47 protein-coding genes are annotated in these 55,086 nt (G+C 70.5%); 29 read left to right on the top strand and 18 right to left on the bottom strand.

The window, feature by feature from the left end; genetic code table 11:
* Positions 1-651: 651 nt before the first annotated feature.
* On the bottom strand, positions 652-1,074 hold the full coding sequence (locus KGQ19_RS17070) for a MerR family transcriptional regulator (RefSeq protein ID WP_212010161.1): 423 nt from the start codon (positions 1,072-1,074) through the stop codon (positions 652-654).
* Positions 1,075-1,169: 95 nt separating this feature from the next.
* Here KGQ19_RS17070 and KGQ19_RS17075 point away from each other — a divergent pair, with 95 nt between their 5' ends.
* The 3 genes from KGQ19_RS17075 to KGQ19_RS17085 all read left to right on the top strand — a co-directional run bounded on the left by KGQ19_RS17075 (position 1,170) and on the right by KGQ19_RS17085 (position 5,845).
* Positions 1,170-1,829, top strand: a complete 660-nt coding sequence (locus KGQ19_RS17075) for an SDR family NAD(P)-dependent oxidoreductase (RefSeq protein ID WP_212010162.1) — start codon at positions 1,170-1,172, stop codon at positions 1,827-1,829.
* Between the two features lie 106 nt (positions 1,830-1,935).
* The gene (locus tag KGQ19_RS17080) at positions 1,936-2,862 is read left to right on the top strand and encodes a DNA-3-methyladenine glycosylase family protein (RefSeq protein WP_212010163.1); all 927 of its coding nucleotides are present in this window, start codon (positions 1,936-1,938) and stop codon (positions 2,860-2,862) included.
* Between the two features lie 172 nt (positions 2,863-3,034).
* Positions 3,035-5,845, top strand: coding sequence for a glycosyl hydrolase family 95 catalytic domain-containing protein (locus tag KGQ19_RS17085; RefSeq protein WP_212010164.1), 2,811 nt, complete (start codon positions 3,035-3,037; stop codon positions 5,843-5,845).
* A gap of 131 nt (positions 5,846-5,976) precedes the next feature.
* Here the strand turns inward: KGQ19_RS17085 and KGQ19_RS17090 are convergent, their stop codons facing one another.
* Positions 5,977-6,855: a universal stress protein gene (locus tag KGQ19_RS17090; protein ID WP_212010165.1), complete on the bottom strand. Its 879-nt coding sequence runs from the start codon at positions 6,853-6,855 to the stop codon at positions 5,977-5,979.
* A 201-nt stretch (positions 6,856-7,056) separates the two neighbouring features.
* On the opposite strand from KGQ19_RS17090, the gene KGQ19_RS17095 reads away from it, so the two are divergent.
* Both KGQ19_RS17095 and KGQ19_RS17100 read left to right on the top strand, forming a co-directional pair.
* A complete protein-coding gene (locus KGQ19_RS17095) occupies positions 7,057-7,359 on the top strand; it encodes a hypothetical protein (protein ID WP_212010166.1) in 303 nt (100 codons plus the stop codon).
* 104 nt (positions 7,360-7,463) lie between these two features.
* Positions 7,464-8,141, top strand: coding sequence for a response regulator (locus tag KGQ19_RS17100; RefSeq protein ID WP_212010167.1), 678 nt, complete (start codon positions 7,464-7,466; stop codon positions 8,139-8,141).
* Between the two features lie 142 nt (positions 8,142-8,283).
* Here KGQ19_RS17100 and KGQ19_RS17105 read toward each other — a convergent pair whose 3' ends face one another.
* Positions 8,284-10,002, bottom strand: a complete 1,719-nt coding sequence (locus KGQ19_RS17105) for a sensor histidine kinase (RefSeq protein ID WP_212010168.1) — start codon at positions 10,000-10,002, stop codon at positions 8,284-8,286.
* 177 nt (positions 10,003-10,179) lie between these two features.
* Between KGQ19_RS17105 and KGQ19_RS17110 the strand changes: the two genes are divergently transcribed.
* The 3 genes from KGQ19_RS17110 (at position 10,180) to KGQ19_RS17120 (ending at position 15,907) form a co-directional block, all read left to right on the top strand.
* Positions 10,180-10,608 (top strand): pyridoxamine 5'-phosphate oxidase family protein, encoded by a 429-nt coding sequence (locus KGQ19_RS17110; protein WP_212010169.1) that lies wholly within the window; start codon positions 10,180-10,182, stop codon positions 10,606-10,608.
* 176 nt (positions 10,609-10,784) lie between these two features.
* Positions 10,785-13,208: a phosphoketolase family protein gene (locus KGQ19_RS17115; protein ID WP_212010170.1), complete on the top strand. Its 2,424-nt coding sequence runs from the start codon at positions 10,785-10,787 to the stop codon at positions 13,206-13,208.
* Positions 13,190-15,907 carry a bifunctional acetate--CoA ligase family protein/GNAT family N-acetyltransferase gene (locus tag KGQ19_RS17120; protein WP_212010171.1) on the top strand — a complete coding sequence of 906 codons (2,718 nt, stop codon included), beginning with the start codon at positions 13,190-13,192 and terminating at the stop codon, positions 15,905-15,907. Before KGQ19_RS17115 ends, KGQ19_RS17120 begins: the two co-directional genes overlap by 19 nt.
* Positions 15,908-16,119: 212 nt before the next feature.
* Here KGQ19_RS17120 and KGQ19_RS17125 read toward each other — a convergent pair whose 3' ends face one another.
* Positions 16,120-17,301, bottom strand: a complete 1,182-nt coding sequence (locus tag KGQ19_RS17125; protein WP_212010172.1) for a cation:proton antiporter — start codon at positions 17,299-17,301, stop codon at positions 16,120-16,122.
* Positions 17,302-17,627: 326 nt separating this feature from the next.
* Here KGQ19_RS17125 and KGQ19_RS17130 point away from each other — a divergent pair, with 326 nt between their 5' ends.
* Complete coding sequence (locus tag KGQ19_RS17130; RefSeq protein WP_212010173.1) at positions 17,628-17,906, top strand: hypothetical protein; 279 nt, start codon at positions 17,628-17,630, stop codon at positions 17,904-17,906.
* Positions 17,907-17,996: 90 nt separating this feature from the next.
* Here KGQ19_RS17130 and KGQ19_RS17135 read toward each other — a convergent pair whose 3' ends face one another.
* The 3 genes from KGQ19_RS17135 to KGQ19_RS17145 all read right to left on the bottom strand — a co-directional run bounded on the left by KGQ19_RS17135 (position 17,997) and on the right by KGQ19_RS17145 (position 20,768).
* A complete protein-coding gene (locus tag KGQ19_RS17135) occupies positions 17,997-18,563 on the bottom strand; it encodes a flavodoxin family protein (RefSeq protein WP_212010174.1) in 567 nt (188 codons plus the stop codon).
* Between the two features lie 41 nt (positions 18,564-18,604).
* Entirely contained in the window at positions 18,605-19,495 is an 891-nt protein-coding gene (htpX, locus tag KGQ19_RS17140) for a zinc metalloprotease HtpX (RefSeq protein ID WP_212010175.1), read from the bottom strand.
* Positions 19,496-19,601: 106 nt separating this feature from the next.
* The gene (locus KGQ19_RS17145) at positions 19,602-20,768 is read right to left on the bottom strand and encodes an acetoin utilization protein AcuC (RefSeq protein ID WP_438801868.1); all 1,167 of its coding nucleotides are present in this window, start codon (positions 20,766-20,768) and stop codon (positions 19,602-19,604) included.
* A 637-nt stretch (positions 20,769-21,405) separates the two neighbouring features.
* On the opposite strand from KGQ19_RS17145, the gene KGQ19_RS17150 reads away from it, so the two are divergent.
* Positions 21,406-21,651, top strand: coding sequence for a hypothetical protein (locus KGQ19_RS17150; protein ID WP_212010177.1), 246 nt, complete (start codon positions 21,406-21,408; stop codon positions 21,649-21,651).
* Positions 21,652-21,761: 110 nt separating this feature from the next.
* Here the strand turns inward: KGQ19_RS17150 and KGQ19_RS17155 are convergent, their stop codons facing one another.
* Positions 21,762-23,201 carry a carboxylesterase/lipase family protein gene (locus KGQ19_RS17155; RefSeq protein ID WP_212010178.1) on the bottom strand — a complete coding sequence of 480 codons (1,440 nt, stop codon included), beginning with the start codon at positions 23,199-23,201 and terminating at the stop codon, positions 21,762-21,764.
* A gap of 28 nt (positions 23,202-23,229) precedes the next feature.
* Positions 23,230-24,135 (bottom strand): MBL fold metallo-hydrolase, encoded by a 906-nt coding sequence (locus tag KGQ19_RS17160; RefSeq protein ID WP_212010179.1) that lies wholly within the window; start codon positions 24,133-24,135, stop codon positions 23,230-23,232.
* Positions 24,136-24,269: 134 nt separating this feature from the next.
* Between KGQ19_RS17160 and KGQ19_RS51085 the strand changes: the two genes are divergently transcribed.
* Positions 24,270-25,208 carry a helix-turn-helix transcriptional regulator gene (locus KGQ19_RS51085; RefSeq protein ID WP_212010180.1) on the top strand — a complete coding sequence of 313 codons (939 nt, stop codon included), beginning with the start codon at positions 24,270-24,272 and terminating at the stop codon, positions 25,206-25,208.
* A 1,690-nt stretch (positions 25,209-26,898) separates the two neighbouring features.
* Here the strand turns inward: KGQ19_RS51085 and KGQ19_RS17170 are convergent.
* Positions 26,899-29,880, bottom strand: a complete 2,982-nt coding sequence (locus KGQ19_RS17170; RefSeq protein ID WP_212010181.1) for an AfsR/SARP family transcriptional regulator — start codon at positions 29,878-29,880, stop codon at positions 26,899-26,901.
* Positions 29,881-30,094: 214 nt separating this feature from the next.
* Entirely contained in the window at positions 30,095-31,804 is a 1,710-nt protein-coding gene (locus tag KGQ19_RS17175; protein WP_212010182.1) for a hypothetical protein, read from the bottom strand.
* Positions 31,805-32,015: 211 nt separating this feature from the next.
* On the opposite strand from KGQ19_RS17175, the gene KGQ19_RS17180 reads away from it, so the two are divergent.
* Genes KGQ19_RS17180 through KGQ19_RS17205 form a run of 6 tightly spaced genes read left to right on the top strand, consistent with a single transcriptional unit; the run spans position 32,016 to position 40,142 of the window.
* Positions 32,016-32,315: a WXG100 family type VII secretion target gene (locus KGQ19_RS17180; protein ID WP_212010183.1), complete on the top strand. Its 300-nt coding sequence runs from the start codon at positions 32,016-32,018 to the stop codon at positions 32,313-32,315.
* Between the two features lie 56 nt (positions 32,316-32,371).
* Positions 32,372-36,811: an FtsK/SpoIIIE domain-containing protein gene (locus KGQ19_RS17185; protein WP_212010184.1), complete on the top strand. Its 4,440-nt coding sequence runs from the start codon at positions 32,372-32,374 to the stop codon at positions 36,809-36,811.
* Positions 36,811-37,095, top strand: coding sequence for a hypothetical protein (locus KGQ19_RS17190; protein ID WP_212010185.1), 285 nt, complete (start codon positions 36,811-36,813; stop codon positions 37,093-37,095). Before KGQ19_RS17185 ends, KGQ19_RS17190 begins: the two co-directional genes overlap by 1 nt.
* Positions 37,096-37,111: 16 nt before the next feature.
* Positions 37,112-38,548, top strand: a complete 1,437-nt coding sequence (locus KGQ19_RS17195) for a WXG100 family type VII secretion target (RefSeq protein ID WP_212010186.1) — start codon at positions 37,112-37,114, stop codon at positions 38,546-38,548.
* Positions 38,549-38,575: 27 nt separating this feature from the next.
* Complete coding sequence (locus tag KGQ19_RS17200; RefSeq protein WP_212010187.1) at positions 38,576-39,469, top strand: hypothetical protein; 894 nt, start codon at positions 38,576-38,578, stop codon at positions 39,467-39,469.
* 4 nt (positions 39,470-39,473) lie between these two features.
* Complete coding sequence (locus KGQ19_RS17205; RefSeq protein ID WP_212010188.1) at positions 39,474-40,142, top strand: hypothetical protein; 669 nt, start codon at positions 39,474-39,476, stop codon at positions 40,140-40,142.
* Position 40,143: 1 nt separating this feature from the next.
* Here the strand turns inward: KGQ19_RS17205 and KGQ19_RS53435 are convergent, their stop codons facing one another.
* Both KGQ19_RS53435 and KGQ19_RS17215 read right to left on the bottom strand, forming a co-directional pair.
* A complete protein-coding gene (locus KGQ19_RS53435; RefSeq protein ID WP_212010189.1) occupies positions 40,144-41,343 on the bottom strand; it encodes a hypothetical protein in 1,200 nt (399 codons plus the stop codon).
* Positions 41,340-41,879, bottom strand: a complete 540-nt coding sequence (locus tag KGQ19_RS17215; protein WP_212010190.1) for a SigE family RNA polymerase sigma factor — start codon at positions 41,877-41,879, stop codon at positions 41,340-41,342. The genes KGQ19_RS53435 and KGQ19_RS17215 overlap by 4 nt, the downstream gene beginning before the upstream one ends.
* A 130-nt stretch (positions 41,880-42,009) precedes the next feature.
* On the opposite strand from KGQ19_RS17215, the gene KGQ19_RS51915 reads away from it, so the two are divergent.
* Together KGQ19_RS51915 and KGQ19_RS17225 are read left to right on the top strand one after the other, a co-directional pair.
* Positions 42,010-42,309, top strand: a complete 300-nt coding sequence (locus KGQ19_RS51915; protein WP_212010191.1) for a DUF6412 domain-containing protein — start codon at positions 42,010-42,012, stop codon at positions 42,307-42,309.
* A 128-nt stretch (positions 42,310-42,437) separates the two neighbouring features.
* Positions 42,438-43,199: a YidC/Oxa1 family membrane protein insertase gene (locus KGQ19_RS17225; protein ID WP_212010192.1), complete on the top strand. Its 762-nt coding sequence runs from the start codon at positions 42,438-42,440 to the stop codon at positions 43,197-43,199.
* A gap of 8 nt (positions 43,200-43,207) precedes the next feature.
* On the opposite strand, the gene KGQ19_RS17230 is transcribed toward KGQ19_RS17225, so the two are convergent.
* Positions 43,208-43,705, bottom strand: a complete 498-nt coding sequence (locus KGQ19_RS17230; protein ID WP_212010193.1) for a DinB family protein — start codon at positions 43,703-43,705, stop codon at positions 43,208-43,210.
* 101 nt (positions 43,706-43,806) lie between these two features.
* On the opposite strand from KGQ19_RS17230, the gene KGQ19_RS17235 reads away from it, so the two are divergent.
* The 5 genes from KGQ19_RS17235 to KGQ19_RS17255 all read left to right on the top strand — a co-directional run bounded on the left by KGQ19_RS17235 (position 43,807) and on the right by KGQ19_RS17255 (position 48,144).
* Complete coding sequence (locus KGQ19_RS17235) at positions 43,807-44,799, top strand: metal ABC transporter solute-binding protein, Zn/Mn family (protein ID WP_230418785.1); 993 nt, start codon at positions 43,807-43,809, stop codon at positions 44,797-44,799.
* A gap of 69 nt (positions 44,800-44,868) precedes the next feature.
* Positions 44,869-45,924 (top strand): metal ABC transporter ATP-binding protein, encoded by a 1,056-nt coding sequence (locus KGQ19_RS17240; protein ID WP_212010194.1) that lies wholly within the window; start codon positions 44,869-44,871, stop codon positions 45,922-45,924.
* Positions 45,914-46,816: a metal ABC transporter permease gene (locus KGQ19_RS17245; protein ID WP_212010195.1), complete on the top strand. Its 903-nt coding sequence runs from the start codon at positions 45,914-45,916 to the stop codon at positions 46,814-46,816. The genes KGQ19_RS17240 and KGQ19_RS17245 overlap by 11 nt, the downstream gene beginning before the upstream one ends.
* Entirely contained in the window at positions 46,813-47,724 is a 912-nt protein-coding gene (locus KGQ19_RS17250) for a metal ABC transporter permease (RefSeq protein ID WP_212010196.1), read from the top strand. The genes KGQ19_RS17245 and KGQ19_RS17250 overlap by 4 nt, the downstream gene beginning before the upstream one ends.
* A 15-nt stretch (positions 47,725-47,739) precedes the next feature.
* Positions 47,740-48,144 carry a Fur family transcriptional regulator gene (locus tag KGQ19_RS17255; protein ID WP_212010197.1) on the top strand — a complete coding sequence of 135 codons (405 nt, stop codon included), beginning with the start codon at positions 47,740-47,742 and terminating at the stop codon, positions 48,142-48,144.
* A 21-nt stretch (positions 48,145-48,165) separates the two neighbouring features.
* On the opposite strand, the gene KGQ19_RS17260 is transcribed toward KGQ19_RS17255, so the two are convergent.
* Positions 48,166-49,188, bottom strand: a complete 1,023-nt coding sequence (locus KGQ19_RS17260; RefSeq protein ID WP_212010198.1) for an NAD(P)H-dependent flavin oxidoreductase — start codon at positions 49,186-49,188, stop codon at positions 48,166-48,168.
* Positions 49,189-49,197: 9 nt separating this feature from the next.
* Complete coding sequence (locus KGQ19_RS17265) at positions 49,198-50,478, bottom strand: MFS transporter (RefSeq protein ID WP_212010199.1); 1,281 nt, start codon at positions 50,476-50,478, stop codon at positions 49,198-49,200.
* An 85-nt stretch (positions 50,479-50,563) separates the two neighbouring features.
* Here KGQ19_RS17265 and KGQ19_RS17270 point away from each other — a divergent pair, with 85 nt between their 5' ends.
* Positions 50,564-50,908, top strand: coding sequence for an ArsR/SmtB family transcription factor (locus KGQ19_RS17270; protein WP_212010200.1), 345 nt, complete (start codon positions 50,564-50,566; stop codon positions 50,906-50,908).
* A 113-nt stretch (positions 50,909-51,021) separates the two neighbouring features.
* Here KGQ19_RS17270 and KGQ19_RS17275 read toward each other — a convergent pair whose 3' ends face one another.
* Positions 51,022-51,639, bottom strand: coding sequence for a TetR/AcrR family transcriptional regulator (locus KGQ19_RS17275; protein WP_212010201.1), 618 nt, complete (start codon positions 51,637-51,639; stop codon positions 51,022-51,024).
* 154 nt (positions 51,640-51,793) lie between these two features.
* Here KGQ19_RS17275 and KGQ19_RS17280 point away from each other — a divergent pair, with 154 nt between their 5' ends.
* On the top strand, positions 51,794-52,462 hold the full coding sequence (locus tag KGQ19_RS17280) for a peroxiredoxin-like family protein (protein ID WP_212010202.1): 669 nt from the start codon (positions 51,794-51,796) through the stop codon (positions 52,460-52,462).
* Positions 52,463-52,501: 39 nt separating this feature from the next.
* Here KGQ19_RS17280 and KGQ19_RS17285 read toward each other — a convergent pair whose 3' ends face one another.
* Positions 52,502-53,227 carry a Type 1 glutamine amidotransferase-like domain-containing protein gene (locus KGQ19_RS17285; protein WP_212010203.1) on the bottom strand — a complete coding sequence of 242 codons (726 nt, stop codon included), beginning with the start codon at positions 53,225-53,227 and terminating at the stop codon, positions 52,502-52,504.
* Between the two features lie 199 nt (positions 53,228-53,426).
* On the opposite strand from KGQ19_RS17285, the gene KGQ19_RS17290 reads away from it, so the two are divergent.
* The 3 genes from KGQ19_RS17290 to KGQ19_RS17300 all read left to right on the top strand — a co-directional run.
* Complete coding sequence (locus KGQ19_RS17290) at positions 53,427-54,278, top strand: SAM-dependent methyltransferase (RefSeq protein ID WP_212010204.1); 852 nt, start codon at positions 53,427-53,429, stop codon at positions 54,276-54,278.
* A 41-nt stretch (positions 54,279-54,319) separates the two neighbouring features.
* Positions 54,320-54,643, top strand: coding sequence for a hypothetical protein (locus tag KGQ19_RS17295; protein WP_212010205.1), 324 nt, complete (start codon positions 54,320-54,322; stop codon positions 54,641-54,643).
* 22 nt (positions 54,644-54,665) lie between these two features.
* Positions 54,666-55,086: hypothetical protein (locus tag KGQ19_RS17300; RefSeq protein WP_212010206.1), on the top strand; the 421-nt coding region annotated here is incomplete at its 3' end.

Raw genomic sequence — 55,086 nt, forward strand, 5'->3', positions numbered from 1 at the left:
TCCCTGCGATTGCTATTCTTCCGGCTGGTTTTCGGTTCGTTCCCCTCGGTCGCGTCGGCAGGGCTTCGCCTACAGTGCCGGTGGCCGGGGGTCAAGTTCGCGCCGTACGAAACCGCAGCTCAGGCACCCAACCGCAGCGCGCGGACTTTACCCCCGGACACCGGTGCTGTACCCATCGGGCTGACGACGCGACCGTGGGGAACGGACCGCACCACCTCACCGGCCGCAGCCGCTGAGACTCACCCAGCCACCCCAGGGAACCGCGCTAGTTTCCCTGAGGTTGCCGAGGCCCGCCGGAGGCCCGGCCCTTCATCACAGCCCTTGACCTTGACCTTGACCTTGCTTGTGGCTCTGGCTCTTGATCTGGCCTGTGCCCTTGCCCTGACTTGCTGGAGTTGAAGAGGCCTGAGTTGCGGCGGGGTTGTGAACGCGCGAACTGGCAGCCAACAAACATGACTCGCCGCCCCGAACCCCGAACCGGCACAACTATGACCGAAGGCCGTAAAAAGCTTTGAAATCCACAGACTAGCCGCAACCCGGCCCGCAAACTCCAGCCCCACAAGAAGATCCGAACCCCGAACCGCCCTCAGGCGCATGCCCACACACCCCCACACCCACACACCCACACACCCACACACCCACACACCCACATCAGACCCGATCAGCACCCGACCCCTCGCGCATGTTGTGCAGCGCAGCATGGCGGACGGGGTCAGTCAGTTCAGGCGGTGCGGCGGCCAAGAGGCCGTCGATCGCCTGCTTCGAGCGCTCCAGACGCGCGATGGACGCTGTCTGCCGATCCTGTTCCCCGGCCAGGTGGGTGAGCATCTCCGTGCAGGTCGGCACCAGGTGGCCGGCGCGGTAGTCGGTGCAGGGCAGCACGATGCGGATGGTCTCGGTGTTCAGGCCTGCCGCGAGCAGCGCGCGGATGGTTTCGACGCGGGGCACGTCGGAGTCCTGAAAGGTGCGGTGGCCGGCGTCGGTGCGACCGGGGGTGAGTAGTCCGCGTTCCTCGTAGTAGCGCAGGAGGCGCTGCGGGACCCCGGTGCGGTCCGCGAATTCCCCGATCTGCATATGCCTGTGCCCTCCGTCACATCGGCTTGCCCTTCACATGGATGTCAGGCCCTACCGTCGTGCCACTCAACACGAGGTGAGATGAGGAGATTCCCATGGCAGGAGCAGTCGTTGTCGGTGCCGGGCCAGGTCTCGGGATCGCGGTGGCGCGCCGGTTCGCGCGTGCGGAGGTGCCGGTCGCGCTGATCGCGCGCAGTGCCCGGGTCGTGGAGCTGGCCGGCTCGCTGGAGCGCGAGGGTCTCAAGGCCCTGCCGTTGCGGGCCGACAGCACCGACGTGTCGTCCTTGCGGGCGGCCCTTGACGCCGCGGTGGCCGCGCACGGCGTGCCCGAAGTGCTCGTCTACAACGCGGCGATCATCCAACAGGACCGGCCCGGCGAACTGGACGCGGAACGGCATCAGCAGGCCTGGTCGGTGAATGTGCTCGGCGCTCTGCAGAGCGCGGCTCACATCGCGCCGGCGATGGCACGGCGGGGCCACGGCACGATTCTGCTGACCGGCGGCATGCCACGGCCCGACGCCCGGTACGCCAGCCTGTCGCTGGGCAAGGCGGGGATACGCGCCCTGACTCACCTGCTCGACGAGGAATACGGCCCGGCGGGCGTCCATGTCGCGACCGTCACCGTCGACTGCCACATGGTCGCCGGCACGGATTCCGATCCCGATCTGGTCGCCGAGCACTACTGGACCCTGCATCGCCAGGCACGCGGGGCGTGGCAACGTGAGATCGTGCACGTCGGCTCGACGCCAGTGTGACGTCAGCGAGGCCGGATGAGACAGTGGGCCCGAAATGCGCATTGGGCAGCGAAGGGTTAGGTTCGGCGAGCAGGAGCGCCAACCCGCCAATCCTGGAGAGCGGTCGATGAGCACCTTTACCCTCACCGCCAAGGGCCCCTTCTCACTGGCCCCGAGCCTTGCCTTCCTCGAAGGCTTCACCCCGGCTTCCTACCAGCCCGGGTCCGACCCGGCGCTCAAGTTGGCGTTCCCGATCGAAGGGAGTTGGCAGACCGTCGGAGTCCGAGTGCGGGAACACGCCGGCGGAGTTCGGGGCGAGGTTCTCAGCCCACAGCCATCAGAGAAGAAGCTGACCGAAGCGGTCCGCGCGCAAGTGGCCCGAATTCTGTCGCTGGACGTCGACGGCTCCGGGTTCCCCGACGTGGGCCGGCGCGACAAGGTCGTCGCGGGACTTCAGCAGCGTTATCCCGGTCTGCGCCCGGTCTGCTTCTACTCGCCGTACGAGGCCGCGGCGTGGGCGATCATCGGGCACCGCATCCGGATCCGGCAGGCCGCTGCGATCAAGACACGCATGGCAGAGCAACTCGGCGAACCAGTCTCCTTCGGCGACGACACCGTGCACGCCTTCCCGGCCCCACAGCGCCTGGCCGAGCTCCAAGCGTTCCCCGGCCTGTCCGGCCGCAAGCCCGAATGGCTGCGCGCTCTTGCTCACGGTGCGCTCGAAGGTCGGCTCGACGCCGCCAGACTGCGCGCGCTCCCGGCCGAGCAGGCCCTGGCCACGCTGAAGGAACTGCCGGGGATCGGGGACTTCTCCGCCGAACTGGTCTTGCTGCGGGGCGCGGGCGACCCGGACCGCGTCCCGCACCACGAGCCCAGACTCGCCCGCGCCGTGGCCGTCGCCTACGGCCTGCCCGCTACGCCTTCAGACGACGAACTGGAGCAGCTCAGTGAGAACTGGCGGCCGTATCGCACCTGGGTCTGCCTGCTCCTGCGCGCGCATCTTGAGGACGTGACCGGCGAGATCAGCGGTACCGGGCCCCACGCCGGCCGATAGCCGAGCGACTGGCGCGCCCCAGCCTGGCCGGCAAGTGAGGGACCTGATGTCCTCGGATGTATTGACGGAGCTCGGACCACCTCCTACGCTCCCACCACGCGAGGCTGCATGGTGAAAGTTCGAGATCTCGTCGAAACATTCGATGTATCGCTGACGCGTCTGGAGACGGCGGATGCCCGAGTTCCACAACCCCTCACGTCGATCGCTTCTCCGCGGCGCCGCGGCCGTGGGGACCGTGCTGGCAGCGCCGGGGCTGTCCACGGGTGCGGCACGCGCGAGCGCGCGCGGCGCGTCGGCCGCGACCAGGCCGATACCTACCGGTCAGGCCACGACGATCTGGTACACGGCACCCGGCAGCGCCTCCTCGATGATGGCCACGGCCCTGCCGGTGGGCAACGGCCGTCTCGGTGCGCTGTTCACCGGCGATCCGGGCAGCGAGTTGTACAACGTCACCGACGCGACGTGCTGGGCCGGCGGGCCGAACGCCGATCCGGGGTCGAACGGATTCCCCTACGACACCTCGGGCTTCGGCACGCAGCAGATGCTGGCCCAGGCCACCTTGAACATCCCGGCCCACAGTATGTCGGCGGTCGGCGGCTACGTGCGGCAGCTGGACCTGAGCAACGGCTACGCCTCGACGACCTACACCTTCGACGGCGTGACCTACCGCCGCGACGTGTGGGCCAGCCACCCCGACGACGTCGTCGTCATCCACCTCAGCCAGTCCGGCGGCGGCTCCTACACCGGCAGCCTGACGCTGACCGGTACCCGCTCGGAATCGACGTCCTCGAACTCCTCGGCAGGCACGGTTTCCTTCACCGGGGCGCTGGCCAACGGGCTGCTGTACGCCGCGCAAGTCCAGGCATCCGCGTCCAGCGGCTCGGTCGGCGCCTCGGGCTCGGGCTCGGCGGTGACGTTCACCGGCTGCTCGGACGTGCTGCTGGTGATCAGCGGCGGAACGAACTACTCGCCGACCACCTCAGGGTTCATGGACCCCGGCATCGTCCCGGCGACCGTGGCAGCCGACCAGGCATCGCGCGCCACCGGACTCGGCACGGCCGCGCTGTTCTCCCACCACCTGGCCGACTACCAGGCGCTGTCGCAGGCGATGACGATCAACCTGGGCACCTCGACCGCCGCCCAGCGCGCGCTGCCCACCGACCAGCGCCTGGCCGCGGCCCACAGTTCCGGGGCCGACCCGGAGCTGCACGCGGCGTTCGTCCAGTTCGGCCGCTACCTGATGATCAGCGGCTCCCGGACCGGGCTGCCGATCAACCTGCAGGGGCCGTGGCAGGATACGAACTCCCCGGCCTGGATGAGCGACTACCACACCGATATCAATATCCAGATGAACTACTGGCTGCCCGACCGCACCGGACTGCCGTCCTGCTTCGCGCCGTTCGCGGACTACTGCATCAGCCAGCAGCCGTCCTGGGCCCAGCACACCCAGGCACACTTCAACGACGCCAGCAACGGGGCGTATCGCAACTCCTCCGGCCAGATCGCCGGCTGGACGGTGGCCATCTCCACGAATCCGTTCGGCGGTCTGGGCTGGGACTGGAGCCCACCAGGCGGTGCCTGGCTGTGCAACGAGCTGTTCGACCACTACCTGTACACCCAGGACACGAGCTACCTCGCCTCGATCTACCCGCTGCTGATGAGTGCCTGTCAGTTCTGGCAGGCCCGGCTGATCACCACCACCGACGCGGACGGCAACACGGTCCTGGTCGACGACAACGACTGGTCGCCCGAACACGGCCCTTCCAACCAGATCGGCATCACCTTCGCCCAGGAACTCATCTGGCAGCTGTTCGCCAACTACCGGCAGGCCGCATCCGTCCTGGGCCGGGACTCCGGCTTCGCCGCGACCGTCGCCGGGCTCCAGAGCAAGCTCTACCTCCCGCAGGTCAGCACCGTCACCGGCTGGCTGGAGGAGTGGATGACACCCGACAACCTCGACACCGGTGACATCCAGCACCGGCACCTGTCACCGCTGATCGGACTGTTCCCGGGCGATCGCATCACCGCCGACCAGTCCCCGGCCGCGCTGCTGACCGGCGTCACCAACCTGCTGACCGCCCGCGGCATGACCAGCTTCGGCTGGGGCGTCGCCTGGCGCGCGGCGTGCTGGGCCCGGCTGCGGAACGCCGCCAACGCCTACCAGTGCTTCGTCAACGGGCTGACGCCATCGACCAGCGGCTCCACCGGCACGGCCGGGAACCTCCTGGACATCTACAGCGGCGACACCTTCCAGATCGACGCCAACCTGGGCCTGCCCTCAGCGGCGATCGAAATGCTCGTCTACTCCCGACCCGGCCTGCTGCAACTGCTCCCGGCGCTACCGTCGGCCTGGTCGGCGTCCGGCGCCGTCACCGGCATCGGGGTGCGCGGCGGGTTCACCGTCGACTTCGTCTGGAGCGGCGGACAAGTCACCTCCGGCACACTGCACAACATCGGCCCGGCCCCGGCGACGATCACCGTCGCCTACGGCGCCTCCAGCCAACAGATCACCTTGGCCGCCGGCGCATCCGCCGCCCTCGCCCCCTCCTCCGGCCCATCCGGCACCTACGTGCTGGTCAACCGCAACAGCGGCAAGGCGATCGACGATCCCGGAGCCTCGGGCACCGCGGGCACGAAGCTGATCCAGTACGCACGCGACGGCGGATCCAACCAGTCCTGGCGGCTCCAGCCGGTCGGCGCGGGGATCTACAACCTGGTCAACGTCTCCTCGGGCCTGCTGATGGACGTCTACGGAGGCGGCACCGCGGACGGCGCACCGATCTGCCAGTACACCTCGACCGGAGCGACCAATCAGCAGTGGCGGATCACCGACGCCGGCGGCGGCTACGTCACGCTGGTCAGCGTCCGCAGCGGCAAAGCCGTCGGCGTCGCCGGATCCTCCACCGCCGACCTGGCGGGCCTGGAGCAGGAGACCATCAGCAGCGGCGCTGCCAACCAGCAGTGGGAGCTGATCAGTATCTGACCACGACTGACCACGACCTCCGTCTGACCACCCGCTCCGCGACGGCGCCGAGAGGCGCGGCCTTGGTGTCGGCCCGGCGGCGGGCTGCTGACCGCCCGGCGCGGGTCCCAGGACCGCGACCGGGTCGGCCCTCACGCCAGGGGCACCACCGCGACCGGGCAGTCGGAGTGCTGCAGCAGCGTCTGGGTCACCGGTCCGATCTGCATTCCGTGCTGCCCCTCACCGTGTCGGCGAGCGCCGGTGACCAGCAGGTCGGCGCGGTATGAGGCCTCGACCAGCAGGCGGCCGGCCGAGCCGGTGGCGACCTGGTGGGAGGACTGGACCTCGGGGTGGCGGCGCCGGAGGGAGTGGATGATCGCGGACAGATGGTCTTCGCGTTCGCTCTGGATGAGCGTGATCTCGTCGGCCAGGCCCGGGTCGTCCTGGCTGTAGGCCAGGATCCAGGGCTCGTCCCAGATGTGGATCACGGTGAGGCGGGCGCCGCGGCGGGAGGCCTCGGTGAAGGCGAAGTCGAGGACTTGTTCGCAGGGTTCGTCGATGTCGACCGCCGCCGTGACGCGGTCGTGGTCGGCGTCGGTCTCGCCGCGGACCACCAGGACCGGGCAGCAGGCGTCGGCCAGGGCGCGCATCGAGGTGGAGCCCACTTGCAGGCCGGTGAATCCGCCCTTGCCACGGCTGCCCATCACCAGCAGATCGGCGCTGTGGGCGGCCTGCGCCACCGTCTTGCCGGCCGAGCCCACGAGGGCGCACGGCCGCACCTGAAGTCCCGGGTAACGCTCGTGGACTCGGTCGACGCCGTGTTGGGCGACGGCCTCGGCGGCCTTGCGCGCGGCGTCCTGCGGGTCGGGCTCCGCCGGCGACGGGACGGTCGGTCCGGAGGGCGCGGGGCGGCCGAAGGCGGTGACGACGTTCAGGTCCGCGCCGCGTATCGCCGCCTCGCGGGCCGCCGCGGCCAGCGCGACGTCGCCGTGCGGGGTCTGGTCGTAGCCGACGACGACGGTGCTCTTCATCGTTCCTCCAGGGCGCTTGAGCGTGCGTGTCGTTCACATCGCCTCCACTGTCGGCGCCAGGACGGCCGCGCCCCAGAGGCCGAAGGCCCGGCTGCCGGGGACCTTCGACCCGGCGGCTACGGGATCAAGGCCTCTGAACTCCGCGTCCTCGCGGCATGACGCTGGAGAAGGACAGGGTTTCTTCTACAGAGCGGCAAGGCCATGAGCACCACCATCGACGTCCAAATCCCACACACCCCACACGCCACCGATCCCGGCCGGGACGCCTTCCGCGATGTCCTGCTCGGCGTCCAGCGCACCCTCGCCGCGAGCTGGGTCGACGACCAGCCGCGGATCGCCGTGGTCGAGCGCGACGGCCTGGCGACCGTCTACGTGAGCACTGCCCGCGCCCTGGATCCGCAGGTCAGGTCGGACATCCGGGGTGCGGTCCGGGCCGCGCTGGCGCAGTACATGTCCCTCGCGCCCTACACGAACGTGGTGTTCCTGCGGCGCAGGGCAGCCTGAATCCCCCGGCTCGCGCAAGAAGGGTCTTTCGGCCCGTCCCCCAGCGGCAACTCGGCATTACTGTCGTTTCAGGACCTCGATGCGGGCCACGGAGGCTGGGCGACATGGACGGCGGCAACGGCGCTGACAACGGCAAGATCAGCGTGTTCCTACTGGACGACCACCAGGTCGTGCGGCGGGGGCTGAAGGACATGCTGGAGGACGAGCCGGATTTCGAAGTCGTCGGCGAGGGCTCCACGGCCGCCGAGGCGCTGGCCCGGGTCCCGGCGCTGCGGCCGCGGGTGGCGGTACTGGACGTGCGGCTGCCGGACGGGGACGGCGTGACCGTGTGCCGCGAGCTGCGCTCGAAGCTGCCGGAGCTGTCCTGCCTGATGCTGACCTCGTTCGCCGACGAGGAGGCACTGTTCGACGCCATCATGGCCGGCGCCTCGGGCTACCTGCTCAAGCAGACCCTCGGCCCGGAACTGGTCACCGCGGTGCGGACGGTGGCCGGCGGCGAATCGCTGCTCGACCCCAGGCTCGCGGCCAAGGTGATGGCCAAACTCCGGGCCGCCGACGAGCGCAGAGACCCGCTGGCCCAGCTGACCGCGCAGGAACACAAGGTGCTGGACCTGATCGGCGAGGGCCTGACCAACCGGCAGATCGCCGAGCGGATGTTCCTGGCCGAGAAGACCGTGAAGAATTACGTCTCCGCGCTGCTGGCCAAACTCGGCCTGACCCGGCGGGTGCAGGCCGCGGTGATGGTCTCCGAGATCAAGTCCGAGCAGGCACGGCACCACTGAGGTAGGGCACCCACCGAGGTACGGCACCGCTGAGGCGCGGCGCCCACCGAGGCACAGCACCGCTGAAGCACGACAGCACTGAGGCGGCGACCGCAGCCCGGTACCTGACACGCCCGCGCCGGGCCCAGCGTGCACCACGACGTCAGTCGTCCAGCGGGACCCGCCACGTCAACACGGTGCCGCCGCCCTCGGCGGGCCCGACCGTGAACTCCCCACCCAACGCCACGGCCCGGTCGGCGAGATTGCCCAAACCGCTGCGGCGTCCGCCGCCCTCCGGCATCCCCACCCCGTTGTCGGCGACCCGCAGCACCAGGAAACCGTCAGCAGTCGCCACATCCACATCAGCCTTCGTGGCCTGCGCATGCCGCCCGACGTTGGACAACGCCTCGCGCACCACCGCCAGAGCGTGCTCGGCCGCCTCGTCCGACACCTCGAAGTCGATCGGCCCGGTGAAGCGGACCGCCGGGGTGAAGCCCAGGACCGTGGCAGAGTCCTGACACACCTGCAGCACCTGCGCCCGCAGGCCGGGGTCCTCGTCCGGCCCGCCGCGCTCGGACAACGCGAAAATGGTCGAGCGGATCACCTTGATGGTGTCGTCGAGCTCTGACACGGCCTTGTTGACGCGGTCCCGCACCGCCTGCTTGTCGGTGATCTTCAGGACCGACTGCAGCGTCATGCCGGTGGCGAACAGCCGCTGGATCGCCAGGTCGTGCAGGTCACGGCCGATCCGGTCGCGGTCGGCGTACAAGGCCAACAGATCCACGTCGGCCCGGCGGTCGGCCAGCTCCAGCGCCACCGCGGCCTGCCCGCCGACCTCCGTCAGCATGTGCATGGCGCCCGCGTCGAAGGGCAGAGCCCCGAACCGTTTGGCGGCGACCAGAACGCCGCGTACCTTGCCGGCCGTGCCCAGCGGCGCGATATAGGCCGGCCCGAGGCCGAGTTCCGTCCACGGCTGCCGGTCATCCCATTGCCCGTCGACGATCGCGCGCCCGACCCCCGCGGCGAACACCGCGCCGACCTCGGAGCCGGCGATCGGCGTGGAGTCGCCCCGGACCCGCTCCCCGCCGGGGCCGGCGGCGACCTGGACCGTCAAGTGATCGGCGGCCGGGTCCGGCAGCGACACCATCACCAACTCCGCGCCGGCCATGTCCCGTACCCGTTCGACCAGCACCGCCAGCACGTTGCGGGCGTCCGCCCCGGAGAGCAGCCCGCGGGTCAGCTCGGCCGTGGCCGTCATCCAGCGCTGGCGGCTCTGCGCGTCGTCGTACAGGCGGGCGTTGTCGATCGCCACGCCGGCCGCGGCGGCCAGGGTGCTCAGCAGGGTCTCGTCGTCGGCGTCGAACCGCGAACCGCCGCGCTTCTCCGTGAGGTACAGGTTGCCGTAGATCTTGTCCCGGACCCGGATCGGAACACCGAGGAAAGTCCGCATCGGCGGATGGTCGTCGGGGAACCCGAACGACGACTCGTGCTCCGCGATCTCCGCCAGCCGCAACGGCACCGGGTGCCGGATCAGCTGCCCGAGCAGCCCCATCCCGGTGGGAAACGGCCCGATCGCGTCGATCTCCCGCTGGGTCAACCCCACCGTGACGAAGCGTTCCAGATGCTCACCGCCGCTGTCGATCACCCCCAGGGCGCCGTACTGCGCGTCCACCAGTTCGGCGGCGGTGCCGATGATGGTGGAGAGCACCTGGTCCAGCTCCAGGCCGCCGGAGACCGCCAGAACGCCCTGCAGCAGCTGCTGCACGCGGTCACGGGTCGCCCGGATCTGGGTCACCCGGGAGATCAGCTCATCGAGCAACTCGTCCATCCGCAGCTGCGGCAACAAAGAGTTGCGAGGCTCGTCCGGCTCCCGATCGGCCATCCCCGGGCCGCCTTTCTACGACGGTAGGCGAACCGATAGCCCGCACCGGCGTCTGCAATGCCCACTCTAGACGATCGTCTAGTGCGCCCGGGTCTGTGAGACAGCGTGAGCGGTGCCCTGGCAAATAGGGCCCAAAGACTCTTCTGCCCCGGTCCCGGCCACGGAGACGATCGAGTCATGACCGTAGAACAGCGTATGGAGCGCTTCTCTGAGGCTGAGTCCCTCGGCCTCGCCGCGACCGTGCCGATAGGCCGGATCGTCTACAGCCGCTACGCGCTGCCGGCGGTCTTCATCGTCAACTTCAAGCTGGACGGCCGCGATCCGGTGTTCCGGACCCGCAAGGGTCCGATGTTCGGCGCCGGGGTCGCCGAGACCGTCGTCGCCTTCGAAGTCGACCGGATCGACGAGCAGGCCCACGACGGCTGGTTCGTGACGTTCCTGGGCCGCGCCAAGCTGATCACCAGCCCGGCCGAACAGGCCCGGCTGGCCGGGCTGGACGTCGACCCGTGGGCACCGGGCGAGCGGGACCACTTCATCAAGATCGTGACGGAGAAGGTCATCGGCCGCCGCATCCCGCACCACCCCGACGACGAAGCAGAGGTCTGACGCGGCCGGTGGCGGAAGCGACCGCTCGGACAGCCGGCTGGTGACGCGCCGGCCCCGAACACCGCCCACCTCGTCCACGGCGAGCCGAAGGCCGCCGAGTTCCCGCATGAACGCATCACCGAACGCCTGCGGTGGACGGCCGTCGTCCCCCGCCCGGGAGAAAAGGTCCTGTTGCCATGACCATCCGTGACCACGCCAGCCACGCCAGCCACGCCAGCCACGCCGACCACGCCGACCACCTCGACTCCGTCAGCCTCGACGCGATCGACCGCTACTGGCGCGCCGCGAACTACCTGGCCGCCGGCCAGATCTACCTGCGGGACAACGCACTGCTGCACCGCACCCTGGAGCCGTCCGACATCAAACCGCGGCTGCTCGGCCACTGGGGCACCAGCCCCGGGCTGAACTTCGTCCACGCGCATCTCAATCGCCTGATCAAGGAGCACGAGCTGGACCTGATCACGGTCCTGGGCCCCGGCCACGGCGGCCCGGCCGCGCTGGCCTGCTCCTGGCTGGACGGCACCTATACCGACCACTACCCCGACGTCACCCGCGACGAGGCCGGGATGAACAAGCTGTTCGCCGCGTTCTCCGCACCCGGCGGCGTCCCCAGCCACATCGCCGCGAACGTCCCCGGCTCCATCCACGAGGGCGGCGAACTCGGCTACAGCCTGGCCCACGCCTTCGGCGCCGCCTTCGACAACCCGGACCTGATCGTGGCCTGCGTCGTCGGCGACGGTGAGGCCGAGACCGGTCCGCTGGCCACCTCGTGGCAGAGCGTCAGGTTCCTGAATCCGGCCCGCGACGGGGCGGTCCTGCCGATCCTGCACCTGAACGGCTACAAGATCGCCAACCCGACCGTCCTGGACCGCATCCCGCGCGAACAACTCGACGGCCTGCTGGCCTCCCAGGGCTGGGACCCCCGCTGGGTTTTCGGCGACGACCCGCACGCCATGCACCACAAGATGGCCGAAGCCATGGACTCGGCGCTGGCCACGATCCGGCGCATCCAGAACGTCAAGCGGAACCCGAAGGCCGCCGACAACGGCGTCCCGCCCTGGCCGGTGATCATCCTGCACACGCCGAAGGGCTGGACCGGTCCGCGGACCGTGGACGGCGTGCAGATCGAGGGCACGTTCCGCTCCCACCAAGTCCCGCTGACCGGCGTCCGGGAGAACCCGCAGCACCGGCACATGCTGGCGGACTGGATGAAGTCCTATCAGCCCGGCGAGCTCTTCGACCACTTCGGCCGGCCCAAGCCCGAGATCCTGGCCTGCGTCCCGGACCGCGACCAGCGCATCGGCGCCAACCGGCACGCCAACGGCGGTGTCCTCACCCGCACCCTGGACCTGCCGCCCATCGACGCGTACGCGGTGCCGGTCGCCAAGCCCGGCGAGACCGAGCACGAACCGACCCGCGTGCTCGGCACCTGGCTGCGCGACATCATCGCCGCCGACGCCCCGCACGGCACGTTCCGCCTGTTCGGTCCCGATGAGACCGCCTCCAACCACCTGGACGACGTCTTCGACGTCACCAACCGGGTCTGGACCCTGCCCACCAAGGCGACGGACGACCACCTGGCCCCGGACGGCCGGGTCATGGAAGTGCTCTCCGAGCACCTGTGCCAGGGCTGGCTGGAGGGCTACCTGCTGACCGGCCGACACGGCCTGTTCTCCTGCTACGAGGCCTTCATCCACATCGTCGACTCGATGCTGAACCAACACGTGAAATGGCTCAAGACCGCGCGGGCACTGCCCTGGCGGGCCCCGGTCCCGTCACTGAACTACCTGCTCACCTCGCACGTGTGGCGCCAGGACCACAACGGCTTCTCGCACCAGGACCCCGGATTCCTGGACCACGTCGCGAACAAGACCGCCGATGTGGTGCGGCTGTACCTGCCGCCGGACGCCAACACCCTGCTGTTCGTCGCAGAGCACTGCCTGAACAGCCGCGACCTGGTCAACGTCATCGTCGCCGGGAAGAACCCGAGCCCGGACTGGCTCAGCCCCGAGGACGCGGCCCTGCACTGCGCGCGCGGGCTGGGCATCTGGGACTGGGCCGGCACCGAGGACGAGTTCGCCAGCGAACCGGATGTGGTGCTGGCGTGCGCCGGCGACGTCCCGACCCTGGAGGTTCTGGCCGCGTCCCAGCTGCTGCGCGAACACCTGCCCGGGTTGCGCATCCGGGTGGTCAATGTCGTGGACCTGATGCGTCTGCAGCCCGAGTCCGAGCACCCGCACGGCCTGCCGGACACCCAGTTCGACGCGATCTTCACCGTCGACCAGCCGGTGATCTTCGCCTTCCACGGCTACCCGTCGCTGGTCCACCGCCTGACCTACCGTCGGCACGGCCACGCGAACCTGCACGTGCGGGGCTACAAGGAGCAGGGCACCACGACGACGCCGTTCGACATGCTGGTCCGCAACGACATGGACCGCTTCAAGCTGGTCTGCGACGTCATCGACCGGGTGCCGGGCCTGGCGCCGAGGGCCGCGGCGGTGCGACAGGCCATGGCCGACGCCCGGACCCGGCACCAGGGCTGGATCGTCGAGCACGGTGAGGACCTGCCGGAGATCCGCGAATGGAAGTGGACGTCATGACCGGGCCCGCGACGACGGCCGACCGGGCCGGCATCGCACGCGAACCCGTACACGCCCTGCTCTCCGACGGCACTACCGTCTCGATCCGGCCCACCGCCGAGGCGGACCTCGACGGCCTGAACGCGATGTTCGCCACGCTGTCCCCGAACAGCCTGCGCATGCGGTTCTTCGCCTCCGGCGCCGCCGCGGGGCGCGACGCGGCACGCAGGTTGTGCGAGCCGCATCCGGACCGCATCGCCCTGGTCGCGGTGGTCCACCACGGCGCGGCCGAGGAGATCGTCGGCGAGGGCGAGGCCTGGCGGCTCGGGCCCGACGCCGACGCCGCCGAGGTCGGTTTCACCGTCGCCGAGAGGCTGCGCGGCCGGGGCATCGGCACCCTGCTCCTGGAGCACCTCGCCGACGCCGCCCGCGCGGCGGGCATCCGGCGGTTCGCCGCCGAGACCCTGTCGGAGAACCTGGCGATGAAACGCGTCATCGCCTCGGCCGGGCTGCACCACAGCGCGACGTTCGAGCACGGCGGCGCCGTCTTCCACGACATCGACCTCACTGAAGACGACGCCTTCCTGGAGGTCGTCGCCGACCGCGAGTTCACCGGCAGCGCGGCATCCCTGACACCGCTGTTCCGGCCACGCGCGGTGGCCGTGGTCGGCGTCGGACGCACCCGGGGAGTCGGCCGCGCGATCCTGGAGCACCTGCTCGCCGCCGAATTCGACCGGCCGCTGTTCGCGGTGAACCCGCACGCGCAGGAGATCGCCGGCGTACCGTGCGCGCGCTCGATCGAGCTGCTGCCGGACCGGATCGACCTGGCGATGCTGGCCCTGCCGCAGGACGGCCTCGTCGAGGCGGCGATCGCGTGTGGCCGCCATGGCATCAGAGCTCTGACCATCGTCACCTCACCGGTGACGGAGCCGGTGCGCACGACGCTGAAGGCGGTCTGCCGCCGCTACGGCATGCGCCTGGTCGGCCCGAACTGCCTGGGTGTCGCGGCGTTCGGACCGGACATCACGATGGACGCCACGTTCGGGCCGCACACCCCGCTGGCCGGTTCGGCCGGGGTGGGTGTGCAGTCCGGCGGCGTGGGCATCGCGATACTGGACCACCTGTCCCGGTTGGGAATCGGCACCGGCTCCTTCGCCTCGCTCGGCGACAAGGCCGACGTCTCCGGCAACGACCTGCTGGCCTGGTGGGCGCGCGATCCCGCGACCGAGTCGGTGCTGCTGCACCTGGAATCCTTCGGCAACCCGCGCAAGTTCGCCCGCTACGCCCGCCGCGTGGCCCGCACCAAACCGGTGCTGATCGTCGCGGCCGGACGCTCCGCCGCCGGATCGCGGGCCGCTGCTTCGCACACCGCGGCCTCGGTCACCCCCGGCGTCACCCGCGACGCGCTCTACCGGCAGGCCGGCGTCATCGCCACGCGCTCGGTCGCCGAGCTGGTGGAGACCGCGGTGCTGTTGGCGACCGGTGCCCGCCCGGCCGGCCACCGGGTCGCGGTGGTCTCCAACGCCGGCGGCACGGGGGTGCTGGGCGCCGACGCCTGCGTCGAGACCGGCCTGGCCGTCCCGGAGTTCAGCGCGGCATTGCGCGAGCGACTCAGCACCCTGCTGGGCCCGGTCGCGGCCTGCGGCAACCCGGTCGACGCCGGAGCCGGAGCCGACGCGGACCTGCTGCGCGAAGCCGTGCAGACCGTGGCCTCCTCCGGCGAGGTGGACGCCGTGCTGCTGTTGCTGGTGCCGACAGCGCTGGCAGAGCTGCCCGCGAGCCTGGCGGCCGACGCCCGGACCGGAACGGTACCGGCGATCGCCGTGCGGGTGGACCAGGCTGCCGCAGTCGAGACCGTGCTGGGATCCGACGGAAGGCCCGCACCGGTCTACGGAGACGCCGAAAACGCGGCCAGGGCGCTGAGTCACGCTTGCGACTACGCGGCCTGGCTGCGCCGGCCTGGCAGTGAGGTGCCGACGCTGTCCGATATCCGCTCGCGGGACGCCGCGCGCCTGATCTCGCTGTTCCTCGCCGCGCATCCTGAAGGCGGATGGCTGCCGCCGGACCGCGCCGCCGATCTGCTGGCCTGCTACGGGATCGGCTGCCCGCGCCTGGTGCTGGCCACCGACGAGCAGACCGCGGTGACCGCGGCCGCTCTGTGGGGCACCCCGGTGGCGATGAAGGCGTACTGGCCCGAACTGGTGCACAAGAGCGACATGGGCGGCGTGCTGCTGGGCCTTTCGGGACCGGAGGACATCCGCGCGGGATGGCGCCGGCTGCACGACAAGTTCGGCGACCGTCTGGCCGGCGTCATCGTGCAGGAGATGGCGCCGGTGGGCGTGGAGTTGCTGGCAGGCGTCGACAACGACGCGGTCTTCGGCCCGCTGGTCGCCTTCGGCATCGGCGGCACCGGCACCGACCTGGCCGCCGACCGCGCCTTCCGGCTGGCACCGCTGACCGGCGCGGACGCCGGGGAACTGGTGCGCTCCACGCGTGCCGCCCGGCTGCTGGCCGGCTATCGCGGCCGACCCGGCGGCGACGTCGCTGTCGTCCGCGAGGTGCTGTCCCGGCTGGCGCTTCTGGCCGCCGAGCAGACCTGCGTGGCCGAGGCCGAGATCAACCCCCTGATCGCCGCCCCGGACGGGGTGACGGCGGCGGACTTCCGGATCCGGGTCGAACCCCGTACCCCGACCGATCCCTACCTGCGCCGCCTGCGCTGAACCTGGCACCGGCGCAGACCACGAGAAACAGAGTCATACCGAACAACTCTTCGACAGGCTCCCCGGACTTACCCGGGTGCCCAGGCTCCTGCGCGCGATGTACACGGGCCAGGACTGGTCCGTACGGCTCCGGAAACGGACCGGCACGGTCGCGGCCACCACCGCCGGGGTTCGCAATGACGGCGAGACGTTCGGCGTCGCTGTCGACTTCTCTACGACCCGGGCTGCCCTGCTGCCGCGGGGGCCGGCGGCGGTGCCGCGGCCTGCGGCGAGGCATCCTGTTTCGCCCGATCCGCGGCCCACGCCGTCACCGCCAGGCCGATCAGGGCGGCGGCCAGGATCGCGGCGCCTTCGCCGGGGCGCAGCAGACCGGCCCGCTGACCGATCGTCACCGCCGCGACCGGCACCCCGAGCTGTGCCCCGGCCAGCACTGCCAGCGGCAGCGGCTGACCGAGCAGCCGAGCCGCCGCGTGGACGACCACGGTCGCCAGCACCAGTGCCCCGGCCAGCGCCATCATCCCGGGATGGTCGATCAGTTCCTTGAGGTCCAGGGAGGCGCCGAGCCACACGAAGAACACCGGCCCCAGGAACCCGTCGGCCACCGCGAACAGCTGCCGTGCCAGCCGCCGCGGCTCGCCCTGCGCCGCCAGGATCAGACCGGCGGTGAACCCGGCGAGCATCACCGAGACCCCGGTCGCCTCGGCGATGCCGGCCAGCCCGAACACGATGATCAGCTGTTCCCGCAGTTCCAGGCCGAAGTTCCGGCGCCGGCTGAGCCGGTGCAGCCACTGTTGGCCGCCCCGCGCCCGCAGCTCGCGCACGATCAGGAACACCGCCAGCCCCGCGCCGCCGACGGCCAGCACGCCCAGGACCGCGCGCCCGGCCCGCGCGGGCTGCTCGGCCAGCGGCAGCAGGACGATGGCCGCGGTGTCCGCGACCGCCACCTGCGCCGTCATCACCAGCACCGGGGACGAGGACAGCCCCGCGTCCTGGACCACCGGCATCACCAGCGCCGCCGAGCTCGAAGCGATCAGCACCGCGTACAGCCAGCCGTGCCCGGTCCCGGCGCCCACGGCCACCCCGAGCCCGGCGGGTACCGCCAGCGCCGAGGTGAGGACCACCAGCCGGACGCCCCGTCCCAACGCCGGCCGCAGCGTGGGCGAGCGGACCGGGATGTGGCTGCCGGCGACCAGCATGATCAGGGCGAACCCCGCCTGGGCCAGGAAGGTCAGCACCGCGGAGGAGGGATCCACCCAGCGCAGCGCCGTCCGCCCGACGAGGACCCCGGCCAGGATCTCCCCCACCGCCACCGGCACGCCCCGGCGCTTCGGCGCGGCCAGGAGCGGGCCGACCAGCCCGACGGCCAGCACCAGCGCGAGAACATCCAGGCTCACCGGCTCCTCCTCCTTCTCCGCTCCGCATCCGGTCGCGATGCCGAGCGGCAGCGGATCATTGAAAGCTACCCGGTCCGCGCTGTCAGGAACTCGAGGCGCTGAACATGGTTTCCCGTGCCCGAGCCGAGCCCGAGCCGTGCCCGAGCCGCCGCCATGACGGACGCCGGCAACCGCCGGGCACGATCACCCGGCTCCCGCGACCGAATCCGGGCCCTTCGGCCCTGCGGCACAGGGGACAAAGGCCGTTCCGCGGGACCCGGCAGCCGAGGCAAGCTGAGAATCAGGACCCGCCCCAGCGGAGCCCGGCCGGTACGCGAGGAGAAGCAATGACACACGTGTGGATCAGCACTTCGGACGGCGATCTCCTGCGCGCCGACCAGGTCCGGCAGATCAACGTCGTCGAGGGCCTGCGCGTCGTGACGACCAGCGGCAGCCAGTTCCTGCTCGCCAAGGTCGAGGGGCGCGAGCCCACCCTGGCCGCCGCCCGCGCGCTGGCGACCGCGATCGCCGACGGGGCCACGTCGTCCCACGCGGCCCAGATCGACGTCGTGCGCGAGGAGGCCGGCTGGAAGGTGCGCCTGACAGCGATCGCGGAACAATCGTGAAGCACGGAACGATCGTGAAGCACGGAACGATCTCCCGCCGGACAACGGCCGCCGCCCACGGTTCGTGACCGGCCCCGGGCAGTCCGCCGGTCACGAACCGTGGGCGGCGAGCGACTTCCCCCACTGGACGGCGCGATCGATCTCGCCGGCCAACAGCTGGTCCTGGCCGTCGACCAGGAAGCTGGCCGGCCGGGCGGCACTGGCGTAGCCACGCTGCCGCAGCCGCTTGGCGATGGCCCGGCTGGTACGGCCGGTGAACAAGACCGGACCGGACCGGCGGGTGTCGAACGCGGCAGCAGCCACCTGATGCTTCACCGCGATGCCTTGCGGCTCGACATGGCTGCCCACGGGCAACGCGTCCAGCACACTCCTGAGGTCAGACTCCTCGGACGCACCAGGCGCCGCTTGGGGCAGGCCGTAAGCGGACGCCGCCGTGCGCGGCTCGGGCTTACGGGTATACAGCGCCGGCAGACCGTGCCCGTGCGTCGGCCCGCCGATGATGAGGAGGTCGACGTCGACGCTCGCGAGAAGGCTCCCCTCGGCGTCCGCGGCCGGGACCAGAGTCGCTTCACCGGCGGTGCGCAGGCCTTCGGCGATCGCTTCGGCGACGGTGTGGGTGTTGCCGAACACGGACTCATAGATGATCAGGGCTCTCATTTCCGATTCCTCAATTCCGGTTCCTCATTTCCGCTTCCCCCTCACACCGGCCGCCCCAGCTGCTCGGTGATCCGGGCGAGCTGGTCCAGACGGCGCTCCAGCTTCGGGTGCGTCGAGAACAGGCCGGCCAGACGACCGCCGCCGACCGGGCTGATGAAGAAGGCGTTGAACGCCTGCACGCTGCGCAGGTCGCGACGCGGGATCCGGGCCGCGGAGTCGGAAAGCTTGACCAGCGCGGAGGCGAGCTGTGAAGGCTGGCCGGTCAAGATGGCGCCGTCCCGGTCCGCGGCCAGCTCGCGATACCGCGACAGGGCCCTGATCAACACGAAGCTGATCGCGTAGACCGCGGTCGAGACCACCATGATCGCCATGATGACCATCGCCGTGTTCTGGTTCCGGCGGCCGAACACCTGGGAGTACAGGGTGAAGCGCATCATCAGCCCGGCCACGACGCCCAGGAAGGAGGCGATGGTGATCACCGCGACGTCCCGGTGTGCGACGTGCGTCAGCTCATGCGCGAGGACGCCCTCCAACTCCTTCTCGTCCAGCAGCCCCAGAATCCCGGTCGTCACACACAACACCGCGTGATCGGCGTTCCGGCCGGTCGCGAACGCGTTGGGCACGTCCAAGTCCGCGACGGCCACCTTCGGCTTCGGCATGTCGGCCAGCGAGCACAGGCGGTCCAGGACCGCGTGCAACTGCGGATACTCCTCAGGCGTGACGATGTGCCCTTTGAGGGCGGCCAGCGCGATCCGGTCGGAATACCAGTACTGCGCGAACAGCAGGGCGCCGAGGATCACCACGATCAACACGACGGACTTGAGCAACACCACCAGCGCCGCGGCGAAGACGAGGTACAACAGTCCCAGAAAAAAGATCGTCACCCCCATCCGCACACTCAGCTGCCGGTCAGGCTTGATACGGCTTTGCACGACGCCTCCTGGTGTCTGGTGCTCCCGCTCTCAGCATGGGCCTCGACCAGTTCCTCAGGGCAGGGCCATACGACCCTGATCCAGAGCGCCTGGACACGCCCGCCGCTTACGGCTCCGGGTACAGCCCATGCGAAGGAAACACCGAGCGCCGAGTCAGCATGACGGCCCGGTCGACGGGATCGGCCGGGTCGTACCCGGCGCTCCAAGGACGCGGGACGGGCCGGTGTCCGTCGGTCATCACCGAGACCACGTCGGTACGGCCCGTCACCTGCCGGGCGAAGGCCAGCCATCCGCTGGGGACCGCCGAGGCCGGCGCGATCGGCTGACCGGCCGCTTCGGCCAGCAGGTGGGTCCAGGCCCGCGGCACGACGTTGACGGTCTCGTAGCCTCCCCCGCCGAACGCGACCCACCGCCCGGACGCGGCCTCGTGAGCCAGCCCGTGCAGCCTCTCGGCCGCCGCACGCTGCCCGTCGACCGTGAGCAGCAGATGGGCCAGCGGGTCCAGGGCATGGGTGTCACAGCCGTGCTGCGTGACCAGCACCTCCGGCTCGAAGGCCCGAAGCAGCGGCGGCACTACCGCATCGAAGGCCCGCAGCCACATCTCGTCCCCGGTCCCCGCCGGCAGCGCGACGTTCACGGCGCTGCCCTGCGCGCCCGCACCACCGGACTCCTCCGGCAGACCGGTGCCCGGAAACAGGGTCCTGGGATGCTCGTGCAGACTGATCGTCAGGACCCTGGGATCGTCCCAGAAGGCGGCCTGGACCCCGTCCCCGTGGTGCACATCGACGTCCACATAGGCGACGCGCTGCGCACCCTGGGCCAACAGCCACGCTATGGCGATCGCCGGGTCGTTGTACACGCAGAACCCCGAGGCCCGGGAACGCATCGCGTGATGGAGGCCGCCGGCGATGTTCACGGCGTGCTCGCTCGCCCCGCTCCACACCTGGCGCGCGGCGGCGACGGAGGCTCCGACGATCCGCGCTGACGCCTCGTGCATGCCGGGGAAGTAGGGGTTGTCCTCGGTCCCGAAGCCGAAACGCACGCGCTCGGCATGCGTCACAGACGCGGAATGCCGGACGGCCCCGACGTACTCGGCGGAGTGCACCAGTTCCAACAAATCGCCGTCGGCAGGCCGGAAGGCGACCACGTCCACGCCGGGCAGGTCCAGGAGACCGAACGACCGGGCCAGCGCCATCGTGAGTTCCACTCGCACCGGCGCCAGCGGATGGTCGTGGCCGAAGTCGTACTCCAGCAGACAGTCATCCCACGGCACACTCAGCGACCCGGTCACGAGATCCTCCCTCCTGGCAATGCTGTATGGAAGAAGTGGACCGCCCCCGCACCCGGCACTGTCTCCGGTCGGGGAGCCGGCGTCCACCGCACAGCGAAACGGCCCGTGCCGCACGGGCCGCAAGATTCCGAGAGCCAGCGAACCTGCAAGGTGGGCTCCCGTCACCGGAATCGTCCAGATCAGGTGGTGGAGGTCGCTGTCCGGCCCCTATCAGCCTTCCAGCCTCTCAGCCCGTCCCGTCACACGATCTCGTCTGGTAACCCCTTCTCAAGATCGCCTTCCGCGTCGGACTCCCTCGCTCGCCCCGCAGGTCCACTCCTTACGTTAGTCCGTGCCCAAGACCCCAACAGGGCCGAAAGACTCTAATCCCAACCTTTCCTTCTACCCTGCCCGCACCCGCCTGGGGCGCCATACCGTGGCCGTATCGAGGGCTCATCGGACGCCCTGCGGCATGAGAGCAGGACCGCGTGCCCAAGCAGGCTGAAGGGCCGACATCATGAACGGATTCTTCGAACCGGTCCCGCGCCCCGAGCCGGGACCGCGACCGAGACCGAGACCGCGCAAACCATCGCGAAGCAGCCAGCCGCACCAACGTCCACCGCGCGCGCCACAGCCGGTGTTGAGCCTGCACCTGGCGTCGGTCGGCAGCAACGTGGCCGCGCGGTTCCTGACCGAGTCGCCGTCGGTGGCGGTGCTCGTGGTGGAGGACCTGTGCTGGCAGGCGGCCACCGAGGACTGGAAGCACCGCCGACCGCACTGGTGGCGGCCCCGGGCGCGCACTGTGTGGAAGGCCGAGGGAGCACTCCTCGAGGCCAAGGCAGACCGCCTGCGGCAGCTGGCCGACGACGTCTTCCAGGAGCTGTGACGACGCCTTCCAGGAGCCGTGGTGGCGGACACCGCCCGCAGCTGCCACGGATCAGCGCACTCCCCGCCTGGTCACCGGGACTCCCGTAGGACCGCCGCACCTCAACTACATCAGCCCCCGAACACCCTCACCTCCGGTTGCTCCGGATCGTAGGCGGCCCAGCCGGGATCGCCGTCGCGGGCGAAGGCGGTCCAGGCTCCGTGCATCGCCTCGGCGAGCCCCTCCGGTGCGGGATCCGGGCCGAGCAGGCCGCTGTCGCCGTGCAGCCACGGCTCGTCGGCGAGGTCGAACACGTAGGGCAGCTCGGTGGTGTGCGTGGCCCCGAGCCGGCCGTCGAGTGCCGTCGAGCGCTGAGCGAATGAGTAGACGTACGTTCGGCGTCCCGAGATGCGGGAGTGCGCCTCGGCCATGCGCGTGGTGCCAGCGCCGAACAGTGCTGCGCCGAGTAGTGCCGAGCGCAGCTCGCCGGGATGGGCGTTCGGCCGGGCTGCTTTGACGGCCGCGACCGTGGCGCCGGGATCGGCGTAGCCCGCTGCGGCGACGGCGAGGACGTCGGCCTCGGTGGAAGGCTCCAGTTTGCCCTGGGGCACGAGGTACAGGTTCCCCTCCTCGATGTTGTCGCCGATGAGCACGCTGACCTCGGCGGCTGGACCGTCGGCCAGCCCATCGGCGGGTTGGACGGGCAAGACCAGGCTGAACGGACTCAACCCGAGCAGCGGGTCCCGGGCCGTGGCCGTCCGCAGACCGAGTCCGGACAGCTCCGGCAGGATGCCCAGGAGGTGCTCGTCCGGAATCGCGGCGAACTGCTCGGCGGACGCCCGGATGCCGAGCGCCTTCGCCGCCGCTGCGGTCACCCGCTCGGCCTGCTCGGGGGTGAAGGCACCAGTGCCGCTGCCGCTCTGCACTATCGCGCGGCGGAACAGGCCCGCCGCCTCCGGCGCCGCGAGGAGCGCACCGACGATCGTCGCGCCCGCCGACTGACCGAAGACGGTGACGTTGCCGGGGTCGCCCCCGAACGCGGAGATGCCGTCGCGGACCCAGCGCAGCGCGGCCAGCACGTCGAGCAGGCCGCGGTTGGCCGGGGCCCCGGGAAGGTCGAGGAAGCCCGGAATGCCGACCCGGTAGTTGACCGTCACCAGGACGACTCCGTCGCGGGCGAAGGCCTTGCCGTCGTACAGCGCGGCGCGGTTGGAGCCGCTGACAAAGCCGCCACCGTGCACGAAGACCATGACCGGACGCTTCCCGCCATCAGCTGCGGGGGTGCGGACGTCGAGGGCCAGGTACTCCGCACCCGGCACCCAGCCCGGTCCGAAGTAGGGCGTCATGTCGAGTCGGCCGAAGGGCCGGGCGGGCTGTGGTGCCGTCGGCGCCGGCTCGGTGGCATCCCTGATCCCGGGCCAGCCGGGATGCGGTTCCGGTGCGGCGAAACGTCGGGCGCCTTGTGGTGCCATCGCATACGGGATGGCCCGGTACAGGTCGCCGAACCGGTCGCGCAGACCGCGCACGGAGCCGGCGTACGTCTCGACGACCGGGGGTGATTGCTGGGGCATGGGAACACTTTCTTTCGATGGAGCGGCTTCAGGCGATGCGGGAGAATCCCGCCCACTCCCTGATCGCGAACTTCGACCCGTCCTTGTCGACCTCGGCCGCACCCTGCCCGCCCAAGTGCGCCGGGAAGACGAGGGCGTTCGTCTCGGCGGCGCGGCCCAGCAGCTTGTGCCGGGTCGCCCGGGCCTGGGCCGGGTCCTCGCAGAAGCAGGAATTGGTGTCCGGCTCCATGATCTGCACGACGGTGTGCAACAGGTCCCCGACGAAGAGCGCACGATCGCCACCCGACTCCAGCGTCAGGACGGACGAACCCGGAGTGTGGCCGGGCGCCGACTCCAGCCGCAGGTTCTTGTCGATCTGGTAGGAGCCGTCCCACAGTTCGGCCAGTCCGGCCTGATGGACCGGGACGACGCTGTCCTCGAACACGTTCTGGTTGCCGCGGCCGAAGACCGTTTCATGCCCGTTGGCCGGGTTCCAGAAGTCGTAGTCCCGCCGCGGCATGAGGTAGGTGGCGTTCGGGAAGGTCGGCACCCACGTGCGGCCGTCGAGGTAGGTGTTCCAGCCGACGTGGTCGATGTGCAGGTGGGTGTTGACCACGATGTCGACGTCTTCGGGCCGGACGCCGGCCGCCGCGAGGTTTTCGAGGTAGTCGGTGTCCAGACGGCTCCAGACCGGCGCGTAGGGCCGGTCTTTGTGATTGCCCACGCCGGTGTCGACGAGGATCGTGCGTCCTTCGCTGCGCAGCACCCAGGACTGGAGCGCCGTGTTGCACTCGTTCGTGGCGGGGTCCCAGAAGTCCGGCACCAAAACGGGGTGGGCCTGCTGCCAAGCCTCGTCGGAGGTGTCCGGGAAGAACTCCGCCGGAGTCATCCCGACTGGGCCGTAGTACTCCTTGACGCGAGCGACGGTGACGTCGCCCAGGGTGATCTGTTCCATGGTCTTCCTTGTCGATCGGGCGCATGGCCGGGTGCTTCCGAGCTTCGGCGACGCCGGCCGGGCCGACCAGACCCGCTCTGTCCTACCCCTGGCAGGGAGTGGCTGCGTCCTTCACCGCACGGCAGACTGCATGTATGGACGGACCTGGCCCACTGGGCGACTTCCTGCAGGCACGCCGGGCTCAACTCCGGCCCGAGGACATCGGGCTGCCCCCGTTCGGGCCTCGCCGGGTGACCGGACTGCGCCGGGAGGAGCTGGCGCAGCTGGCGGGCGTCAGCGCCTCCTACTACACCCGGCTCGAACAAGGGCTGTCGCGCGGCGCCTCGCAGGAAGTCCTGGACGCCATCGGGCGGGCCCTACAGCTCAGCGACCACGAGCGCGATCACCTCACCCGCCTCGCCGACGCGTCACGCCGCACGACCCGGACCCGCCGGCCCCGGCCGGAAAAGGTCGCCGAGGAGACCCGGGACCTGATGCGCGCGATGGACGGCGTCCCGGCTCTGGTCCTCGGGCGGCGCACCGATGTGCTCGCCTGGAACAGCCTGGGCCACGCCCTGCTCGCCGGACACGTGGATCCACTCGCACCCCACGACCCGGCCCACCGCCCGAACATGAGCCGCATGCTGTTCCTGGACCCGCACTGCCGCGAGCTGTACCGGGACTGGAACCGCAAGGCCCGCGCCGTCGTGGGCAACCTCCGCACCGCGGCGGGCCGGCATCCAGAGGATCAGCTGCTGGCCGAGCTGGTCGGCGAGCTGACGATGAAGAGCCCGGAGTTCGTCGCCCTGTGGCGGGACCACAGGGTGTCGGCCTGCGATCCGGTGTCCTACGACCTGCACCACCCGACGCTGGGCTCACTGACGGTGACGCAGCAGTCGCTGGCACTCATCCGCTCGCCGGAGCAGGTCCTCGTGGTGTGCACGGCACGCGCCGGCTCGTCCTCGGAAGCCGCCCTCGCTTTGTTGCGGCAGGCAGGCGCGGCGCAGGCACAGGCGCAGGCACAGGCACAGGCGCAGGCGCACCCGGCGGAGCGCGATGCAGCAGAGCGGGAGGGCTTGAAGTCCCAGAACTAGTGCTGCATCAGGCAACGTTTGCCCGGGAGTTTTCGCGATGTGGTTCGCGACATGCCGGTCGGGGGGCGGGATCCGTTTGGCGGGTGGAGTTTGCTGGGGCTGGAGTTTGTGGGTCGGGTTGCGGTTGGTTTGTGGGTTTCAAATGCATTTTACGGCCTTCGGTCATAGTTGTGCCGGTTCGGGGTTCGGGTCGGTGGGTGTGTTTGTCGGCTGCCGGTTCGCGCGTTCACAACCCCGCCCCACCTCAGGCCTCTTCAACTCCAGCAAGTCAGGGCAAGGACAAAGGGCCAGATCAAGAACAAGATCAATAGCCACAAGCAAGATCAAGAGCCACAAGCAAGATCAAAGTCAAGAGCTGTGGTGAAGGGCCGGGCCTCCGGCGGGCCTCGGCAACCTCAGGGAAACTAGCGCGGTTCCCTCGGGTGGCTGATCTAGTCTCAGCGGCTGCGGCCTGTGAGGTGGTGCGGTCCGTTCCCCTCGGTCGCGTCGTCAGCCCGGGGGGTACAGCACCGGTGTCCGGGGGTAAAGTCCGCGCGCTTGCGGTCATGTGTGTGAGCTGCGGTTTGTGATAGCGCGAACTTGACCCCCGGCCACCGGCACTGTAGGCGAAGCCCTGCCGACGCGACCGAGGGGAACGAACCGAAAACCAGCCGGAGAAATACAAAACGCAGGGAACGAGGACACCGGTTGGCTGCTGCGGCTGCCGGTGAGGTGCTGGCGGCGGGCCGGTGGTCAACTGGTCGAGAACATGCCCGAGTGCGGTCCGGTATCCGATATGCCTTATGCGGCAATGGACTGGTCGTGCTCGCAGCAGCCAGGCGCCGACTGCCAACATCCCCCCGGGCAGACCATGCCATCCGCCAGCATCGGCCATGGCGGCCAGGCCAATCAGCTATCCGGCGGCAGCCATCTTGGCGGACAGGCGAGCCCGCGCCCACACCTGCACCCGCCAGCCCGGAATACGCGCCCTCGGCACTGCCGCGCTGCCAGTACCCCGACCGGCGGCCGAACTCGCCGAGCCGCCGGTACCGAACCACTGGGCTTTGCCATTCTTCCGGTCGGTTTTCGGTTCGTTCCCCTCGGTCGCGTCGGCAGGGCTTCGCCTACAGTGCCGGTGGCCGGGGGTCAAGTTCGCGCCGTACGAAACCGCCGCCTACCTGCATGTCCGCCGCGCGCGGACTTTACCCCCGGACACCGGTGCTGTACCCCCCGGGCTGACGACGCGACCGTGGGGAACGGACCGCACCACCTCACAAACCGCAGCCGCTGAGACTAGATCGGCCACCCGAGGGAACCGCGCTAGTTTCCCTGAGGTTGTCGAGGCCCGCCGGAGGCCCGGCTCTTCATCACAGTTTTTGATCTTGCTGTTGATCTGGTCTTTGATCTGGCTCTTGCCCTTGCTCTGACTTGCTGGAGTTGAAGAGGCCTGAGGTGGGGCGGGGTTGTGAACGCGGGAACCGGCAGCCGACAAACACACCCACCACCCCGAACCCCGAACCGGCGCAACTATGACCGAAGGCCGTAAAAATCGCCTTTCAACCCACACGTCAACCGCAACCCGCCCCACAAACCCCAGCACCCCAGCAAACTCCGCCCACCAACGAATCCCGCCCGGCGACCAGCACGTCGCGGACTCCCGGGGCGCGAACTCCCAGGCAAACGTTGCCCGACACGGCACTAGCCCCGCGGCTCAGGCGACCGCGACGCTCCCGGCCAGCTGCAGATCCCCCAAGAAGGCCAGTACGTCCTTAGCCTCCTCGGCCGCCAGCTCCTGGAACTGCGCCAGCGCCCGTTTCGCCATCGCCGCCGCGGCACCCCGCTCCGCGGCCCGCACCCGGGCCAGCGCGAGCAGCGCCAGGCCCTCGTGGTAGCGGTCGCCGGCGGCCTGCGTGATTCGCAGGGCCCGCACCAGGCAGCCTTGCGCTGCGCCCGCGTCGCTGAGGCCGTTGTGGGCCAGGCCCAGGTTGATCAGCAGGTTCGCCTTCAGCAGTGGACTGCCGCAGGCGTGTGCGTCGATGAGGCCGGTCTCGGCGTGTGCGACCGCCTCGGGCCAGCGGCCGGTCTCGGCGTAGAGCTCGCACAGTACGTCCTCGGCGGTCGCGCGGTGGTAGCCGTCTGCGCATTCCCCGGCCAGCGCCACCGCTTCCAGCGCCGCGGCCAGCCCCTCCTCATAGGCCTTCGACACGCGCAGCACCGAGGCAAGCGTGCTCAGCAGGCTGACTCGCAGCAGCGGCTCGTCGGAAGCCTCCAGCAAGTCCAGCCCCGTACACAGATCCGTCACCGCGGCATCCGTCTGTCCGGTACGACAATGCGCGACGCCCATGTGGTTCAGCAGCACCGCACGCGCCCGCCGGTCGCCCGACGCCTCGGCCGAGCGCATCGCGATCCGGAGCAGCTCCAGCCAGTCGGCCGCCGATCCGCTCGCGTAGAAGTAGTCGAACATCAGGTACGTCAGGCGCCACGTGGACAGGTGATCAGCAGACCGTGCGGTGCTTCGGATGAGCGCACTGATATTCGGCCACTCCTGCGCACACCACCGCAGGAATTCGCCCTGGCCGCCAAACGGTCGCGGTTCGTGCCGGAAGTCCTCGGGCTCCAAGCCGGAGTCCACTTCCACGATCCGTCGCCGGCCCGCACCCACCACCTGCGAAAGCGTTTCCGCGTACCAAGCGCTCACCCGATCCCGCGCCGCCCGGACCTCGCCGTCGGGCAGTCCACGTGCCAGCTCCCTGATATAGGTCCGCGTCAAGTCGTGCATCGTGTAGCGATCGCCGTGCTGCTCCAGCAGGTGCTGCGCACTCAGCTTCTGCAACACCTCCGTGGCTTCGGCGACCGACACGTCCAACAACGCCGCCGCGCAGTAGCGCCCGATGCTCACGCCCGGGAACGCGCCGAGCATCCGGCAAGCGCGGGCCGTGTCGGCGTCCAGCGCGTCGAACGAACAGGCCATGACGCTGCGCACCGAGCACAGGTCGTCGTTCTCCAACCGCAGCGTGTCCAGCCTCTGATGCGCGTCCTCCAGGTTCCCGACCAGATCCGCGATCCGCCCGTCGGTGACCGTCACCAGCTGCTCGGCCGCGATCCGCAAGGCGAACGGCAGGTGGTCGCACAGCTCCGCCAGCCGCCGCGCCGCCCCGACCTCGGCGTTGATCCGCGCCGCGCCGACCGCGTCGGCGAGCAGTCCCAGCGCCTCGGCCACCGGCAGCGGGGCCAGCGTGACCCGGCGCGCGGCGTACTTCACGGCCAGCCGGCCGAGCCGCTCCCGGCTGGTGACCATCACGAAGCTGGAACCGGTGCCCGGCAACAGGTCCTCGACCTGTTCGGCCGACCGCGCGTTGTCCAGCAGCACCACCATCCGGCGTCCGGCCACCATGCTCCGCCACAACGCCACCCGCTGCTCGTGTTCGGCCGGGACCGTCGAGACGCCCAGCGACGCCAGCAGTTGGTGCAGCGCGGCGGATGGGGTCAGTGCCGGATGTGTCGGGTCGAAACCGCGCAGGTTGATGTAGATCTGGCCGTCCGGGTACGCCGAGCGCAGCAGATGGCCGCAGCGCACGGCCAACGTGGTCTTGCCGATGCCGCCGACCCCGACCACCATCACCACCCGCGGCGAGGAGTTACCGTCGGCGCCCGCGTGCGCCAGGACCTGCTGCACCTCATCCGACCGGCCGATGAACGACGCGCTGTCCCGAGGCAACTGCGCCGGCAACGTCGGCGACGGCGCGGTCGCCGGGAGGCTCCGCAGGCCTGGCAGCTCCGGCATCTGTGGCATCTGCGGCCGGTCCGGCAGCACCGGCGACGCGACGGAACTGACAGCCACAGTCCCCACAGCCACAGCTCCCACAGCTCCCACAGCCCCCAGCGGACGCAGCAAATCCGTGGCCCGACCACGCCGGCCCGGCGCATCCTGAGCCAGGATCGCCATCTGCACCGCCCGGGTCGAGGCCTCCGGCTCGATCCCCAACTCCTCGCCCAGCACCCGGTGCAGCATCTGATACTGCGCCAACGCATCAGCGGTCCGGCCGCTGCGATGCAACGCCATCATCAGCGCCGACCGCAGCCGCTCGTCGAACGGGTGCGCCCGCGCGTGCCGCTCCAACTCGTCGGCCGCCGCCGCGAAATCCGCCGACCGCGCGTCCCCGGCGTCGACCATCAGCTCGGTCCGGTCCACCAGCAGCCGCAGCCGCATGTTCGCCAACCGGGCCCGCTGCTCGGCGGCGAACGGCCCCGGCAACGCCTCAAGCGGCCGGTCGCTGCGCCACAACGCCAACGCCGAGTCCAAAGCGGCGATGGCGCTCGGCCGGTCGCCGTCGTCGCGGGCCGCCCGGGCCCGGGCCGCCGACTGCTCGGCGCGGTTCAGGTCCAGCGCTTCGGGCGCCAGCCGCAGCAGATAGCCGGAACTGCCGCCGGCCAGCACATCGCCGAGCCCTGACAAGATCCGTCGGAGCCCGGAGACGTAAGTGTGCAGATTCCCGGCGGCGGTCATCGGGACGCCCTCGCCCCAGATCCGGTCGATCAACTCCCCGCGCGCCACCACCGTGTTCGCGGCCATCGCCAGCACGGCGAACACCGCCCGCTGCTTCGGCGCGCCCAGGCTGATCTCCCGGTTCCCGGCGTACGCGCGCAGCGGACCCAGGACCTCGACGCGGAGCCGTCGACCGCCGTCTTCCATGCTCGCGTGCCTCCCTGACGATCCGCTTCCCGCCCCGAATGTTGCTTCGCCTGCGATTCGGAGTGGTATTCGCATTGTTTACGCTTGGATCGGTGTCAGGTCAAGGTGTCAGCGGTCTGACGTGGCTAGGACAGCCTGTTTGGACAGGTTTCCGCCACGCGCGCGAAGGCCGCGCGCTCCGGGTCGATCCCGGAGAGCGCGGCCCCGCTTCCCCTCAGGCGTGCTCCAACGGCCGCTTCCCGTGCAGCCGCACCGGCTCACCCAGCAGCCCGGTGTCCAGCGTCCCGGCGGCATCGGCGACCAGCCGCCAACTGGCGTTCTTCAAGCTGCCCAGCACCACCACCGACCACCGGCCGTCGGCCGTGCCGGCCAGGGTGCTGATCCGCTCCGGCTCCCGGCCGCCCGGTGCGCGCGCCAACACCAGCACGCCGCCGTCGGCCTCGTCCAGAATCGCCGCCGCGGCCTCGATGTTCGGCGCGTCCTCGACCCCGGGCATCTCCCCGGAACCGAAACCGCCGCCGGAACTAGAACCCGAACCAGAACCAGAACCAGCACCGGAACCGCCACCAGAACCGAACCCGATCCGCAGCACCACGGTCCCCCGGGCCCAAGGACTCCCGGACAGCTCGCGGACCCAGTCCGCGACCAGAGTCCGAGTCAGGCGCGCGTCGCCCTCCAGGCTGATCACGCCGTGCGCCTCGGCCAGGTTCAACAGAACCCTGCCCTGGTCGGAATCGCCGGTGGAGACCAGCCGCGGATACGGCGCGGGCAACGCGTCGTCGACCGGCGCGCTCTGCAGCAGCCGCAACGGCGCGGCCCACGACCGGCCCTGGTGCTCGGCGCTCCAGCCGTCCGGCGGCTGCTCGTCCGGGCGGGCCAGCCGCAGCGTCAGGGTGTCGGTGCCGACCACGACCGCCGCGACGCCCGGCAGCGGACGTCCGGCCTGCACGCAGGCGGTGGCCAGCGTGCGCAGCACCCGGTCGATGGTCCACGCCGCCGCGTCATCCCGAGGCGCGACCGGTCCCGGCTTGCGGGACCTGCGCCCGCGCGTCTTCGCGCCCATCTTGGCGAACAGCCCGGCCCGCAGCGCCCACCACACCAGGCCCGCGATCACCAGCACCGCCACCACGATCGCCAGGATCAGAACCAGCGGACTGCTCGACGAACTCTTCGACTTCGACGAAGCGGGGGCGGAAGCCGAGACCGGTGCGCTGTGTGAGGCACTGGCGCCGGTGCTCGCCGATCCGGCCGTGGTCGGTGCCGCGCCAGAGCCCTGAGAAGGTGCGGGCTGTCCGGGCGGCGCGGGTCCCAGGAACGGCAGCGGACCGGCGATGAGCCCGTCGCCCTTGGCGTCGTCGGGCAGTTTGACGAACCAGCCGGGGGTGATCTTCGCCGGGTCGGTGAACAGGCGGCCGTCAGGCTCCTGACGGTTCTTGTTGATCGCGAAGATGTCCTGGGCGCGGTTCTGGTTTCCCAGGAACCGCTGCGCGATCTCGGCCAGGAACTCCGGCTTGCCCTGGTAGCCGTCGGCGACCCAGTAGTACTTCACCGGCGTGCCGCTCGGGTCGAAGTGCAGCGTGGGGAGCACGCCGGTGATGACGCCGTCGCCGACGGCGTCGTTCGGCAGTTGCAGGAACCAGCCGGGGGAGATCTTCGTCGGATCGGCCACCGTGGCGCCGTCCGGCTCCAGGTGCCCCTTGTTCAGGTCGAAGATGTCGGTCGAGCGGTTCCCGTTGTGCAGGAACCGCTGCGCGATCTCGAACAGGAACTCCGGTTGACCCTGGTAGCTGCTGGTCACGACGTAGTACTTCACGGGGGGCGGCGCCTGGGCCGCCCTGGCCGTCGCCGGCCACACCGCGGCCAGCAGGACGAGCGCGGCCGCGACGACGGACGTCAGGGCGCGGCGCAGCACGGTCACCGGCATCGGGGCCTCCTGCCTCACGTGGGTTCACGACGCTTGAATCGTTGGCCCGGCCGGGCCTGGGTGTCAACGCAGGACCCTGGGTCCCTGGGCCCATACGCGCAGATCAGAGCCTGGCCCGGTGGCCCGGGCCGCGCCTAGCGTGTCCGGTGTCCGCCGCACACACGTGTCGACGCAGCAGCGCCCGGCACCGTTTCGAAGGGAGCATCCACCGATGCCGAACCTCAACGTCACCTACGGGGAGATGTCGGACGCCGCGACGCGGATGCGCAACGACAAGGCCGACATCGACTCCAAGATCGCCGAGTGCAAGAGCATCGTCGACACCCTGACCGCCTCCGGCTTCGTCACCGACCAGGCCTCCGGCCGGTTCGACGACGTCCACAACGAGTTCGTGACCTCCGCGAACCAGCTGATGGACTCGCTGGACCAGCTCTCGGGGTGGCTGGACAAGGCGGTCTCGGCGATGCAGGACATGGACACGCAGATGGCGCAGTCCCTGCCGCAGAAGTGACCGGTATCTGAATCAGCACTCTGGCTCAATCAGCGGATCTGGGAGAGGCGACCGCCATGCGCATGCTGATCACCGTGGCCCGGCCGGCGGGCCGGTCGCATGACGTCGTGGTGGACGCCGATCCCACGACACCGGTCCGGGACGTCGTCAAGGGGCTGCTGGACGTGGTCGGCGCGGACGCCGTGGCCGACGTCGCCGAAGCCGTGTTCCTCGACGGCGTCCGCGTGGACCTGGCCGGCCCGCTGGGCACCGCCGGGATCCACGACGGCGCGGTCCTGTGGCTGGGCGCCCCCGGCGAGGCCGGGGAGCCCGGCCATCCGGCGGCTTCAGGCTCCGGCCTGGTCACCATCCGCGCCGTCGCCGGCAAGGACAGCGGCCGGGTCTGGCACCTGGGCGCCGGCGTGCACCAGATCGGCTCGGACCCCTCGTGCGCGGTCCGGCTCGGCTCGGGCCAGCCCGGCGTCGTGGCCACCGTCCGGGTCAGCCTGGACGCCTCGGTCCGGATCCGGCCGGTCGCCCTGCGCGAGCCGCCGGAGCTGGACCGGGTCCCGCTCGCCGACGCCGCCGCCGAGACCGACTGGCCCGAGGCCGTGCAGGTGCGGATCGGCGAGAGCCGCTACGAACAAGGCGCGGTCCGGCAACCCGACGCGATGATCGAGGTCTCGCCGGAAGGCGAGTGGCTGGACTACAACCGGCCGCCGCGGCTGCTGCCGCCGGATTCCCGCAACTCTTTCCGGCTCCCCGCCGAGCCGGCGCCGGCCCGCCAGAGCCCCATGCCCTGGATCACTGCCCTGATGCCGGTCGGCCTGGGCGTGGTGATGACGGCCATTCTGCACAACACCAGCTATCTGCTGATGGCCGGGTTCTCGCCGGTGATGATGATCGGCAACTGGCTCAACGGCCGCCGCACCGGCAAGGTCGGACACCGCCGGATGCAGGCCGAGCACGTCGAGCAGCTGGCCGCCGCCGAGCAGGACATCGGCCGCGCGATGGAGCTGGAGCGGTTGCGGCTGCGGTCCTGGAGCCCGGACGCCGCCGAGCTGCTGCTGATCGCGACCGGTCCGCGAAGTCGCCTGTGGGAGCGCCGTCGCAGCGATCCCGACCACCTCCTGGTCCGGGTCGGCCTGGCCGATCTGGACAGTTCAGTGGTGGTCGAGCAGGTCGACGGCGCGCAGCGCACCTCGCAGCACCGCACGGCCCACGACGCCCCCGCGGCGTTCTCCATCGCGCAGGCCGGTGTGGTCGGTGTGGCCGGGCGCGGGGAGTGGCCGCGGCGCATGGCACGCTGGCTGGTCGGCCAGATCGCGGTTCTGCAGAGCCCGCGCGACCTCCAGCTCTACGTCCTCACCGACCCCGCCGGCGACAGCCTGTGGGACTGGGCCACCTGGCTCCCGCACGCCCGGCCGAGCCTGGGACAACGAGCCCTGACTCTGGTCGGCGCGGACGCCGAGACGCTCGGCCACCGCGTCGCAGAGCTCGGAGATCTGATCGCCGCGCGCCAGCGGGCCCGGCTCGACTCCGGCGCCGGCGCGGGCCGTGTCGACCCGGACATCGTCGTCGTCCTGGACGGCGCGCTGCGGCTGCGCGCGCTGCCCGGCGTCGTCACGGTCCTGCGCGAAGGCCCGGCCGTCGGCGTCTACAGCATCTGCGTCGACGCCGACGAGCGCACGCTGCCCGAGGAGTGCACGACGATCCTGGCCGGCGGCATCCCCGGCCAGCCGGTGAGCCTGCGTCAGCAGCGGGCCGCGCGGATCGACGGGATCCTGGCCGACGACGTGAGCGCCGACTGGTATCCGGTGGTCGGCCGCCGCCTGGCGCCGCTGCGCGACGTCAGCGAGGTGGCCGGCGGGATGGCGCTGCCGGACGCCGCCCGGCTGCTGGACCTGCTGGATCTGTCCGACCCGAGCCCCGCAGTCCTCAGCGGACGCTGGCACGCCGGAGGCCGCAGCACCAAGGCGATCATCGGCGCCTCGCTCGACGGCCCGTTCGCCCTGGACCTGGTCGCGCACGGCCCGCACGGCCTGGTCGCCGGGACGACCGGCTCGGGCAAGTCAGAGTTCTTGCAGAGCCTGGTCGCCTCGCTCGCGGTCGCCAACCGGCCGGACGCGATGACCTTCGTCCTCGTGGACTACAAGGGCGGCGCGGCGTTCAAGGACTGTGTCGACCTCCCGCACACCGTCGGCATGGTCACCGACCTGGACACACACCTGGTCGAGCGCGCGCTCACCTCGCTGGGCGCGGAGCTGACGCACCGCGAGCGGCTGCTGGCCGCCGCCGGGGCCAAGGACCTGGAGGACTACCTCGACTACGCCACCCGGCGGCCGGACCTGGCACCGATCCCGCGACTGCTGATCGTGATCGACGAGTTCGCCTCGATGGTCCGCGAACTGCCGGACTTCGTCACCGGTCTGGTGAACGTCGCACAGCGCGGCCGTTCCCTGGGTATCCATCTGATCCTGGCGACCCAGCGGCCGTCCGGCGTGGTGTCCGCCGAGATCCGGGCCAACACGAACCTGCGGGTGGCGCTGCGGGTCACCGACGCGGGGGAGAGCACCGACGTCATCGACGCCCGGGACGCGGCGAGCATCTCGCCCACGCATCCCGGCCGCGGCTACGCGCGCCTGGGTCACAGCTCCCTGCTGCCGTTCCAGACCGGCCGCGTCGGCGGCCGGCGGCCGTCCAAGGACCGCTCGGTCGCCGCGCCGGCGCCGTTCCTGCGTCCGGTGGACTGGCTGGATCTGGGCCGGCCGGCACCGGAGCGGCCGGCCGCGGTCGCCGAGACCGACGTGGTCACCGACCTGTCGGTGCTGGTCTCCGCGCTGCGCCAGACCACTGATTTGCTCGGCCTGCCCGAGCAGCGCCGCCCCTGGCTGCCGCCGCTGCCGACGGCCCCCGTGGTGGAACTCGCCACCGAGCCGACGCCCGCGGAGTCCGGCGAGCCGGTGTTCTCCTGGGCGATCCAGGACCTCCCGGCGGCGCAGGCGCAGGAGCCGGTCACCATCGATCTGGCCACGTTCGGCCACTTCCACATCATCGGCGCGCCGCGCTCGGGCCGGTCCCAGGCGCTGCGCACCATCGCAGCCGCCGCGGCCAGTGCCGCCTCGGTACCGGACCTGCACCTGTACGGCCTGGACTGCGGCAACGGCGCGCTGCTGCCGCTGAGCAAGTTCCCGCACTGCGGCGCGATCGTGCAGCGCTCGGAGACCGAACGCGCCTCCCGGCTGCTCAAGCGGCTGCACGCCGAGGTGATGAACCGGCAGCGGATCCTCGGCGAGGGCGGGTTCGCCGACGTCACCGAACAGCGCCGGGCCAGTGCGCCGGAGGAACGGCTGCCGCACATCATGCTGCTGCTGGACCGCTGGGAAGGGTTCATGGGGACGCTCAGCGAGCACGACAACGGCTCGCTGACCGACATCATCCACACCCTGATGCGCGAGGGCGCCAGCGTCGGCGTGCACGTGCTGATCGCCGGTGACCGAACCCTGATGTCGGGCCGCATCAGTTCCCTGACCGAGGACAAGCTGGTACTGCGACTGCCGGACAAGTCCGACTACTCGTTGGTCGGTCTGAACCCGCGCACGATCCCGGAGAACATGGCGCCCGGCCGTGGCTACCGCTCGATGGGCTCCACCGAGACGCAGGTCGCCCTGGTCGCAGCCGACCCCTCCGGCCCGGCGCAGGTCTCCGCGCTGCGGTCACTGGCCTCCCAGCTGACCGACCGCGAGGTCGACGTCCCCAAGAGCCAGCGGCCCGGCCGGATCGCGGTGCTGCCGGCACAGCTGACGTTCGAGGAAGCATGGGGCTATCTCGAAGAGGAACGCAAACAGCCCTGGGCGTTGCTCGGCGTCGGCGGCGACGAGTTGGAGCCGGTGGGCGCGACCCTGTTCGGCGACCGGCCGACGTTCCTGATCGCCGGACCCTCTGGATCCGGGCGCAGCACGGCGCTCGGGGTGATGGCCGAATCGCTGCTGCGCACCGGCGCCGAGATCGTGATCGGCGCGCCGGGCCTGACGCCGCTGACCGCGCTGGTCGGCCGCCCGGGGGTGCGCGGCGTGGTGAGCGCATCGGACCCGGTCGAGGAGGAACTGGCCGCGCTGCTCGACCCGGGCGAGGGCCCGGTGGTGCTGATCATCGACGACGGCGAGGCCTGGCGCGAGTGCCGGGCCCGGGAATGGCTGCGGTCCTACGTCCGCACCGGTTCGGGCCGTAACAGAGGCCTGATCCTCGGCGGCGAGATCGGCTCGGTGGCGATGGGCTTCTCCGGCTGGCAGGCCGAGGTGAAGAAGAACCGCCGCGGCGCGCTGCTGTCCCCGCCCGAGCTGAGCAACGGCGACCTGGTCGGCATCCGGCTGGCCCGCTCCCAACTCGCGCCGCGCGTGGTCCCCGGCGCCTGCCTGGTGCACCTCGGCGACGGCGTCCTGATGACCGCGCAGATCCCGACCGTGAGTCCTGACCAGAACCGGAACCAGAACCAGAACCCGAACAAGGAGCCCTGATGGCCGACCTCATCGTCAGAGACGACCTGGTGAGCCTGCTCAACGATCTCAATTCGCTGATCGGCGAGTTCGAGGGCGCGCTGGACTTCCAGAACGAGGACAAGGGCCTGTGGGGCCAGAAGAACGCCAACTTGTCGATGGGCGACTTCGCCGCCAACTGGCGGATCCACCGCGACTCCATGGTCAAGGACATGAAGTCGCTGCGGGACTCGGTCGACAAGATCAACCAGGCGTGGCAGCAGGGCGACCAGCAGCTCGCCGACAGCCTGAACCAGCAGTCGTGACCCGGCGGGAGGAACCGTGAGCATCCGCAACCTGGGCAGCTGGGAGGCGCTGGGCCTGGACTCCGATCCGGTCCACGCCGACCCGGACGAGGTCGCCTCGGCCCAGCAGCGCTACCAGAACATCGCCTCCACCATCGACGACGCCGTCTCCCGGCTGCAGAAGGTGATGGACGACAACGCCGACGGTCTGGTCGGCCAGTACATCGACGGGCTGCGCAAGAGCGCGGGCTCGCTGCACGACGAGTTGCAGAAGGCCGGCGTCCGCTATCACGACGTCGCCGACCAGATCAAGATCTACGAGCCCGAACTGCAGACCGGCCTGGACGAGACGGCCGCGGCGCTGAACGACGCGAACAGCGCCGCGGGCCAGCAGAAGCAGGCCACTTCGATGCCCGACCCGCAGAAGGGCACGGACGGCACCGTCTCGCCGCAGGAGCAGCAGAAGGGCACTGACAAGACCAACGCCGAGAACCAGGCCAACGACGCGCTCTCCGCCGCCAAGAACCGGCTCAACAACGCCCTGGACCAGCTGAACGTGGCCGGCAAGCGGTTCGGCGACGCGGTCAACAGCAAGAACTACCACGACGGCCTGACCGACACCTTCAAGGACAAGCTCGACGAGATCCTGGGCTGGTTCAGCAAGATCCTGGGCTACATCGGCATGGCGCTCGGCGCGCTGGCGCTGCTGGTCCCCGGGTTGGACATCGTGGTGTTGGCCGGGGTGGTGGTCGGGGCGGCGTCACTGATCGTCAACTCGATCCTCTACGCCGACGGCAAAGGCAGCGTGTTGGACGTGGTCTTCGGCGCGATCGGCCTGGGCCTGGGCTTCATCGGAATCGGGGCGGCCCAGCTGGCCAAGGGGCTGGCCAACGACGCCAAGGCGCTGGCGGGCATCACCGGGCGGCCGGGCGCGCCGCAGCTGGGCTTCGCCGACAACACCTTCGGCGGGGACCTGAACAACATCCCGCTGCGCCCCATCGGCCCGGCCCCGTCCACCATGAACGACCAGTTCCTGATCGACCCGGTGACCAACGCGGCCACCAAGTGGGACCACATGTCCGACTGGTACAACAACCCGGTCACCAACAGTGCCCTGGCCTGGCTCGGCGGCAAGGCCGGCAACCTGCCCGGCATGCTGGGGTTCTACGGCGGCAAGATGGGCGCCGTCCCCGAGATCGGGTTCTGGGGGTCGGCCGGCAAGCAGATCGGCGACGCCTGGAACATGTGGAAGGGCCTGGGCACCAACCCCCTGAAGAGCATCGCCGACTGGGCCGGCGTGCTCGGCGGCTGGAGCGGCTACAAGGGGCTGGCCGGGATCATGGGTGCCGTCGGCGGCAAGATCAATCCGGCCTGGTACGTCTGGGGCGGCTTCAACGCCATCTTCGGCCTGGGCATCGGCATCTCCTACACCGGCGGACGCGAGTCCGGCCTGATCCCCGCGGTGAATCCCTGATGGCGGTAAGGAAAGGAGACGACAGCCATGACAGCGGACGATGATTCGGCCGAGCTCACAGTGCCCTGGTTCTGGGGCCGGGTCCCCGATCCCGGCGCCACCGAGGACGAACAGAGCGCCTGGGCCGACGGCGTGGTCGAGATGTTCGAGGAGTGGACCCGCGACGGCTGGGACGAGGACTTCCGCCAGCGCTGGATCGCCGAGGAGAACCTGCCCGAGGACTACCCCTTCACCGCCGACAACATCGGCCGCGGTGTCGCCCGCTGGCTGACCGACCGCGCCGCCACCCTCCCGGTGTGGCAGCGCATGGCCTGGGGCACCGCCTTCATCCAGGGCTGGCCGCGCTGGTCCCCGGTGCCGGTGGTGGTCGAGTACCGGGCACCGGTCGCCGACGACCCGATCTATCTGATGGAACTCGTCGGGGCCGACTCCGGCGGCGGCGAGCCGGCGTCGTCCGACGGCGGCCTGGGCCTGGGCCGACAGATCGAGTACGTCAGCACCCCGTACGGCGACGGACTCCGCGTACTCAGCGTGCAGCGCACCAACGACCACCTCGCCTACGGCCGGCTGGACGCGGCGATGCGGCTGGACTGGCCGGCCGCCGAGGACCGGCCGGCGGCGCGGGTCGACGTGCTGCTCACGACCCGGGTGATGGATCTGCAGCTGATGGGGCTGATCGGTCCGGGGGTGGAGAAGCTGATGCAACAGATCGCCGAGCATCCGAAGCCGATCGGGCCGAATCCTGAGCCCGCAAGGGATTCAGCGCTTGGTTCGACCTCCAGGACGAACGCCGGGACGACGACCGACCCGACCGCCGGCGCCACGTCGAACACACCGACCGCCGGCGCCACGTCCAACACGAACACGAACACACCGACCGTGCCGAACCAGATCCCGCGGGCCGAGCCCGCCAGGGGGTGAACCGATGATCGACGTCGAACTGGTGCTGCCGGCCGGCTGGGCCGTCCTGCCGACCGCCCCGGACACCGAACGCGTGCGCAAATGGGCCATCGACGGCATCATCGGCCGCGCCCTGCCCGCCACCCTGCCCCGCGACCGCGCCGAACCCTGGCGCCGCGAACTGCGCAAGCAGCTCACCGCCAGCACCGACGAGGCCAGCCGCCAAGGCGCGCGCTGGGTCGTCATGCCCCTGCGCGAGTTCAACAGCACCCGCATTCCCGGCTCGATGCTGATCACCATCCTGGAAGACCAGGATCCGCAGGACCCCGAGCAACTGCTGGCCTCGATCCTGGACGACGCCGGACCGGACGGGTCGTGCGTCGACATCGGCGGCGCCACCGCCGCGCGGATCTCAGCCGTCATCCACCAGGAGATGTACGGCAGGGACACCGTCGGAGTCCGGGTGTCGTACTACCTGCCGCACCCGGCCCGCCCCGGCGTCTGGGGCCTGATGACGTTCTCCGTCCTGGCCGGCGCCGACGTCGACGACCCCGTGGTCCGCGCCATCGTGTTCCTCTTCGACACCATCGCCGCCACTTTGCGCTGGGTGGAGCGCGACGCCGCGCCGACCCAGGACGAGGTGCTGGCGATGGTCACCGCGACCGTCGCGGAGCTGGAAGGAGTCGCCTCCTGAATCAGGGGACGATGACGTCCGTCGTCCACTGTTTCTCGTCGGGGCCGATCAGGGTGAGGAGTTTGAGCAGTCCCTTCGGTCCGCCGACCTCATTGAGCCCACCGGCGTTGCCCGGGGCCTCCACACAGGCGTCCAGGCCCGCCGAGGTCTTGCACTTGTCATCCTTCGTTCTGCTCACCGAGCCGTGCGGGCCGACCTCGATGTCGACAGGCCCGCCGTCTCTATCGAAGACGAGTATCGCGCTCCAGGTCCCCGGCGCTCCGTCGCCGAATCCGCCCGGGCGCCACAGGAAGGCTTGGTCCGGCTGGAGGTCCGCTGGAAGTCCCGCCACGGTGAACGGCATGGGAACCTGCGCCGGAGTGTCAGTCACCTGCGTTGCGATGCGCAGCAGCGTCGCCTGCCATTGCACCGAGACCGGGACGGAGGCTGGCGGAGCGCTGTCGCCAGAGGCCGCCGGGTCCACCGGTACCCCGCTGATCTTGGAAACGGCGGCGGCGGACTGGTTCCAGTTGACGTCCCAAGTCAGCATGAACCACCGGCCGCCCTGCGCGGGGAAGCGCAGCTGGAAGAACCCCGCGAACTGACCTTGATTCCCGGATTGGGTGACCCAGTACGCCTTGCGCCCGTCGTCCAGAGTCGCCGGGATCATGCGCTCGTGGATGTTGGGCGCGCCGGGGCCGTCGCCGGGAAGCGGCTGGAGATCGACGCGGGGTGCGCCCTCAGGCGACTTGTTCCCCTGGGCGGTGACATCACTGTCGTGGCCGTTGACCGCGGCCTCGTAGCTCACGTTCGGCAGCGAGTCGGGCAGCCATCCGAAATGGGCGACCGTGGCCAGCGGATCGGCGCCGATTCCGGATCTGGCCGCCGCGGCGGCGGAGATCGCCGATGGCGCCGTCGGGGCGAACGCCGCCGCGATCCCGAAAACCGCCGCCACCGCGAGTGCACCGCTGCCCCCGACAGCCGAGGCCCGAGCCGCCAACACCCGCCGTCGGCCCACGGCGGCCACCCGAGCCGGATCGAACGGGCTCGGCGGTGCCGGGGCGTCGGCCAGGTCGGTCAGCCGCGAGCTCAGGCGGTCGAAGCCGGGCCCGTGGAAATGGTGTCTATCGAAATCGTGTCCGTCGAAGCCGGGCCCGTCGAAATCGTGCCCGTCGAAACCGTGTCCGTCGAAGTCATCGCTTCCGTGGAGTCCGTCGTTCACAGTCCTCGTCCTTCCATGGTGTCGGCGGCCCCGGATTCCAAACGGACCCGCAGCGTCTTCAGGCCGTGCCAGGTCTGGCTTTTCACGTTGCCCGCCGAACACTGCAGGATCTCAGCGGTCTGATCGACTGACAGGTCGCAGTAGTAACGCAGCACCACGGCCGCACGCTGCCTCGGCGGCAGCGCCGCGAGCGCGGCGCGCAGGTCCAGTGCCGCGTCCAGGTCCAGCACCGTCGCCGACCGGGCGTCGGCCAGCACCTCCGGGTCCGGCTCCCGCTCGTGGTTGACTACGCGCTGCCACCAGGGCCCGCGCTGTTCGGCCAGGAACACGTTGATCAGCGTCCGGCGCGCGTAGCCGTCGATGTTCTCGACCTGCCCGGCCCGGTGCCAGCTGGTGTAGAGCCTGAGCATGCTGGCCTGGACGAGGTCGTCCGCGCGGTGCCAGTCCCCGCACAGCAGATACCCGACCTTGCGCAGCCACGGCGCGCGTGCCCTGGCGAATTCGGTGAACTCGGCGTCCCGCGCCAGTTCCCCCACAGCCGTCCCCCTGTCTCGATCACAGCGTGGATGCACACTGCCAGATCACTAATGCGTGGGCCCGTGCCGAGGGTTGCATCGCGTGGACCGACTTCTTCACAGTCGCGGCGGCGGTTGTACGCTGACCTCTGTGACGAACCGAGGAGCGACCGCCGCGAGACTGCTCGCCGCCTTCGCCACGCTCCTGGTGCTGTTCGGCGGGCAGAACACCGCCGTCCTGGTCGCCTCGGCCTCCGCCCTGGCGCTGCTCGCCGCCGCACTGCGGCGCAGCGCGTTCTCGGTGCTGATGGCCGGGACCGCGGTGGCCGCGCAGACCGCCGCCGCCGCGCGATCCTTGTTGCGCGACACGGCGTTCCTGCCGCAACGCGACCCCGATGCGGCCGGCAAGCCCCATCCCCGACCGCCGGGATCGAACCCCGCGACCGTCTGACCGGCCGCCGCGCTGATCCGCGATCGCTGATCCGATAGCGCTGATCCGCCACCGCTGACCCGCGGCCATGCCGGCCCGGTCCATCTCGCCGATCTCATCCATCCGCAAGATGCCCGAAGGGGTTCGCCATGCCGTTCTACTCCCTGCTCACCCCGGCCATCGTCGCCGCCTACCACGCCGTCACCGGCCTGTCCGTCGTGCTGGTCCCGGTGCTCGGCGGCCTCGGCCCGGCCGTCGCGATCGTCGTGTTCACCGCCGCCGTCCGCCTGTGTCTGCACCCGCTGAACCGGGCCCAGATGACGGCGCAACTGTCCGGGCAGAAGGCCCGCGCCGCGCTCGCCCCGGCCGTGCAGAAGCTCCAGCGCAAGTACAAGAACGACCCGCTGCGCGCCCAGCGCGAGACCGTCGAGTTGTACCGGGCCAACGGCGTGAAGCTGGCGCCCGGCATCGGACTCGGGCTGGTGCAGATCCCGGTGTTCATCGTCGTGTACCGGCTCTTCGTCTCGCCGACCATCGGCGGGCACCACAACGCACTGCTCAGCGACCAGCTGTTCGGCGTCGGCCTCGGCTCCCACTTCCGGGACGTCTTCAGCGGGTCGTCAGTGGCGCTCGGGCACGCCGCGGTGTTCGTGGGGCTGATCGCGGCGCTCGCGGTCCTGGCCACCTGGTCCTCGCGCCGGATGCGGGCGAGTGCCGCGCTCGACGCAGTCCCGGTGACCGGTGCGAGTACCCCCGCCCCCGGCGTCACCAAGCTGATGTCCCTGCTGCCGTACTTCTCAGTCCTCGGGGCCGTCGTACTCCCGGTCGCCAGCAGCCTCTACGTCGCGACCACAACCCTGTGGACCCTCGTCGAACGGCGCCGAATGGTGGTGCAGCCCGCTCAGTCCTGAACCACGGCTCAGTCCTGAATCACCCACTGGCTGCCGTCGATCAGCTCCCGCACCACATCCAGATGCCCGGCGTGCGTCGCGGTCTCGGTGATGTGGTGCAGGACGATCTGCCGCACCGAGTCCAGCCGCCACGTGCCGAACACGTACTCCGGCCACCACGTCGGGGCGGCGTCCAGATCGCACTCGGCCAGCACCGCGTCGGAGCGTTCGGCCTCCGCGCGGTAGCGGGCGAACACCTCCTCGGCCGGCAGGTCCGCGTCGAGCTTCCAGCCGCCGGGCTCCCGGCGCTCCACGGTGTCGATGACCTCCTGGTCGCGGGCGATGACGCCGCGGAACCAGAAGCGCTCGTCGTCATAGGTGAGATGGCTCACCAGCGCCAGGCAGGTCCAGCCGGACGGCAGGATCGGGCGGCGCAGCGTCTCGGCGTCCAGGCCCTCCAGGGCGCCGAGGACGTGTTCGCGCTGGCTGCGCAGGTAACGGAGCAGGTTCGCACGTTCGTCAGTCACCCCGCGCATTGTTCGCTACCCGGCGTGACCTTGCCAAGTGGAAACGATTTTCATATGCTTCCGGCTGTCGGGACTTGAAAACGGTTTTCATCATCAAGCTCATGAGCGTGAGCCTGCACATAGAGGGGGTCTCCATGAACGGGAGTCTGAAGCGCGCGGCCGGCGGCCTGCTGGCGGTCGGGGTGGCCGTGGCGCTGACCGCGGGCTGCTCGACCAAGTCGACGGCCAAGCCCGCCGCCGCGGCGGTCCCGGGCGGCCAGGCCGGGTCCAGCACGAAGATCGCGGTGGTCGCCGCCGAGAACTTCTGGGGCTCGATCGCGCTCCAGCTCGGCGGGACGCACGTGGCCGAGACGTCGATCATCACCAACCCGGACACCGACCCGCACTCCTACGAGGCCACCCCGAACGACGCCAAGCTCATCGCCGGCGCGCAGCTGTTCATCCAGAACGGCATCGGCTACGACACCTCCTGGGCCCCCAAGCTGGTCTCGGCCAACCCGGCCTCCGGCCGCGACGTCCTGACCGTCGGCGACGTGGTGGGCCTCAAGGACGGCGACAACCCGCACCAGTGGTACTCGCACGACAGCGTCTACAAGGTCATCGACGCCATCGTCGCCGAGTACAAGAAACTGGACCCGGCCGACGCCTCCTACTTCGACACCCAGAAGCAGAGCTTCGAGAACACCACGCTGGCCACCTTTAACCAGCTGGAGTCCGAGATCAAGACCCAGTACGCCGGCACCCCGATCGGCGCCTCGGAGTCCATCGTCTCGCCGCTGGCCGACACCCTCGGCCTGAAGATGCTGACGCCGTACTCGTTCCTGAAGGACATCTCCGAGGGCAACGACCCCTCGGTGGCGGACAAGACCACGATCGACGGCCAGATCAAGGGCAAGCAGATCAAGGTCTACGTCTACAACTCGCAGAACTCGACGCCGGACATCGCGGCTCAGGTCAACGAGGCCAAGGCCGCCGGGATCCCGGTGACCACCGTGACCGAGACCCTCGCACCGGCGTCCGCTACCTTCCAGGACTGGATGGTCGGCGAACTGCAGGGGCTGAAGGCGGCACTGGCCCAGGCGACGGGCCACTGACGCCCTGGCGGAAGCAAGCGGGCGGCGGCGGCGTTGGCAGCCGACGGGCCCGGGAAAGTGGTGGAGACGATGACGGCGGTGGATGCGGTGGATGCGGTGAACACGGATTCTGAGGCGGCGGCCGCGCTGCTGGACGGCGAGAGCCGGGTGTGCAACGCGGGCAACGAACCGGTGGCGGTCGTGGAACTGCGCGGCGCCTCGGCGTCGGTCGCGGGCCGCACCCTGTGGGGCGGCGTCGATCTGACGGTCGAGTGCGGCGAGTTCGTGGCCGTCCTGGGTCCGAACGGCGTCGGAAAGTCAACGCTGGTCAAGGTTCTGCTCGGGGTGCTGCCCGCGGCCGCCGGCGAGGTCCGGGTCCTGGGCCACCGCCCCGGCACCGCAGGCGCGCAGATCGGCTACCTGCCCCAGCGCCGCTCCTTCGACGCCTCGCTGCGCATCCGCGGCATCGACGTCGTCCGCCTCGGCCTGGACGGCGACCGCTGGGGCATCCCGTTGCCCGGCACCCGCCGGTTCGGCGGCACCAAGCGGCGGGAAGCCGACGCCCGGGTCCGCGAGGTGATCGAACTGGTCGGCGCGTCAGCCTACGCGCACCGGGCGATCGGCGAGTGCTCCGGCGGCGAACAGCAGCGGCTGCTGATCGCCCAGGCGCTGGTCCGCAAGCCCCGGCTGCTGGTGCTGGACGAGCCGCTGGACTCCCTCGACCTGCCGAATCAGGCCTCTGTCGCGGCCCTGATCGGCCGGATATCGCGCTCGGAGGACGTGGCCGTGGTGATGGTCGCGCACGACGTGAACCCGATCCTGCCCTACCTGGACCGGGTCGTGTACCTGGCCGACGGCGGCGCGGCCTCCGGCACGCCGGAGGAGGTCATCACCACCGAGACCCTGTCCAAGCTGTTCCGCACGCCGGTCGAGGTGCTGCGGGCCTCCGACGGCCGGCTGGTCGTGGTCGGCGGCCCGGAGGCGCCGGTGATGCACTCCGATCGGCACGCCGGGGCGCTCGTCGGCGGCGACGGTCGTGATGCCGACCGGCGTGCGACGGACCGTCGCGTCACGGATGGCCGCGCCTCTGACCGGCGCGCCGCCGACCGCCGCCCGGCCGGATCGGAGGCCGACGATGCCCGCTGACTCCGGCCTGTCCTGGAACCTGCTCTCCGACATCGACCAGATGTGGAAGCTGGACTCGATGGTGAACGCCTACCGGGCCGGCACGATCGTCGCCGTCCTGGCGGCCGTCGTCGGCTGGTTCGTGGTGCTGCGGCGCCAGACCTTCGTCGCGCACACCGTGTCCCTGGCCGGTTTCCCTGGCGCCGCGGCCGCGGTCTTCCTCGGCGTGAGCGCCTCGTGGGGCTACTTCGGGTTCTGCATCGGGGCGGCGGCGGTGATCGCGGCCCTGGCCCGCAGCGGCAAGGGCGGGATGGCCGAGGAGTCCGCGCTGACCGGCATAGTGCAGTCCTTCACGCTGGCCTGCGGGATGCTGTTCGTCGCGCTCTACAAGGGCTTTCTCAACGGGGTCAACTCCCTGCTGTTCGGCAGCTTCCTCGGCGTCACGCCCGGCGACATCGCGGTGCTCGCCGCCGTCGCTGCCGTGGTCTTGCTGGCCATGGCGCTGATCGGCCGCCCGCTGCTGTTCGCCTCGGTCGACCCGGCCGTCGCCGACGCGCGCGGCGTCCCGTCCCGCACGCTCAGTTTGCTGTTCCTGGTGTTGCTCGGCGCCACCGCCGCCGAGGTCTCGCAGATCACCGGCTCGCTGCTGGTGTTCGCGCTGTTGGTGATGCCGGCGGCCACGGCGCAGCGGATCACCGCGCGGCCCGGCCGCAGCCTGGTCCTGTCCGTCGTGTTCGCGTTGGCGGTGACGTGGTTCGGCTTGGGGGCGGCGTACTTCTCGCCCTACCCGATCGGCTTCTGGATCACGACTTTCGCGTTCGGTTGCTACCTCTTGGCGAACCTCTACGGGTTCGTCGTGCGGTGGCGTGGTGCCGGGCGTCGGCACATGGTGGAAGCCCTGGGGGTCTCATGAGCATGTTCAGCCATCCGTTCATGGTCTACGCGCTGCTCGGCGGGACCGGGATCGCGGCGGCCTGCGGGGCGGTCGGGTTCTTCCTCGTGCTGCGGGCGCAGGTGTTCACCGGCGACGCCTTGTCGCACGTGGCCTTCACCGGCGCGCTGGCGGCCCTGGCGTTCGGCATCGACCTGCGGGTCGGCCTGTTCGCCGCGACGATCGCGGTCGCGCTGCTGCTCGGCGCGCTCGGCCGGCGCGGACGGGCCGACGACGTGGTGATCGGCAACGTCTTCGCGTGGATCCTCGGGCTCGGGGTCTTCTTCCTGACGCTGTACACGACCAACCGTTCCGGGTCCGGCAACGGCTCGGCGACGATCAACGTGCTGTTCGGCTCGATACTGGGCCTGTCCTCCTCGCAGGCGCAGACCGCGCTGTGGATCGGCGTCGGCGTGGTCGCGGCGCTGGTGTTCATCGCGCGGCCGTTGCTGTTCGCGACCCTGGACGAGGCCGTGGCCGCCGCTCGCGGGGTGCCGGTCCGGGTGCTGGGGTTCGTGTTCTTGGCGCTGGTCGGCGCGGCCACCGCCGAGGCCACGCAGGCCGTCGGGGCGTTGCTGCTGCTCGGATTGGTCGCGGCGCCGGCCGGCACCGCGCTGGTGCTGACCGACCGGCCGTTCCGGGGCCTGGGCCTGGCGGTCGCGCTGGCCGTGGGGGAGATGTGGGCCGGGCTGACGCTGGCCTACTTCGTGCCGCGCATGCCGCCCAGCTTCTCGATCACGGCGGTCGCCACGGCCGTCTACGCGGCGGCCATGATCTATCGGTGGTCTGCCCGGCGCCGCGCGGCGGTGCGTTCGGCGGCGACCGCTGTGGCCCCGGCGCACATCCGGGTCGCGGAACCGGTCGCCACCGCGGACACCGTCTCCGTCTGACGGGGCCGCGCCGCCGTGCCCGGATACGTCACCCGGCAACGCCAGATCATCGCCGAATGCCTCACCGGCCACGCGGAGTTCATCACGGTGCAGGACCTGCACCACCTGATGCGCTCCGCGGGCCATCGGATCGGCCTGTCCACGGTCTATCGCACACTCAGCGCTTTGGTGGCCGCCGGGGCCGCCGACACGTTCCGCGACACCTCTGGAGTCCAGCACTATCGGGCCCGCACCACTGGCGACCATCAGCACTACCTGGTGTGCCGGGCATGCGGGATCAGCGAGCCGGTCGCATCCGACATCGTCGAGCGGTGGGCTGAGGACACGGCGCGGCGGCTCGGATTCGCTGAGGTCGCGCATGTTGTCGAGCTGTCAGGGGTCTGTCGCACGTGTCAGAAACCTGACGGCCTCTGCCTATAGCTGCTGCGGGCTCTGCTGTAGCTACAGTCCGCGCGCCAGCTCTTGGATCACCTCGACCGCCGGTACTTCCCTCGCGGCCCGGAACCCGGTGCCGGCCCACAGATGCAGCCGGTCCGCGTCACCGGCCTTCGCAGCAGCCTGACGGAGAGGGCGGGTCAGGTGGTGGATCGCCGGGTAGCCGTAGGGGGCCGCGGTCTCGTGCCGGTCGATGAAACCGTTGCGGAGGCCGCGTGCGGGGCGTCCGGTGAAAGCGTGGGTGATCGTGGTCTCGGCGAAGATCGGGGCGGCGAGCGCGTCCTTGTGGGTCTGCGAGGCGCCGGACTCGTCGGTACGCAGGAGCAGGGTCCCTACCACGACCGCTTCGGCGCCGGCCGCTAGGAGAACCCTGACATCCTCGGCGCTCGCCACCCCGCCGCCGACCACGACCGGCAGCTCCACGGCCGCCCGCACCTCGCGCACCAGATCCGGCGCGCTCACCGGTGTGAGCGTCCGCAGCGGATCGTAGGTCCCGCTGTGTCCGCCGGCTGCGGGAGCCTGGACGACGAGCCCGTCGACCCCCGCGTCCCGGGCGATCTTCGCCTCGGCGGCCGTCGTCACCGTCGCCAGCACCCGGCTCCCGACCCGGCGCAGCGCCGCGATGTCGCGCACGTCCGGCAAGCCGAACGTCAGCGACACCACCGGCACCGGCTCGGCCAGGAGTAGCGCGAGCTTGTCAGGCCACTCATCGTCGTCATCCACGACCGGCTGCGGGTTCAGTTCCAGCCCGTACGGCGCGGCCTCGGGTGCCAACTCCGCGGCGTAGGCGCGGAACGCCGCGGCGTCCACCGCGTCGGCCCCCGGCACGAACAGGTTCACGCCGAACGTCCCGCCGAGTTCGCGAACCTGCCGGACTTCCGCGGCCAGCGCCTCGGCTTTCTTGTAGCCGCCTGCCAGAAACGGGAACGCGCCGGCTCCCTGCACCGCGCCCACGAGGGCGACCGTGGTCGGCCCACCCGCCATCGGCGCGGCCACGATCGGCAGTTCGGACTCCAGAAACCCGGTCATGGGTCATGCCTACCTGACTTCCGCCCGCCGAGCCATCCGGGCGAGCACCGCCAACACCACCACGCACAACACCGCAGCTCCCCAGGCGAAGTACTGCACCGCTGTGAGCAACCCCACTCGCGTCGCGACGAAGCCGACCCCGACCACCGGCACGCCGACTCCCAGATACAGGATCACGAAGAAGCTCGACATCACGTCCGCGCGCCGGTCCGCCGGTGCCCCGCTGTTGATCGCCGTCAGCCCGCCGAGGAACGTCAGCCCCTGCCCGACGCCGGCCACCACGGTCGCGCCGAGCAGCAGCGCCAGCGACGACACGTTGCCCGCCACCGCGAGCGACGCCAGCCCGATCGCCAGCAGCGGCAGTCCGGCGATCTCCAGCCCGCGCGCCGAACGGCCGTAGCCGAGAACCTGCGCGGTCGCCGAGCAGGCCAGCATCAGGGCCACCGCCGCGCCGCCGAGGAACAGGTTCTTGCTGCCGGACAGCGTCGCCACGTAGGTCGGGATCAGGGTGAGGAACAGCCCCACGACGGCGAACGCCGCGAAGCACGCCGTCCCGCTGGTCGCGAACTCCGAGCGCAGCGCGGCCGGGATCTCGGGGCGTCGCGGACGCCAGCGCGTGCGGGCCTGGTGCGCGGGCAGCGACAGGACCAGCACCATGGCCGGGACCAGCAGCACGATCTCCAGCACGAACGGGAACACCCGCGGCGCCGGTGCGTACTGCGCCAGGAAACCCGCCAGCAGCGGCCCGAGCCCGAGGCCGCCGGCCGTGGCCACCGTCGACACCAACGCCGCCTTGCGCCGGTCGCCGTCGGGTTCGAGCCCGGTCAGCGACGCGGTCAACGGCCCGGTCGCCGCGCCGATCGCGACGCCTTGCAGGACGCGTCCGGCGAACAGCCATCCGGTGCTGGACGCCAACGCGAACACCAGCGCTCCGCCCGCCGCCACGACCAGGGCCGGCACCAGCATCACGCGGTAGCCGACGGCGTCCGCGGCCGGGCCGACCACGAGGAGCGAGGGAATCAGGACCGCGACATACGCGGTGAAGATCAGCGTCAGGGTCAGCGGCGAGAAGCCGAAGCGGGCCTCGTAGCCCTTGTAGAGCGGGGTCGGCAGGTTCGTGCCGGTCAGGAGGATCAGGAACGTGTAGGCCGTTCCCCAGAAACGGATCCGCCGACCTGCCACCGACAGCCCGCCGGGTGCGGCGGTAGCGGTGCCGGTGGAGGCAGTTCCAGCAGTGCCGGTGGCGGCGGTGGTAGCGGCGGTAGCGGTGGCAAGGCGATCGGGCGCCATGAGTCCCTCCCGGGGCAACATGTTCGGTTATCTCGAACATAGCAGATGTTCGAGAATCGCGAACATGATGCTCTAGACTGGATCCATGGCCAGTCGCACCGCCACCGAACTCACCCACCCGGACCGCACCGAGCTGCGCTTCACCGCGGTCCTGGCGGCGCTGAGCGACCCCATGCGGCTGGCGATCGTCGCCCGCCTGGCCGACGTCGAACCGGACGGCGAACTGGCCTGCGGCGTGTTCCAGCTGCCGGTGAGCAAGTCCACGCAGAGCGGCCACTTCCGGACGCTCCGCGAGGCCGGCGTCATCCGGCAGCGCGACGAGGGGACGCGGCGGCTGAACCGGCTGCGCCGCGGGGATCTGGACGAACTGTTCCCGGGGCTGCTCGATCTGGCGATCCCGCAGGGGCGCGAGGTCATGGCCGGGTTCTGATACGCGCACGCCCCGGCATCTTCCGCGCGGGCATCTTCCGCGCCGGTATCTTCCGTCCCCGCGTTCCGCCCCGTGTCCAGCCCCGCGTTGGCCAGGTGCCGGCCAGGTGTCAGTCAGGCCTTTGTCGTCGTGCGGTAGGTCGCGATGAGGCGGATCGCGCCGTCGAGCGCACGGCGCAGCGGCAGCGGGTCGCGGCGGGCCTGCGCGAGGATGAGCCCGCCCTGGAGGCTGGCGAGCGTAGACGCCGCGAGCCAGTCGGCGTCGGCGTCGGCCCGAAGCTCGCCGGAGGCGACCATGGCGGTGAGACCGGCTCGGATACTGGCCTCCCAGCGGTCGAAGCCATCGGAGAGGACCGCCCGGATCTCGTCGTCGCGTTCGCCGAGCTGGCCCAGGAGGTTGGCGATCGGACAGCCCCCCACCCCGCCCCGCTCCTCTTGCAAGGCTACGAGGGCGTCGGTCCAACGCACCAGGCCCGGCCACGTGCCGAGGCCTGCGAAGAGATCGTCTTGGGCGCCGAGCACCGCCTCGTTGGTCGACTCGGCCACCGCGCGCAGCAGGTCGGATTTGTCGTCGAAATAGTGGTACAGCTGGCTGCGTGAGGCGGCGGCGCGTTCGCCGACCTCGTCCAGGCTCGCCCCGAGGGCCCCCTTCTGCGCGACGACCTCGGCCGCGGCGGCCACGATGCGTTCGCGGGTCCGGCGCCCCCGCTCGGTTGTCGGCTGTACTCCCATAGCCGCAGTATCCCACCGACTGGACTTGACAGTCCACTCCGCGTCGGTCAGGGTAGTAGTGGACTGCACAGTCCACTAGCGCCACTGACGTCACCAACGGCTCTGTCACTCAACGGCTCGTCACTCCGAGCCCTCACCAACCCATGGAGGTCCGATGTCCGCCACCATCAGTGAGCAGTCCGGCCAGATCAAGGCCGCCTCGGCCGAGCGGCTCCCCGGCGAGGTGGTCGCGGTCTTCGACCGCAGCGTCGCGGACCTGCTCGAGACGGGGATCCCCGCCGACGCGGTCAAGACCGGTGACCGGGTGGAGCCGTTCACGCTCGACGACGCCGCCGGCCGGCCCGTCAGCCTCGATCAGCTCCTCGCGGCCGGTCCCGCCGTGATCGTGTTCTACCGCGGCGGCTGGTGCCCCTACTGCAATGTGGCGCTGCGCACCTACCAGCGCGAGCTGCTCCCCGAGCTCGATGCGTTCGGCGCCCGGCTGGTGGCCATCAGCCCTCAGACACCCGATGAATCCCTGTCCACCGCTGAGAAGGCGGAGCTGGCCTTCACGGTGCTCTCCGACCCCGGCAGCCGCGTGGCCCAGAGCCTCGGAATCGCTTTCCGGCAGCCCGACGAAGTCCTCGCCGCCCAGCAGCAGCTGGGTCTGGACCTGGCCGCGGTCAACGCCGAAGGCTCGGTCTACCTTCCCCGCCCGACCGTGCTGATCGTCGGCCAGGACCGAACCGTGCGCTTCGTGGACATCCAGCCTGACTACACGGCTCGCACCGAGGTCGCCGATGTCCTCACCGCGCTTGCCGCCCTCGAAACCGACAGGAGCTGACGGAGCTGAGAGGGCTGAGGGGGCTGACGGGCAGCCCCCTCACTCACCACCCAGAAACCGCGTCGGCAACGCGGTCTCCTCGACCACACCGTCCGCACCGCGCCGCACCGAGAACGCCACGGCCCCCGGCCGATCCGCGACGGCCTCCGCCAACTCCTCGTCCACGTAATGCAGCCCGACCCCGTCGTCGCACGCGAACCCGTCCGGCAGCGCGCCCTCGGCGACGAGCCCGTGGAACAGCGGCCGACGCCGGGCCTCGGAGGCGTAGTGCGGGCAGTACGAGCCCTTCAGGAACCCGAGTGCGTCGGTGAACGGCCGCAGGTCCGGGCCGAACGAGTCCGTGGTCCCGCCCTCGAACCAGCAGATCCCGCCGGCGCTGGAGCCGAGCAGTACCACGCCGGCTTCCCAGGCCTTGCGGAACACCTGGTCCAGGCCGTGCACGCGCCACACCGCCAGCATGTTGGCCACGCTGCCGCCGCCGACCCACACCACATCCTGGGACAGCAGCAGGTCTTCGGGGTCTGCGACGTTCGGCATCGGGAACAGGGCCAGATGGCGCACATCCGCCGGGGCGCCGGCGAGACGGTCGTAGAAGCGCAGGGTGGTGGCCGGGTTGTCGCCCTCGGCGGTGTTCAGCACGCACATCTTCGGCCGGGTCTTGCCGCTGAGCCGCCACGCCAGCTCGAAGTAGAGCGGAACGTCCTCGCGCGGCATCATGGCGCCGCCGCCGATCGCCAGGATGTGCTTCCGTCCGTCTGCTGCCATGGCACCGACGGTAGCGCACCGGCAGACACCTCAAAACGCCAGCGCTGAGCAGCCGCGGCCGCTTCCAGTTGCACAGACGCGTCCACCGAGGCAGGCTGGCCCGGCAAAGCGGTGTCGCCGTCCGGATCCTCAAGGACGGCACGCCGTTCCTCACGCTCAACCCGGCCCCGGATCCGGCGTCGGCGATATTTTGGTGTCTATGGACGCGATCGACGTTGCGGAGCTGGCCTTGAGTCTTCCGGACATTGACCCTTCGCAGCCCAGTCCGGCTCGCATCTACGACTTCTGGCTGGGCGGCAGCCAGAACTTCGAGGCCGACCGGGAGGCCGGCCGACGGGCCGCCGAGGCCATGCCCACCCTGGTCGGCGCCATCCGCGCCAACCGCGCCTTCCTCGGCCGGGTGGTGCGCCGCCTGGCCCGCTCCGAAGGCATCACCCAGTTCCTGGACCTGGGCTCCGGTGTACCGACCGTGGGCAACGTTCACGAGGTCGCGATGGAGACGAACCCCGAGGCACGCGTGGTCTACGTCGACGTGGACCAGGTCGCCATCGCCCACGCCCGGGCCCTGCTGACCGACGTCCCCAACGCCGTCGCGATCCTGGCCGACCTCCGCCGCCCCGAGACCGTGCTGGCCCACCCACTGCTCCAGCAGACACTGGACATGTCAAAGCCGGTCGCGGTACTGATGAACGCGGTCCTGCACTTCGTCCCGGACAGCGAGGACCCGGCCGCCATCGTCGCCGCCTACATCGCCGCCACCGCCCCAGGCAGCTACCTGGCCCTGTCCCACGCAGCCCCGGACCTGGCGCACCCCGGCGAGCAACAACAAATGCTCGACGACTACCAGCGCTCCACCCGCGTCCCCTTCATCAACCGCGAGCCCGAGGTCATCGCGGCCTGGCTGACAGGCCTGGAGATCCAGCCCCCGGGCCTGGTGACGGTCGACCAGTGGGAACCCGAGCCGAACGCCGCCGAGACACCGATCCTGCGCACCTACGGAGTCCTGGCCCGCAAGCCACTGTCAGGCCACGAAGACGAAAGCACCGCCTGAACCGGCTGAGCGGCCACACCCGGGGGAGGTAGCCTGCCATCATGGCGATCCGCAAGTCACTGGAAGAATCCGTAGTGTTCGACGGCCCCAGCACCTACTGGGGCCCGAGATGCGTCGCGGCCATGCAGGCAGCCGGATTCACCCTCACCATGGTGGACGACGCCGCCGGCCGCGTGGAGGGCACGTTCAAGTCCGCCACCGTCTGGGGCGGACTCGTCGTGACCTTGACGCCGGTCGGCCCGACGACGACGCAGATCACCGCGAAGGCGACAGCGAATGTTGACAACCTCTATGCGGCGTTCCGTAGTCCTGGGCGCAAGATTATTGAGGAGTTCAAGGCTGCGCTTACGCGGCTGCCGCTCTGATTTGGCTCGGTGATGTGGCACTTTGGTCCGGCTCTTTGAGCTGGTTTTTTGGGCCAGCTTTTTGGGCCAGCTCTTTGGTCCGGCGCACCGGATCGCCGTTGCCCTGCTCTGGCGTGGGGCTGTTCGGGTTCGGGTTTTTTTGGGGCTGGGGTTTGTGGTCCGGGTTGCTGTTGGGGCGTGGGTTGAAAGGCGATTTTTACGGCCTTCGGTCATAGTTGTGCCGGTTCGGGGTTCGGGGTGGTGGGTGTGTTTCTCGGCTGCCGGTTTCCGCGTTCACAACCCCGCCCCACCTCAGGCCTCTTCAACACCGGCAAGTCAGGACAAGGGCACAGGCCAGATCAAGAGCAAGATCAAGGGCACAGGCAAGATCAACAGCAAGATCAAGGTCAAACCCATGGTGAAGGGCCGGGCCTCCGGCGGGCCTCGGCAACCTCAGGGAAACT

Source organism: Catenulispora pinistramenti, assembly GCF_018274385.1.
GTDB lineage: Bacteria > Actinomycetota > Actinomycetes > Streptomycetales > Catenulisporaceae > Catenulispora > Catenulispora pinistramenti.

Coding starts and splice junctions, on each gene's coding strand:
- KGQ19_RS17070 (WP_212010161.1), bottom strand. CDS start 1,074: ATGCAGATCGGGGAATTCGCGGACCGCACCGGGGTCCCGCAGCGCCTC.
- KGQ19_RS17075 (WP_212010162.1), top strand. CDS start 1,170: ATGGCAGGAGCAGTCGTTGTCGGTGCCGGGCCAGGTCTCGGGATCGCG.
- KGQ19_RS17080 (WP_212010163.1), top strand. CDS start 1,936: ATGAGCACCTTTACCCTCACCGCCAAGGGCCCCTTCTCACTGGCCCCG.
- KGQ19_RS17085 (WP_212010164.1), top strand. CDS start 3,035: ATGCCCGAGTTCCACAACCCCTCACGTCGATCGCTTCTCCGCGGCGCC.
- KGQ19_RS17090 (WP_212010165.1), bottom strand. CDS start 6,855: ATGAAGAGCACCGTCGTCGTCGGCTACGACCAGACCCCGCACGGCGAC.
- KGQ19_RS17095 (WP_212010166.1), top strand. CDS start 7,057: ATGAGCACCACCATCGACGTCCAAATCCCACACACCCCACACGCCACC.
- KGQ19_RS17100 (WP_212010167.1), top strand. CDS start 7,464: ATGGACGGCGGCAACGGCGCTGACAACGGCAAGATCAGCGTGTTCCTA.
- KGQ19_RS17105 (WP_212010168.1), bottom strand. CDS start 10,002: ATGGCCGATCGGGAGCCGGACGAGCCTCGCAACTCTTTGTTGCCGCAG.
- KGQ19_RS17110 (WP_212010169.1), top strand. CDS start 10,180: ATGACCGTAGAACAGCGTATGGAGCGCTTCTCTGAGGCTGAGTCCCTC.
- KGQ19_RS17115 (WP_212010170.1), top strand. CDS start 10,785: ATGACCATCCGTGACCACGCCAGCCACGCCAGCCACGCCAGCCACGCC.
- KGQ19_RS17120 (WP_212010171.1), top strand. CDS start 13,190: ATGGAAGTGGACGTCATGACCGGGCCCGCGACGACGGCCGACCGGGCC.
- KGQ19_RS17130 (WP_212010173.1), top strand. CDS start 17,628: ATGACACACGTGTGGATCAGCACTTCGGACGGCGATCTCCTGCGCGCC.
- KGQ19_RS17135 (WP_212010174.1), bottom strand. CDS start 18,563: ATGAGAGCCCTGATCATCTATGAGTCCGTGTTCGGCAACACCCACACC.
- KGQ19_RS17155 (WP_212010178.1), bottom strand. CDS start 23,201: ATGCCCCAGCAATCACCCCCGGTCGTCGAGACGTACGCCGGCTCCGTG.
- KGQ19_RS17160 (WP_212010179.1), bottom strand. CDS start 24,135: ATGGAACAGATCACCCTGGGCGACGTCACCGTCGCTCGCGTCAAGGAG.
- KGQ19_RS51085 (WP_212010180.1), top strand. CDS start 24,270: ATGGACGGACCTGGCCCACTGGGCGACTTCCTGCAGGCACGCCGGGCT.
- KGQ19_RS17170 (WP_212010181.1), bottom strand. CDS start 29,880: ATGGAAGACGGCGGTCGACGGCTCCGCGTCGAGGTCCTGGGTCCGCTG.
- KGQ19_RS17175 (WP_212010182.1), bottom strand. CDS start 31,804: ATGCCGGTGACCGTGCTGCGCCGCGCCCTGACGTCCGTCGTCGCGGCC.
- KGQ19_RS17180 (WP_212010183.1), top strand. CDS start 32,016: ATGCCGAACCTCAACGTCACCTACGGGGAGATGTCGGACGCCGCGACG.
- KGQ19_RS17185 (WP_212010184.1), top strand. CDS start 32,372: ATGCGCATGCTGATCACCGTGGCCCGGCCGGCGGGCCGGTCGCATGAC.
- KGQ19_RS17190 (WP_212010185.1), top strand. CDS start 36,811: ATGGCCGACCTCATCGTCAGAGACGACCTGGTGAGCCTGCTCAACGAT.
- KGQ19_RS17200 (WP_212010187.1), top strand. CDS start 38,576: ATGACAGCGGACGATGATTCGGCCGAGCTCACAGTGCCCTGGTTCTGG.
- KGQ19_RS17205 (WP_212010188.1), top strand. CDS start 39,474: ATGATCGACGTCGAACTGGTGCTGCCGGCCGGCTGGGCCGTCCTGCCG.
- KGQ19_RS17225 (WP_212010192.1), top strand. CDS start 42,438: ATGCCGTTCTACTCCCTGCTCACCCCGGCCATCGTCGCCGCCTACCAC.
- KGQ19_RS17235 (WP_230418785.1), top strand. CDS start 43,807: ATGAGCGTGAGCCTGCACATAGAGGGGGTCTCCATGAACGGGAGTCTG.
- KGQ19_RS17240 (WP_212010194.1), top strand. CDS start 44,869: ATGACGGCGGTGGATGCGGTGGATGCGGTGAACACGGATTCTGAGGCG.
- KGQ19_RS17245 (WP_212010195.1), top strand. CDS start 45,914: ATGCCCGCTGACTCCGGCCTGTCCTGGAACCTGCTCTCCGACATCGAC.
- KGQ19_RS17250 (WP_212010196.1), top strand. CDS start 46,813: ATGAGCATGTTCAGCCATCCGTTCATGGTCTACGCGCTGCTCGGCGGG.
- KGQ19_RS17260 (WP_212010198.1), bottom strand. CDS start 49,188: ATGACCGGGTTTCTGGAGTCCGAACTGCCGATCGTGGCCGCGCCGATG.
- KGQ19_RS17265 (WP_212010199.1), bottom strand. CDS start 50,478: ATGGCGCCCGATCGCCTTGCCACCGCTACCGCCGCTACCACCGCCGCC.
- KGQ19_RS17270 (WP_212010200.1), top strand. CDS start 50,564: ATGGCCAGTCGCACCGCCACCGAACTCACCCACCCGGACCGCACCGAG.
- KGQ19_RS17275 (WP_212010201.1), bottom strand. CDS start 51,639: ATGGGAGTACAGCCGACAACCGAGCGGGGGCGCCGGACCCGCGAACGC.
- KGQ19_RS17280 (WP_212010202.1), top strand. CDS start 51,794: ATGTCCGCCACCATCAGTGAGCAGTCCGGCCAGATCAAGGCCGCCTCG.
- KGQ19_RS17285 (WP_212010203.1), bottom strand. CDS start 53,227: ATGGCAGCAGACGGACGGAAGCACATCCTGGCGATCGGCGGCGGCGCC.
- KGQ19_RS17290 (WP_212010204.1), top strand. CDS start 53,427: ATGGACGCGATCGACGTTGCGGAGCTGGCCTTGAGTCTTCCGGACATT.
- KGQ19_RS17295 (WP_212010205.1), top strand. CDS start 54,320: ATGGCGATCCGCAAGTCACTGGAAGAATCCGTAGTGTTCGACGGCCCC.